The sequence below is a fragment of the Tellurirhabdus bombi genome (assembly GCF_021484805.1).
Classification (GTDB): domain Bacteria; phylum Bacteroidota; class Bacteroidia; order Cytophagales; family Spirosomataceae; genus Tellurirhabdus; species Tellurirhabdus bombi.
In genome coordinates this window covers 229,630-286,188 of record NZ_CP090557.1, presented here as the reverse complement: position 1 = coordinate 286,188, position 56,559 = coordinate 229,630, and the positions used below count along the sequence as shown (strand labels likewise).

At 48.9% G+C, this 56,559-nt stretch carries 54 protein-coding genes (2 of these 54 cut by a window edge); 18 read left to right on the top strand and 36 right to left on the bottom strand.

What is annotated here, in order from left to right:
* A protein-coding gene (locus L0Y31_RS01220) for a M16 family metallopeptidase (protein WP_234735246.1) crosses the window boundary here: on the top strand, positions 1 to 483 show its end. 930 nt of this gene lie to the left of the window's left edge; only the last 483 of its 1,413 coding nucleotides appear in the window; the start codon falls outside the window, past its left edge; the stop codon is at positions 481 to 483.
* A gap of 15 nt (positions 484 to 498) precedes the next feature.
* On the top strand, positions 499 to 2,604 hold the full coding sequence (locus tag L0Y31_RS01215) for an insulinase family protein (protein WP_234735245.1): 2,106 nt from the start codon (positions 499 to 501) through the stop codon (positions 2,602 to 2,604).
* A gap of 496 nt (positions 2,605 to 3,100) precedes the next feature.
* Here L0Y31_RS01215 and L0Y31_RS01210 read toward each other — a convergent pair whose 3' ends face one another.
* Positions 3,101 to 5,173, bottom strand: a complete 2,073-nt coding sequence (locus L0Y31_RS01210; protein ID WP_234735244.1) for a tetratricopeptide repeat-containing sensor histidine kinase — start codon at positions 5,171 to 5,173, stop codon at positions 3,101 to 3,103.
* A gap of 441 nt (positions 5,174 to 5,614) precedes the next feature.
* On the opposite strand from L0Y31_RS01210, the gene L0Y31_RS01205 reads away from it, so the two are divergent.
* Positions 5,615 to 7,300, top strand: coding sequence for a tetratricopeptide repeat-containing sensor histidine kinase (locus tag L0Y31_RS01205; protein WP_234735243.1), 1,686 nt, complete (start codon positions 5,615 to 5,617; stop codon positions 7,298 to 7,300).
* 78 nt (positions 7,301 to 7,378) lie between these two features.
* Here the strand turns inward: L0Y31_RS01205 and L0Y31_RS01200 are convergent, their stop codons facing one another.
* The 3 genes from L0Y31_RS01200 to L0Y31_RS01190 all read right to left on the bottom strand — a co-directional run bounded on the left by L0Y31_RS01200 (position 7,379) and on the right by L0Y31_RS01190 (position 9,810).
* The gene (locus tag L0Y31_RS01200; RefSeq protein WP_234735242.1) at positions 7,379 to 7,921 is read right to left on the bottom strand and encodes a DUF4833 domain-containing protein; all 543 of its coding nucleotides are present in this window, start codon (positions 7,919 to 7,921) and stop codon (positions 7,379 to 7,381) included.
* Between the two features lie 108 nt (positions 7,922 to 8,029).
* Positions 8,030 to 9,019: an NAD-dependent epimerase/dehydratase family protein gene (locus L0Y31_RS01195; protein ID WP_234735241.1), complete on the bottom strand. Its 990-nt coding sequence runs from the start codon at positions 9,017 to 9,019 to the stop codon at positions 8,030 to 8,032.
* Positions 9,016 to 9,810: an SDR family NAD(P)-dependent oxidoreductase gene (locus tag L0Y31_RS01190; RefSeq protein WP_234735240.1), complete on the bottom strand. Its 795-nt coding sequence runs from the start codon at positions 9,808 to 9,810 to the stop codon at positions 9,016 to 9,018. Before L0Y31_RS01190 ends, L0Y31_RS01195 begins: the two co-directional genes overlap by 4 nt.
* A gap of 173 nt (positions 9,811 to 9,983) precedes the next feature.
* On the opposite strand from L0Y31_RS01190, the gene L0Y31_RS01185 reads away from it, so the two are divergent.
* The gene (locus L0Y31_RS01185; RefSeq protein WP_234735239.1) at positions 9,984 to 10,490 is read left to right on the top strand and encodes a dihydrofolate reductase; all 507 of its coding nucleotides are present in this window, start codon (positions 9,984 to 9,986) and stop codon (positions 10,488 to 10,490) included.
* A gap of 17 nt (positions 10,491 to 10,507) precedes the next feature.
* Here L0Y31_RS01185 and L0Y31_RS01180 read toward each other — a convergent pair whose 3' ends face one another.
* The 7 genes from L0Y31_RS01180 to L0Y31_RS01150 form a co-directional block, all read right to left on the bottom strand.
* Positions 10,508 to 12,589, bottom strand: coding sequence for a BatA domain-containing protein (locus tag L0Y31_RS01180; RefSeq protein ID WP_234735238.1), 2,082 nt, complete (start codon positions 12,587 to 12,589; stop codon positions 10,508 to 10,510).
* A 71-nt stretch (positions 12,590 to 12,660) separates the two neighbouring features.
* On the bottom strand, positions 12,661 to 14,298 hold the full coding sequence (locus L0Y31_RS01175) for an FAD-dependent oxidoreductase (RefSeq protein WP_234735237.1): 1,638 nt from the start codon (positions 14,296 to 14,298) through the stop codon (positions 12,661 to 12,663).
* 6 nt (positions 14,299 to 14,304) lie between these two features.
* Positions 14,305 to 15,852 (bottom strand): polyamine aminopropyltransferase, encoded by a 1,548-nt coding sequence (locus L0Y31_RS01170; protein WP_234735236.1) that lies wholly within the window; start codon positions 15,850 to 15,852, stop codon positions 14,305 to 14,307.
* Positions 15,845 to 16,060: a DUF350 domain-containing protein gene (locus L0Y31_RS01165; protein ID WP_234735235.1), complete on the bottom strand. Its 216-nt coding sequence runs from the start codon at positions 16,058 to 16,060 to the stop codon at positions 15,845 to 15,847. The genes L0Y31_RS01170 and L0Y31_RS01165 overlap by 8 nt, the downstream gene beginning before the upstream one ends.
* Before the next feature lie 11 nt (positions 16,061 to 16,071).
* Entirely contained in the window at positions 16,072 to 16,275 is a 204-nt protein-coding gene (locus L0Y31_RS01160) for a hypothetical protein (protein ID WP_234735234.1), read from the bottom strand.
* Positions 16,276 to 16,301: 26 nt separating this feature from the next.
* Positions 16,302 to 17,591, bottom strand: coding sequence for a DUF4178 domain-containing protein (locus L0Y31_RS01155; RefSeq protein WP_234735233.1), 1,290 nt, complete (start codon positions 17,589 to 17,591; stop codon positions 16,302 to 16,304).
* A gap of 3 nt (positions 17,592 to 17,594) precedes the next feature.
* Positions 17,595 to 17,948, bottom strand: a complete 354-nt coding sequence (locus L0Y31_RS01150; RefSeq protein ID WP_234735232.1) for an S-adenosylmethionine decarboxylase family protein — start codon at positions 17,946 to 17,948, stop codon at positions 17,595 to 17,597.
* A gap of 346 nt (positions 17,949 to 18,294) precedes the next feature.
* Here L0Y31_RS01150 and L0Y31_RS01145 point away from each other — a divergent pair, with 346 nt between their 5' ends.
* Both L0Y31_RS01145 and L0Y31_RS01140 read left to right on the top strand, forming a co-directional pair.
* Positions 18,295 to 19,431, top strand: a complete 1,137-nt coding sequence (locus tag L0Y31_RS01145; protein ID WP_234735231.1) for a serine hydrolase domain-containing protein — start codon at positions 18,295 to 18,297, stop codon at positions 19,429 to 19,431.
* A gap of 41 nt (positions 19,432 to 19,472) precedes the next feature.
* Positions 19,473 to 20,402: an alpha/beta hydrolase gene (locus tag L0Y31_RS01140; RefSeq protein ID WP_234735230.1), complete on the top strand. Its 930-nt coding sequence runs from the start codon at positions 19,473 to 19,475 to the stop codon at positions 20,400 to 20,402.
* Positions 20,403 to 20,452: 50 nt separating this feature from the next.
* Here L0Y31_RS01140 and L0Y31_RS01135 read toward each other — a convergent pair whose 3' ends face one another.
* Both L0Y31_RS01135 and nuoL read right to left on the bottom strand, forming a co-directional pair.
* Positions 20,453 to 22,126, bottom strand: coding sequence for a complex I subunit 4 family protein (locus tag L0Y31_RS01135; RefSeq protein ID WP_234735229.1), 1,674 nt, complete (start codon positions 22,124 to 22,126; stop codon positions 20,453 to 20,455).
* Positions 22,127 to 22,184: 58 nt separating this feature from the next.
* The gene (gene nuoL, locus L0Y31_RS01130; protein ID WP_234735228.1) at positions 22,185 to 24,200 is read right to left on the bottom strand and encodes an NADH-quinone oxidoreductase subunit L; all 2,016 of its coding nucleotides are present in this window, start codon (positions 24,198 to 24,200) and stop codon (positions 22,185 to 22,187) included.
* 162 nt (positions 24,201 to 24,362) lie between these two features.
* Between nuoL and L0Y31_RS01125 the strand changes: the two genes are divergently transcribed.
* On the top strand, positions 24,363 to 25,706 hold the full coding sequence (locus L0Y31_RS01125) for a hypothetical protein (RefSeq protein WP_234735227.1): 1,344 nt from the start codon (positions 24,363 to 24,365) through the stop codon (positions 25,704 to 25,706).
* 24 nt (positions 25,707 to 25,730) lie between these two features.
* Here the strand turns inward: L0Y31_RS01125 and L0Y31_RS01120 are convergent, their stop codons facing one another.
* From L0Y31_RS01120 to L0Y31_RS01100, 5 genes are all read right to left on the bottom strand, one after another.
* A complete protein-coding gene (locus L0Y31_RS01120; RefSeq protein ID WP_234735226.1) occupies positions 25,731 to 26,360 on the bottom strand; it encodes a 2OG-Fe(II) oxygenase in 630 nt (209 codons plus the stop codon).
* The gene (nuoK, locus tag L0Y31_RS01115; RefSeq protein ID WP_234735225.1) at positions 26,360 to 26,671 is read right to left on the bottom strand and encodes an NADH-quinone oxidoreductase subunit NuoK; all 312 of its coding nucleotides are present in this window, start codon (positions 26,669 to 26,671) and stop codon (positions 26,360 to 26,362) included. Before nuoK ends, L0Y31_RS01120 begins: the two co-directional genes overlap by 1 nt.
* A complete protein-coding gene (locus L0Y31_RS01110) occupies positions 26,658 to 27,200 on the bottom strand; it encodes an NADH-quinone oxidoreductase subunit J family protein (protein WP_234735224.1) in 543 nt (180 codons plus the stop codon). The genes nuoK and L0Y31_RS01110 overlap by 14 nt, the downstream gene beginning before the upstream one ends.
* Positions 27,201 to 27,220: 20 nt before the next feature.
* A complete protein-coding gene (locus tag L0Y31_RS01105; RefSeq protein WP_234735223.1) occupies positions 27,221 to 28,708 on the bottom strand; it encodes a 4Fe-4S dicluster domain-containing protein in 1,488 nt (495 codons plus the stop codon).
* Between the two features lie 124 nt (positions 28,709 to 28,832).
* The gene (locus L0Y31_RS01100) at positions 28,833 to 31,244 is read right to left on the bottom strand and encodes an alpha-ketoacid dehydrogenase subunit alpha/beta (RefSeq protein ID WP_234735222.1); all 2,412 of its coding nucleotides are present in this window, start codon (positions 31,242 to 31,244) and stop codon (positions 28,833 to 28,835) included.
* A gap of 243 nt (positions 31,245 to 31,487) precedes the next feature.
* Here L0Y31_RS01100 and L0Y31_RS01095 point away from each other — a divergent pair, with 243 nt between their 5' ends.
* Positions 31,488 to 31,931: a DUF1573 domain-containing protein gene (locus L0Y31_RS01095; RefSeq protein ID WP_234735221.1), complete on the top strand. Its 444-nt coding sequence runs from the start codon at positions 31,488 to 31,490 to the stop codon at positions 31,929 to 31,931.
* Between the two features lie 84 nt (positions 31,932 to 32,015).
* On the opposite strand, the gene L0Y31_RS01090 is transcribed toward L0Y31_RS01095, so the two are convergent.
* From L0Y31_RS01090 to L0Y31_RS01075, 4 genes are read right to left on the bottom strand one after another with little or no spacing between them, the layout of a single operon-like run.
* Entirely contained in the window at positions 32,016 to 32,363 is a 348-nt protein-coding gene (locus tag L0Y31_RS01090) for a hypothetical protein (protein ID WP_234735220.1), read from the bottom strand.
* 54 nt (positions 32,364 to 32,417) lie between these two features.
* Positions 32,418 to 32,753 carry a hypothetical protein gene (locus L0Y31_RS01085; RefSeq protein WP_234735219.1) on the bottom strand — a complete coding sequence of 112 codons (336 nt, stop codon included), beginning with the start codon at positions 32,751 to 32,753 and terminating at the stop codon, positions 32,418 to 32,420.
* 12 nt (positions 32,754 to 32,765) lie between these two features.
* On the bottom strand, positions 32,766 to 33,104 hold the full coding sequence (locus L0Y31_RS01080; RefSeq protein ID WP_234735218.1) for a hypothetical protein: 339 nt from the start codon (positions 33,102 to 33,104) through the stop codon (positions 32,766 to 32,768).
* Positions 33,105 to 33,132: 28 nt separating this feature from the next.
* Positions 33,133 to 33,717, bottom strand: a complete 585-nt coding sequence (locus L0Y31_RS01075) for a hypothetical protein (protein ID WP_234735217.1) — start codon at positions 33,715 to 33,717, stop codon at positions 33,133 to 33,135.
* Between the two features lie 305 nt (positions 33,718 to 34,022).
* On the opposite strand from L0Y31_RS01075, the gene arfB reads away from it, so the two are divergent.
* Positions 34,023 to 34,424, top strand: a complete 402-nt coding sequence (gene arfB / locus L0Y31_RS01070) for an alternative ribosome rescue aminoacyl-tRNA hydrolase ArfB (protein ID WP_234735216.1) — start codon at positions 34,023 to 34,025, stop codon at positions 34,422 to 34,424.
* A gap of 9 nt (positions 34,425 to 34,433) precedes the next feature.
* Here arfB and L0Y31_RS01065 read toward each other — a convergent pair whose 3' ends face one another.
* The 9 genes from L0Y31_RS01065 to L0Y31_RS01025 form a co-directional block, all read right to left on the bottom strand.
* A complete protein-coding gene (locus L0Y31_RS01065; protein WP_310587125.1) occupies positions 34,434 to 35,513 on the bottom strand; it encodes a DUF3500 domain-containing protein in 1,080 nt (359 codons plus the stop codon).
* A gap of 87 nt (positions 35,514 to 35,600) precedes the next feature.
* Positions 35,601 to 36,614, bottom strand: a complete 1,014-nt coding sequence (locus L0Y31_RS01060) for a T9SS type A sorting domain-containing protein (RefSeq protein WP_234735215.1) — start codon at positions 36,612 to 36,614, stop codon at positions 35,601 to 35,603.
* A 175-nt stretch (positions 36,615 to 36,789) separates the two neighbouring features.
* A complete protein-coding gene (locus L0Y31_RS01055) occupies positions 36,790 to 37,482 on the bottom strand; it encodes a 3-keto-disaccharide hydrolase (protein WP_234735214.1) in 693 nt (230 codons plus the stop codon).
* Between the two features lie 15 nt (positions 37,483 to 37,497).
* Positions 37,498 to 38,943 carry a Gfo/Idh/MocA family protein gene (locus L0Y31_RS01050; protein WP_234735213.1) on the bottom strand — a complete coding sequence of 482 codons (1,446 nt, stop codon included), beginning with the start codon at positions 38,941 to 38,943 and terminating at the stop codon, positions 37,498 to 37,500.
* Between the two features lie 201 nt (positions 38,944 to 39,144).
* Complete coding sequence (locus tag L0Y31_RS01045; protein ID WP_234735212.1) at positions 39,145 to 39,522, bottom strand: hypothetical protein; 378 nt, start codon at positions 39,520 to 39,522, stop codon at positions 39,145 to 39,147.
* A gap of 12 nt (positions 39,523 to 39,534) precedes the next feature.
* On the bottom strand, positions 39,535 to 40,023 hold the full coding sequence (locus tag L0Y31_RS01040) for a hypothetical protein (protein ID WP_234737219.1): 489 nt from the start codon (positions 40,021 to 40,023) through the stop codon (positions 39,535 to 39,537).
* A 95-nt stretch (positions 40,024 to 40,118) separates the two neighbouring features.
* A complete protein-coding gene (locus L0Y31_RS01035; RefSeq protein WP_234735211.1) occupies positions 40,119 to 40,688 on the bottom strand; it encodes a hypothetical protein in 570 nt (189 codons plus the stop codon).
* Between the two features lie 117 nt (positions 40,689 to 40,805).
* On the bottom strand, positions 40,806 to 41,360 hold the full coding sequence (locus L0Y31_RS01030) for an RNA 2'-phosphotransferase (RefSeq protein ID WP_234735210.1): 555 nt from the start codon (positions 41,358 to 41,360) through the stop codon (positions 40,806 to 40,808).
* Complete coding sequence (locus L0Y31_RS01025; protein WP_234735209.1) at positions 41,350 to 42,579, bottom strand: MFS transporter; 1,230 nt, start codon at positions 42,577 to 42,579, stop codon at positions 41,350 to 41,352. The genes L0Y31_RS01030 and L0Y31_RS01025 overlap by 11 nt, the downstream gene beginning before the upstream one ends.
* Before the next feature lie 106 nt (positions 42,580 to 42,685).
* Between L0Y31_RS01025 and L0Y31_RS01020 the strand changes: the two genes are divergently transcribed.
* Complete coding sequence (locus L0Y31_RS01020) at positions 42,686 to 43,450, top strand: DoxX family membrane protein (RefSeq protein WP_234735208.1); 765 nt, start codon at positions 42,686 to 42,688, stop codon at positions 43,448 to 43,450.
* A 45-nt stretch (positions 43,451 to 43,495) separates the two neighbouring features.
* On the opposite strand, the gene L0Y31_RS01015 is transcribed toward L0Y31_RS01020, so the two are convergent.
* The 4 genes from L0Y31_RS01015 to L0Y31_RS01000 all read right to left on the bottom strand — a co-directional run bounded on the left by L0Y31_RS01015 (position 43,496) and on the right by L0Y31_RS01000 (position 46,259).
* Positions 43,496 to 44,380 carry a ChaN family lipoprotein gene (locus L0Y31_RS01015; protein WP_234735207.1) on the bottom strand — a complete coding sequence of 295 codons (885 nt, stop codon included), beginning with the start codon at positions 44,378 to 44,380 and terminating at the stop codon, positions 43,496 to 43,498.
* A 122-nt stretch (positions 44,381 to 44,502) separates the two neighbouring features.
* A complete protein-coding gene (locus L0Y31_RS01010; RefSeq protein ID WP_234735206.1) occupies positions 44,503 to 45,270 on the bottom strand; it encodes a 3-keto-disaccharide hydrolase in 768 nt (255 codons plus the stop codon).
* A gap of 145 nt (positions 45,271 to 45,415) precedes the next feature.
* On the bottom strand, positions 45,416 to 45,592 hold the full coding sequence (locus tag L0Y31_RS01005; protein ID WP_234735205.1) for a hypothetical protein: 177 nt from the start codon (positions 45,590 to 45,592) through the stop codon (positions 45,416 to 45,418).
* Positions 45,593 to 45,752: 160 nt separating this feature from the next.
* The gene (locus L0Y31_RS01000; protein WP_234735204.1) at positions 45,753 to 46,259 is read right to left on the bottom strand and encodes a DUF2911 domain-containing protein; all 507 of its coding nucleotides are present in this window, start codon (positions 46,257 to 46,259) and stop codon (positions 45,753 to 45,755) included.
* Positions 46,260 to 46,402: 143 nt separating this feature from the next.
* On the opposite strand from L0Y31_RS01000, the gene L0Y31_RS00995 reads away from it, so the two are divergent.
* From L0Y31_RS00995 to L0Y31_RS00980, 4 genes are all read left to right on the top strand, one after another.
* Positions 46,403 to 47,404, top strand: a complete 1,002-nt coding sequence (locus L0Y31_RS00995; RefSeq protein ID WP_234735203.1) for a YheT family hydrolase — start codon at positions 46,403 to 46,405, stop codon at positions 47,402 to 47,404.
* 16 nt (positions 47,405 to 47,420) lie between these two features.
* On the top strand, positions 47,421 to 49,325 hold the full coding sequence (serA, locus tag L0Y31_RS00990; protein ID WP_234735202.1) for a phosphoglycerate dehydrogenase: 1,905 nt from the start codon (positions 47,421 to 47,423) through the stop codon (positions 49,323 to 49,325).
* Between the two features lie 107 nt (positions 49,326 to 49,432).
* Entirely contained in the window at positions 49,433 to 50,512 is a 1,080-nt protein-coding gene (locus tag L0Y31_RS00985; protein WP_234735201.1) for an aminotransferase class V-fold PLP-dependent enzyme, read from the top strand.
* A 139-nt stretch (positions 50,513 to 50,651) separates the two neighbouring features.
* Positions 50,652 to 51,428 carry a porin family protein gene (locus tag L0Y31_RS00980; RefSeq protein ID WP_234735200.1) on the top strand — a complete coding sequence of 259 codons (777 nt, stop codon included), beginning with the start codon at positions 50,652 to 50,654 and terminating at the stop codon, positions 51,426 to 51,428.
* 53 nt (positions 51,429 to 51,481) lie between these two features.
* Here L0Y31_RS00980 and L0Y31_RS00975 read toward each other — a convergent pair whose 3' ends face one another.
* Positions 51,482 to 53,518, bottom strand: coding sequence for a M13 family metallopeptidase (locus tag L0Y31_RS00975; protein ID WP_234735199.1), 2,037 nt, complete (start codon positions 53,516 to 53,518; stop codon positions 51,482 to 51,484).
* A 268-nt stretch (positions 53,519 to 53,786) separates the two neighbouring features.
* Between L0Y31_RS00975 and L0Y31_RS00970 the strand changes: the two genes are divergently transcribed.
* From L0Y31_RS00970 to L0Y31_RS00955, 4 genes are all read left to right on the top strand, one after another.
* Entirely contained in the window at positions 53,787 to 54,236 is a 450-nt protein-coding gene (locus L0Y31_RS00970; RefSeq protein ID WP_234735198.1) for a response regulator, read from the top strand.
* Positions 54,199 to 55,683, top strand: coding sequence for a hybrid sensor histidine kinase/response regulator (locus L0Y31_RS00965; protein WP_234735197.1), 1,485 nt, complete (start codon positions 54,199 to 54,201; stop codon positions 55,681 to 55,683). The genes L0Y31_RS00970 and L0Y31_RS00965 overlap by 38 nt, the downstream gene beginning before the upstream one ends.
* 307 nt (positions 55,684 to 55,990) lie before the next feature.
* On the top strand, positions 55,991 to 56,179 hold the full coding sequence (locus tag L0Y31_RS00960; RefSeq protein ID WP_234735196.1) for a DUF2188 domain-containing protein: 189 nt from the start codon (positions 55,991 to 55,993) through the stop codon (positions 56,177 to 56,179).
* Between the two features lie 33 nt (positions 56,180 to 56,212).
* On the top strand, positions 56,213 to 56,559 hold the 5' portion of the coding sequence (locus L0Y31_RS00955) for a four-helix bundle copper-binding protein (protein WP_234735195.1). Its footprint extends 58 nt past the window's final position; only the first 347 of its 405 coding nucleotides appear in the window; the start codon lies at positions 56,213 to 56,215; the stop codon falls past the right edge of the window.

Sequence of the window (56,559 nt, the reverse complement as noted above, 5' to 3'; positions counted from 1 at the left end):
CAAACCCTGCTGGCCGAAGGGCAAAGCTCTCGTTTCTATAAGGAAATTGTGGATAAGCAGCAAAAAGCGCTGCAAACGGGCGTATTCCCATTGGCTTTGGAAGATTCCGGCTTGTTCATCAGCCTTGGTATTGCTAGCATGGGCACGAAAGCCGAAGACCTGGAGTCCGCCATGGACAAAGAGGTGGAGCGCGTCAAGAAAGAGCTTGTCACGGATCAGGAATTTCAGAAGGTAAAAAACCAAATTGAAAATAACTTCATCAACCAGAACTCGCGCGTAGCCGGAATTGCGGAGAGTCTGGCAAACTATAAAATGTATTACGGCGATGCCAATCTGATCAATACGGAACTGGAGCGGTATAACAAAGTAACCAAAGAAGACCTTCGTCGCGTAGCCAACAAATACCTGACGAAAGAAAACCGGGTTACGTTATACTACCTGCCCAAAACCATGGAACCGAAAAAAGAAGACAAAGGCGAGTAACCGAGTTCGTATTTTATGAAACTGATTGCAATGAAACCAAACTATATATTGGCGGTGGGCTTGGCCGCTCTGGGACTTTCCGTTCAGGCACAAACGCTGGATCGTTCTAAATTACCCGCCGAGGCGCCCGCCCCCATCGTTAAAGTAGGAACGCCCGAAACATTCACGCTGCCAAACGGCCTGAAAGTGTTTGTGGTTCAAAATAACAAATTGCCACGGGTAGCCATTAACCTGCTGCTGGATTATGAGCCGATTCTCGAAGGAGAAAAAGCAGGCTACGTGTCCATTGCCGGTGATCTGATGCGCACGGCAACAAAAACTCGTACCAAAGACCAGCTTGACGATGAAATCGATTTTCTGGGCGCTACGTTGACAACATCGCCAACCGGAATTTATGCAGCATCGCTCAAAAAGCACCTGCCTAAGCTTATGGAGCTGATGTCGGATGTGTTGCTGAATCCGAACTTTACCCAGGCGGAATTAGACAAGCTGAAAAAGCAGAACAAGTCGGCCCTGGCTTCGTCAAAAGACGATCCCAACGCGATTGCCAGCCGGGTAGGGGCGCAGCTCGCTTACGGGAAAAACCACCCGTATGGTGAACTGGAAACGGAAGAAACCATCGACCGAATTACGCTCGAAGACTGCCGGAAGTTCTACCAGACGTACTACCGACCGAATGTTGGTTATTTAGCCGTTGTGGGTGACATTACGCCTACCGAGGCGCGGACAATGGTTGAAAAATACTTCGCAAAGTGGCAGCGCGGCGATGTGCCCAAGCCAACTTATGAGTTGCCAAAAGCACCCGAAAAAACCAGAGTGGTGATTGTCGATAAGCCAAGTGCCGTGCAGTCGGTCATTCACATTCAGCATCCGGTTCAACTGAAACCCTATACCACCGAATCGATTCAGGCGAGTTTGATGAATGATATTCTGGGCGGTGGGGAAGCGCGCTTATTTAATAACCTGCGTGAAAAACACGGATACACCTACGGAGCCTATTCGTCACTGTCGAGTGACCGGTTGGTGGGGCGTTTCCGGGCTACGGCGAGCGTTCGCAACGCGGTTACCGATAGTTCCGTGGCGGAATTCATGAACGAATTGAAAGCGATTCGCTCAACGAAACCATCGTCGGAAGAGCTGGCCCGGACGAAAAGCGCCTTTGCCGGCAACTTTATTTTTTCGCTGGAAAATCCGCAGACCATTGCCAATTTCGCCATCAACACGGCTCGCTACAACCTGCCTGCTGATTTCTTTGCCACATATTTACAAAAGATTGATGCGGTAACGGATGCAGATGTGGAAACCGTGGCCAATAGTATGGTGAAGCCTGAGAACGTATACATTCTGGCCGTTGGCAAAGCGTCGGATATTGCCGAGAAGCTGAAAAAATACGGTGACATACAGTACTATAACATCAGCGGCAATCGGGTAGAAGCGCCAGCCGCATTATCAACCGCAAAAGCCGCCGCTCCGGCTGGCGTGACTGCTGCGCAGGTAATTGATAAATACATCCAAGCCATCGGTGGAAAAGAGGCTTTGGCTAAAATTAGCGATCTGTCAATCAGCATGACTACGGAAGTGCAGGGCCGAACCATGAACATGGTTCAGAAAGCAAAAGCACCCAACAAATCGTCCATGTCGGCCACGGTAATGGGTATGGAAATGATGAAAATGGTGAGCGATGGCCAGAAAGCGTCCAGAACGATGCGCGGACAAACGCAGGTTCTGGAAGGCAAAGAAGCCCAGCAATTGCTACTGACCAACGGCTTGTTTCCTGAGTTGCGTTTTGCCGAAAATGGCGTGAAAAGCACGTTGGCCGGTACGGAAAAAGTAGATGGTAAAGATGCCTACAAAATCACCAACACATCGGCAGACGGTGCTGTTTCCTGGTCGGATTTTTACGACGCAACAACGGGTCTGAAAGTACAGTCCGTCGTGAGCCAGAACGGACCGCAAGGCCCAGTGGAACAGGTGGTTGGTATTGGCGACTACAAAGAAGTGAACGGTGTAAAAATCCCGCATACGCTGAAGCAGAGCTTTGGACCCATGCAACTGTCTCTTATAGTCGATAAAGTTGACGTGAACAAAGGTTTAAAAGACAGCGACTTTAAAGTTAACTAATCACTAAACAAGGATAAAAAAGGCGGCTCCAGAGCCGCCTTTTTTGTTAAGCCTCACCAACCGAATAAAGGTTTTTCGGCAGGCCTGGCACAAATAGGCGCGATTCGGGACAAAAAACAACAAACTTTTGGTAACGTTGGAACGATGAACGCGCTCTAACGAATGAAGCCGACCACAATAAGGGCATTTTGACTGGGGAGTTACGAATTTAGATTGCTTCTCGAGAAAACGCCCCCCGATCGATGCGCCGAGGGGCTTTGTCTTAGAATCTTGAACCTAAAAAGTCTGATTGTGAGTCAACAGAGAGATAGCCGAGTAATTGAGCTGCCAGTTCGAAGCAGCTACTGATAGCCCAATGACAAAGGCTGAACGAACAAGTGAATTAAAGTCTTTTCGTGAAAAGATTCTTAGAAATGTATGTGAATACCGGCTCTCCGGTGGTAGGAAGTCGCTTTTTGTAGGTCAATAACTTAAAAATCCCCGTATGTAATAGCGATCAGGCACTTTGTTGGAACGTGGATGGGATGTACAAACGGAATAGGGTTCCATCTTGCTTGATGAGTTCAAAATGAGCATCCAACTGTTCGCTCAAAGAGCTGATGAGCCGTTTGCCAAAGGAGGAACGCTGGCCTTTTTTCTGCCAGTCGGTTAGGGTGACGCCTGGCCCGTTGTCCTGAACTTCAAAAATAAAACCATTCTGGTTGCGCAGGCTGAGGCGTAAGTAAGGCCGTCGGTCACTGCTATAAGCGTATTTTAAAGCGTTGGTAATGAGTTCGTTCGCAATCAAACCTAGTGGCATGGCAATGTCTACGTCAATATCCTGCGAATCAACCTCAATGGATAAGTCAAAATCGTTTGTCGGGTACCCGTAAGCCTTCATCAGGCTATTAGCCAGATCAGACAGATAATCTTTAATATTTACTTTTTGCAAGCGATCCGTTTGGTAGAGCCGCTGGTGAATCAACGACATCGCTTCGACGCGCTGCTGACCGGCCCGCACGGCCTGAAGGGCTTTCTCGTCTTCTAGCCGATTGGATTGCAGCTTGAGCAAGCTCGAAATAATGGCTAGGTTGTTCTTAACCCGGTGATGTAACTCTTTCATCATCAGCGCCAGTTGTTCAGATTGCTGGCTTAGCTGGCGACTTGTACTCGTAATCAGTGCATTCTGGGCAGCAAGGCGGTGATTTGCCCGTCGAATAAACCGATACTGAAAAATCAGGACGCTCAGAAGAAGAGCCAGGAGCAATAATCCACCCGCCATGTACTGAATCTGACGAATGCGTAACTGGTTCTGTTGTCCTAGCTCCGAAATCTGGCGCACCCGTTTTTGCGTTTCGTATTTGGTCTGCAATTCTGCCAGCGCCTTGGTTTTTTCAACGTCGGCCCGGGCGCTGATTTGGGTAGTTCTCTCTTTTTCTTCCGCCTGAATAAAGGCAATTTCGCGGGCTTTTCTCGTCTCGAGACGAACAATCTCACGGGTTTTGGCTACCTCCATAGCCGCCGCAATCTTTGCCAATTCATTGGCTTTTTGAACCTCATAACGACCTTCCAACTGCGCAATAGCCTGTGTTTTTTCGAGCGTCATTAGCGAATCTTCAAGCTGTTTCTGCCGTACCAGATACTGATAGGCTTTATCATACTGACCCACACTGGCGTAAGTTCGGGCCAAAGTTCTGTAAACAGAGCAGGTGAGGGGAGCGTCTTTGCTGGCTTCTACCAGCGTGCGCGCCTTTTCGCCATACTGCAAGGCCAGCTCAGGCTGCTTCAGCTGACTATAGGAAGTAGTTAGGTTTCGGTAATTGTGGACGATGCTGGTTGTTCGCTGGAATTTAAGATTAAGGGCCAGCGCTTTGTTGAGGTAAGCAATCGCTTGTTCATATTGGCCCTGCTGGTTCAGATTTTTGCCCAAATTGTTGTAAATAACCGTGTATTCTTCTGGGCGTGCCTTTATCTTGTCATTGATGGCCAGCGCTTTAAGGAAGCATTCTTTGCCTCGTGCAAATTCATTTAAATCTTCGTAAATAATGCCCAAATTGATGTAGTTACCGACCAGTTGCTGGGGAATATTGTAGGCTTCATTAATGGCAATGGCTTGGCGGACGTACACGATTCCTTGTTCCAATTGCGCACGAACGCGCTGATTCTCGCCCATTGATTTGTAAAGCAGGGCCAGATTACTGTAAACTTTCGCGACCGAAGCGGGGCGTTTGCTTTTGGTGAAATACATCAAAGCAGATTGGTAATGCATGACTGCTTCGTCAAAAAGCCCCTGGCTTCGGCGTATGGAGCCACTGAGCGTGTTATAATCGCCTAAACCTACCAGATCATTACCTTTTCGGTAATAACGACGACTGGATTCCAGGTAAAAACGGGCAGAGTCAAGCTGGCTCAGTTTGTAAAACGCATTGGCAATGTCGTAATAGGTGTCTCCCCGAACCGTGTCAGGCATGTTCTGCCTCAAGCTCGTTTTTAAACTGTCAATCAGCCGATGCTGGGCTAGCGTTGGAAAGCACAAAGTCAATAAAATGGCTACTAGACAAACGCTTAGCTTTTGTTGAACTGTTATCATAGAGGAGGGAAAACGCGCTATAAAGTAACCAAATAAGGATAAGAATTAATAAAAACAAAACACTTGGTAACCTATACAGATCGTAGAAAAAGTATAGTGCTCTAACAGGGTTAGTCGGCCAGCTACAGGCACTGTAAAATGTAAATACACAGTAACAGGATATAGCTGATTGAGTGGATTTGGTGGGCTTATAGTAAGACAATTACGGGAATAGTAGTTGCTTAATGGTCAAGGCAATATAAGAAAATAAACTTGTGTATGACCAAATAATCCTGTAGTTTGATGGGCTTAATTGCCTGGTTATACTATTTTAAGTATATGAACGTGCGTTTCGAATACCTTTTTTTGCTGGTCGGAAGCCTTTGTTTATGGTCTGAAAAAGCAATCAGCCAAGCAAACTGGTTACCTGATTCTTTAAGAGCTGCGCCGGATTCTGTCAAGATGTGGACACTCCGGGAAATTGGGGATTCACTGGTGGAAAAAGGCCAGTTTACGGGCGCAAAAGAGGCTTATTCACAGGCGTTGTCCATGGCACAGGCAAAAGAAAGTCAGTTTGATATTGGCGTAGGCTACCGGTCAATGGGCTACTGGTTTCGGTCGGCAGGCGAATACGCACAGGCTATTTCGTGGTACCAGAAATCCCTGGCTACTTTCCAGAAAATTGACAATCAAAAGCAATACATCAGAACGTTGGCTTTGATCAGCGCCTGTTATGACCGCCTGAACAACGATAAACTAACACGTTACTACCTGGAGAAAGGGCTGGCCCTTGCGCAGAAATTAGGCGACAAGCAGTCATTGGCGGAGTTGTATGATAGTCTGGCTAACTTGGAAAGCCACCGTAAAGACTACCGGAAAGCTTTGGATTACAACCAGAAAGCGTCTGAAGCGTTCAAGGAAGGGGGAGATTGGCAATCCTATTACGGGGTGTTGTACAACGCCGCTATGATGCGTAAAAACATGGGTCAGTATGCCCGCTCGGAACAATTGTTCAAGCAGGTTCTGGCGTATACCAACCAGAATAATGATACCTATCTGGAGGGCTTTGTGAACATGAGCCTGCCTTACGCGCTGATTCCATTGAACAAACTGGATGAGGCCGAAGCATCTTGTAAGCAGGCCTTGGCCTGGGCGGAGCAAAATGGCCCGGAAAAACACGCCATGCTGGAAGAGATTAACGGGCACTTAAGCCAAATTTGGGAAAAGCGGGGCGACTTTCAAAAGGCTTTGTTTTTCTACAGACGTCAGGTAGCGAGCCATGATAGTACATTCAATACTGCTAAAAACCAGCAGCTTGCCGAAGTAGAAACGCGCTACCAAACCCGCGAAAAAGAAGAAAGTATCAAACAACTAGCCGCCGAAAATACGTCCAAAACTCACCAGATATGGGCCGGTGTAGGCGGGCTGGTTTTAATGACGCTTTTGCTGGCTGTGCTCGGAGGGCTTTACGTGAATGTTCGGAAAAGCCGCCAGAAAATCAAGCAGCAATCTGACCAGATGGGGTTGATGATGAAGGAATTACATCACCGGGTTAAGAACAACCTAGCCATTGTATCGAGCCTGCTTAAGCTGCAATCAAACCGTATCGACGATGAGAAAGCCCTTCAGGCCATGCGGGTTGGGCAGCAACGGGTCGAAGCGATGGCGCTGATTCACCAACGCCTCTACCAGACCGACCAGGTAACTACCGTTAACATGCGGGAATATTTGACGGATTTACTCCAAAGCCTAATGAATGCCTACGGTTATCGGGCCGATGAGTTTGATCTTGAATTAAAAGTTGAGCACTATCAGCTCGATGTAGACGTAGCGATGCCCATTGGATTGATCGTAAATGAGTTAGCTACAAATGCGTTCAAGTATGCCTACGGGGAGGGACAGCGGCCACTGCTGCGAATCGTTTTAGTAAATAGGCGCGGCGAAAAACCGGGCATTACGTTGGAGGTGCAGGATAACGGGCCCGGCATCGACATGAGCGACTGGCAGCGCCACGGAGAGCGGTCGTCCTTTGGCAAACGCCTGATTGCTTCGCTGAGTGAGCAGTTGGAAGGCCAGTTTAAGCTATACAAAGAAAATGGCACGCTCTTCCAATTGTACATTCCTGAGGTTCGTCTGCACAGCGCCTAGCTGCATGGCTAAGGCTATTCCCAACGTGTACCATCGCCTGGGCTGCCGGAAATAGCCTTAGCCATCTAACTTTCTACATTACAGAATAATGCGTTCGTAAACGCTTTGGCCATGCTCAGGGTCAACACCAAACATTTCGATGTATTGAACTCGGGGAATAAAACCGGACTGGGGAGCAAGCTGAACAAATATTTTTTGTAAACAGGCGTTGCGGCCATTGATGGTAGCCAGAGCCACCGGCTTTCCCTGCTGCGATACAATCTTGATCGAACGTTTGCGGAAGGCATTCAGGCAGATATCAAAATCGTTGGCCTGATTGGAGGTCTGGCTGTGTTTATAACCGTAGGCCATCCGCCATTGCATGGACGAGAGATCTTCGCGCTGTCCTTTTTCGGCGTACCGAATCCAGTAAACCTGTACCGGTTTAGTAGGGTCCAGCTTTTTGTTAGACAGCATATTAGCATCATAAATGACCGTGTTGGCGTCATTGCTTCGCTGGATATAAAATAAGCGGTTCGACGAAGCGGGTGGGGTAGGGAATGATTTTGCCCGGGCTTGTGCTGTTGATTGGTTATGCAATAAGAACCCAATTAAAAACGAAAGAAAGACGAGCGTTTTCATTGTTCATGTATCTGTTGTGTGATTTGAAATTAATAGACCTGCAACGCGTATTCAATCAGATAAAGACTAAATTGACGATAATCCTTACTGAACTGGACGAAATCAAAACTAAATGGGCTTAGTCGCACTAAACCAGTCGATTGCATCCTCAATGGCTTGCCTGACCGGAGACATGGGCATGGCCAGTTCGTTTCTGGCTTTTGCTCCGGAATAATAATTATCCTGCGTCATTAAAACGGCGTTGATGGAATTAAGCCGTAAGGGGCGACGAAGCACTCGTTCTCCAACGCTCCCCAAGTTTCCCACCGACCGAAGCACGCTCGCCGGAACGGGAAACAGTCTTTTTTTTCTACCGGACAATTCGGCTACCAGCGAAAAGAAACGATCATACGAAATATTCTCGTTTGCCAGTAAATAGCTGTTTCCGGTTTTACCCTGGCGAAGGGCGTTAACGGTTGCCCGGGCCGCATCCCGAACATCAATGAAACTTTTACCACCCGAGCCGGGATAAAAGACGTGCTTGCTCCGAAGCACATGCTGAATTATGGCGCCCGAACTCGGTTTTAAATCATACGGACCAAGCATAAAAGCCGGATTGACAATAACTGCGTTAAGTCCCGCATTCACCGCCTTCAAAACCAGTTGTTGCGCCTGGTATTTACTGGCGATATAGCCCGAATCCATCAGGTGAAAAGCGAAAGGGCTTTCCTCCGTAGCGGGCACTGCCAGACTGCCGGGCCGGAAAACGGCTGCCGTGCTCACATACACAAACCGCTCAATGCCCATCGCCTCCGCCGCTGCTAGCATAATTTCGGTACTGAGAATATTGGCTTCGTAGTAAGACGCCAAATCCGAAGGCGAAGGATCCGTTCGGGCGGCGGCATGAATCAGGGCCTGGCACCCGCGCAGGCTTTTCTGAACATCCGAAGCCGCGGCAATATTTCCTTTTACCCATTCAATTTCGCCAAACCACGGCAGGTTCGTATAGGCTTGCGGCAAGGAGCGATACAAGGCTTTTACCGCATACCCCTGTCGAAGCAATTCCCGGGCAATGTGCAGCCCAAGCAGTCCCGTGGCGCCTGTTAATAAGACTTTCATAAGGATAGAGCAACTTCCCGACGAATCATAAAAAGCATCAGCGGCTCACGAATTGACCAGGGAATCCAGCGGGTTGCCCAATAAGCGACTTTGTTGGCCCAACCCGGAATGATAACCCGTTTGCCCCGTGCAACCTGCTGCAAAGCAATCTGCGCGATAGTCTCCGTTGGGACGGTGCTGATCTGGCCGAGCCAACCGTGCTTGCGCAGCCGATCCAGGTTTTCGGTTGAGGTCGGCATGGGGCCAGGATGCAAAACACTTACCTGAACACCCCGATGGCTTAACTCAGCGCGTAGCCCCAGCGAAAAAGAATAAATAAACGCCTTGGAGGCCGGATAGACCGTTTTGTAGGGAAGCGGTGAAAAAGCAGCCATACTGGAGACGTTTAAAACATACGATTGCTGATTCTTCACCAAAAAAGGCAGCAGGAGCCGGGTGAGTAAAGCTGTGCCAATGACGTTCAACTGGATAATGCGCTCAAGCTGTTCCGTTTCTGCCTGCTCAAAAGGTTTTGAACCGCCAATGCCTGCGTTGTTGATCAGGTAATAAATAGTCAAGTTCTGGTTGCTTACCCACTCTACCAATGCCTCAATATTGGGCCGGAAGCGCAGATCGGTTTCGTACGAAAAAACCGATACATTGTAAACAAGCTTAATGTGTCGGGTCAATTCATCCAAACCTTCGTTGGGGAGCGCAACCAGAATCAGGTTTTCTCCTTGCCGGGCCAGTTCCAGAGCCATCGCCTTACCGAGGCCGGCACTGGCGCCGGTAATAAGAACGTACTTTTTCATGATTAAATAAGTATTGTTGTTTGCTGTTAGCTGACCCTATGACCGTTCGGATGCGGTTTACCCCTACGCAAAAAAATAATTACTTGAGTAAACGGCTATCTTTGCGGTTTTATATAGCAGATACGCGTGGAAGAGAACGCGCGTTGCAGTTCTAATTTTTAACCGATTGTAGAATGACTCTCTCGTTGATTGCTGCCGTTGCGGATAACGGCGTTATTGGTAAGGATAATGATCTGGTCTGGAAACTACCGGACGACTTTAAGTTCTTCAAACAAACCACCTCCGGGCATCCGATTCTGATGGGGCGGAAGACCTTCGAAGCGCTGGGGAAGCCGCTGCCTAACCGGACCAATATTGTGATTACCCGTAATACAGGTTTTCAAGCAGCAGGGTGCATCGTTGTCGATTCGCTGGAAAAAGCCGTAGAAGAAGGCCAAAAAACGGGCGCAGAAGAGATTTTCGTCATCGGAGGCGCTGAAATATACCGCCAGGCCTTGCCCATTGCCGACCTGCTTTATCTGACGGATGTAAAAGGAACCTTTGAGGGCGATACTTATTTCCCGGAGTACGACGCGATCCGAAGCGAAACCTCAGTCTGGAAAGAGCGCAGCCGAGTACCCCACACTGCCGACGAGCGCCATGCGGTTGCTTTTGACTTTGTAATTTGGGAAAGAAAGTAGGCTTCTTTCCCAAACTTTTAGCCTTTCATAAAGCGTATTACGGCGATTTCGGCCAGGAAGAAACCGAGTGCGGCGATGATAAAATATTTCCAGAGGTTGGTTCCCAGGTTTTGCGCGCGGAGTTCATCCACAAAACCGCCATCGTGAATGCTGTCAAAAACCTGAACGTTGGGTTGGCCCGCGAAGGCTTTGCGTAGTTCGGCAGGCGTATAAAACTCCATTGCCGACTCCCGATTCCCGTGGTTGAAAGCCAGTAATCGCTCAGTTTTGCCATTCAACTGAAGTTCGTAATACCCCGCCTCCATTTCCTGACCGGCACTGAGCTGGTTACTTTTTGGCAACTCAAACAAAAGCTGGTTACCATTGAGACGCTGAATGGGAATAATTTCCATTTTGTCCCTTTTTAGCTTATAAACGGCGTTCGGGCTGGCGTCTGTAACAGTTACTTCCAGCGCATTGTCGTCAAACGAATAGGCCGTTCGCTGGGCTTGTACACTTAGCGCCGCAATTTTGTACATAATCGGCACAAAGAGGGCGTGTTGAGGTACGGTCCCAAACTCGGGCTGCAAGGGTGTCCCAAACACATACACGTACCCCTGACGGCTTGCGGACCCGCCCAGCCGTGATTGCGTCAGGAGCGGAGTGCCATTCCGCAAGGTTAACAGGCGTTCACCAACCGCACGCCATTGCCAGACGGGGACGGCATCAGGTAGATTTAGCAAACTTTGCTGCTGCGTTTGCTCAAAAATATCCCGGAAAAACGGATTCTGATTGTTAGGGGCAGCCATGGGTTGCGCGGGAGGTAGGCTATTGGCCTGCACCTGTAAACCGCCAACGCCTAACGTAGTCAGAAATGACGACCAGGCAGCCGCATCGGGATTGGCCGACGGGAAAATGGCCAGGCTACCGCCCTGACGAACGAATCGTTCCAGTTCCGACCGTAACGCGCCGCTCAGCTGGGGCAAACCTTCCAGCACAACTAAATCAGCATTCTTGAATTGCCCGACGTCTACATTTTGCGCGTTGAAGCTCTGCCGAACAAATAAGCTGTCATTTCCGTAAACATTCTCAATGTAATTGGATGGGCTTTTTTGTTCGTATAAATGCAGAACCCGAATAGCCGGGGAAGCTTGCAAGACAAAATAAAATTCGTTGTCAAACGTGATCGGGTAGTCTTCAAAGGCAATGCGACCGCGCCGGAAACCTTTCTCCGTAACGTTAAAATTCATTGTTGCCGTAGCACTCCCTTTTGCAGGAATGGAAACCGAAGCGGTAGAAATCTGGGCCTGATCGACAAACAAACGAATCGGCAGCTTCTGAACGGACTCTTCGCCACTGTTGCGCACCCGAACGTTGAGCGTATTATTCTGAAGTTCGCGCACAAAAGGCGTACTGAGCCAGACCGAATCTACGTAAATATTTCGCGTGGGTTTGGCTTCCATCGGTACCATAAAAACCCGCTGGGCGGTATCAATTTTTAAGCGGCTGAGATCGCCAACGGTGCTTTTCTGAAAATCGGAGAACCAAAATAACTGACTTGTACCGGCTGAATTCCGGGTGGCCATCAGATTGACCTGACGGCGGTAAACATCCGCTAACGAACGGGGCGTATGCGCGAAGCGAACCGTTGTTACCCGGTCGCGAAGAGCCTCGGCGGTACCGACCGTCTGCTCCTGGGCACTGAAATCATTCGTTATCAACTGCAAAGAACTCGCATTCCGAAACAAAGTCAGTAGCTCGTCCAGTTTTCCAATGGCTACGTCCAGGTATCTTTTTTCATCTTCTTCGTTCTGCATGGAGTACGAATTGTCCAGATACAGACTCGTGAAGCCCTGCCGGGACAAGCCTAACGTGCTCTTGCTAGGAATAAAAGGCTGCGCGAACGCCAACACCAGACAGATAATGGCCAAGGCCCGGCAAGCCAGAATCAGCAGGTGCTTTAACCGTCGAAATGATTTCGTTTCGGTCTGTACCGTTTTGAGGAGTGAGACGTTGGTGAAAAAAATCCGGCGGGTCCGGCGAAGATTAAACAGGTGAATAGCTACCGGTACAGAAACCGCCAGTAAACCAAGCAGGAACGAAGGGTATAGGAAACTCATTCAGGTCGGGTCGTCTTTCTTACGTAACGATTGATGTGTGTTAGTTGTATCTAAAAATAAGAAGTTTTGGCTTAGTTCCGCAATATTTCTTCTGCTGCCCGAATTCCCTGGTAAAACGCTTCTTCAAAAATAGAGATGCCACTCAGGTCAGAATGAGCAAAAAAAACTTGATTATCAATGGACTTATTCAGCTGCTGCCGGCCCGGATCGGTAAGGAAACCGGGCGTCGGCGCAATCATGCCGTGCCCCCAAATCCATAGATCAGCCTGTGAAATCAGCGGGGTGACACCAGGATGGGCCATTTCCAATTCAGCCACGATGCGGCTTAACCAATCAGCGTAAGACGTGCGATAGGCGCGCTGGCGGGCCAGATTGGGCGCTTCGTCGGTGAGGGGCTGGTAAAAGGTAATTACTTTCTGACGCTCCTGCGTGAGGTGCTGGTGGTTGGCGGTAATGTAGCCCACGGATGAGCTGCCATACAGCACATTGTCCCAGCAGAGAGGCATGCCTTTTCCCTGCGGCAAACCGTTTACGGTCAGGTTGGCGACCACCCAGGGGGCGTACTGAAAGTTATTGGGTGGGCTATATCCGGCAACATTTTTAAGCAGCTGCCGATTGACAAACTGCGGTGTGGCCAGGATCACTTTTTTAGCCCGAATGCCTAGTGTTTGCTTTTTTTGAGGGTCGTAAAGCGATACCAGTACCGTTGAGGCTTCGGGCTTCACCGCAAAAACCAGCCGGTTGTTCTGGATCGGCGCTCTAGCCTGGCGACGCAGTTGATCGACCAGAAAACCATTGCCTTCCGGCCAGGTCAGCACGGCAGAAGCGTCGGCATTAGCGGCCTGGCCTTTTCGGGCGGCAAAGTAATGGATACCTGCCCAGGCCGACGTTTGCGCTAGATCGGACCCGTAGTCGTCCCGGCAAGCGTAGGACAGATACCAGCGCAGGTAAGACGAGGTAAAGCCGTTCGTACTTAAATAACGATCAAAAGAAAGCTGATCAAGTTGGCGGTAGGTTTCGTCCTGGGAGGATTCCCGCAGCGGAATGGCAAACGCATCTTTGCCGTCTTTGCCCCGCGCTTTTCGATGTGCATTCATCAAGTCGAAAAAGCGGGTAATCTGCTGCCGGTCCTCCTCAGGAACGCCCAACTCAGGCACTAACCCTTCCTGCCAATAGCCATTGATAAAAAGTCGCTCTTCGGGGTCGTGGCAAAGAAAATAGTCGTTGTAAATGGGTAACCCTTGCGTATCAAAACTCGTAATGGCTTTGCATTCGGTCAGAAAATCAATCAGTTCCCGGTTGCGTAGGTCGGGAATTGGCAAATAGTGCGCTCCCCATGGGTAAGCCGATAAGTCATTTTTGCCACTCGCGGAATTGCCTCCCGGCTGGTTGTCCATTTCCAGCAGCAAAACATCTTTGACCCCGTTTCGGTGTAGCCAGCGACGGGCCGACAAACCGGCAATACCACCCCCGATAATCAGAACGTTGGTTTCGTCAATTTGTGTTGGCGGCGGGAGCGTGTCCGGGTTGCGCAGCAGGTGACCAAGGGTATGATTCGCGCCTTTTATTTCTCCTTTGATGTGGGCCAGCGGGGAGTCGGAAGAACAGGAAACTAGCTCAGAAGCGGCCAGCAAAGCGGCTGCACCCAAACCTGCCTGCTGAATAAATTCGCGGCGGGAAAACTTGTCGGTAAATTTGTTAGGATCCATCACGCGTCAATGGCCATAAGGTCCCCAATCATCTTCAAAATAGCGCACCAGAGCCTGATTGTTCAACTTGTTAATGTCAGTAGGCACCTCAGCCATGTCGGGGGGGAAGTCCAGCATTTGCCGGATGGTTTGCGAGTTTATAAACCGGAGATTCGCCGGAAGCGGACCATCACCGCGCCAGTGCCCATTCCGCCCCGCCAGAATGAAGCCCCATTCGCCAAACGAAGGCACGTAAGCATGATATGGCAAGGTATGAAAACCTGTGGCCGCCAGCGTGTGCCGGATGCACCAGAACGACTGCCGCGCAATGTAAGGCGAAGTGGCCTGCACCACAATTCGACCATTTTCGTTCAACAGCTTGTGCAACTCCGTATAAAAAGAGGTACTGTATAATTTGCCAATCGAAAAGTTAGAAGGGTCCGGGAAGTCAATGACGATGCAATCATAACGAGCGGTATCCTGCCGAATGTACGTATAGGCGTCGGTGTTGATAACCTGCACTTTAGGCGACGATAACGAGCGATTATTCAGGTTGGTGAGCAAAGGGTTTTTCCGAAAAAGATCGGTCATGCCGGGATCAAGATCGACAAGCTTGATGCTTTTGATCTGGGGGTATTTCAGAATTTCGCGAACGGCCAGCCCATCGCCACCACCCAGAACGAGCACGCGCCGGGCGTGCGGAAGCGCCTGCATGGCCGGGTGTACCAGCGCTTCGTGATACCGATATTCGTCCGCCGAACTAAACTGAAGGTTGCCATTCAGAAAAAGCCGCAATTCCCGGCTGTTACGCGTGAGTACAATGCGTTGGTAGGACGTGCTTTTGCTGTAAATAACCTGATCCTGAAACGCCAGACTTTCCGTGAAGTTCATCAGGCGGTCGGCGTAAAGAAATCCGGCGAACAAAACCGCCAGCGAAACACCAATGATGGTCAAAAATGATTTACGAAAAGGCCGCGTTTCGGGAAAGGGGAAAAGAAGGAACGCCGCCACCCCAATGTTCAGCATACCAAAAAACAGCGACGTCCGAACCAGACCCAAATAAGGAACCAATACCAGCGGGAAGATCAGCGAAGCCAGCAAAGCGCCAATGTAATCGAACGTGAAAACGCGGGAAACCAGCTCTTTAAACGACAACTGATTTTCCAAAATCCGCATTAGCAACGGAATTTCTAGCCCCACCAAAATACCGGTCAGCGATACTAACGTGTAGAGAATCAGCCGAAACGAAGCGACGTATTCAAACAAAACAAAGAGAAGCGGCGCACTGAGTCCCCCGACAAGTCCCACCAAAATCTCGATGCGGACGAACCAGCGCAGCAAATTGCCGTCGAGGTATTTGGACAGCCAGGAGCCAATCCCCATCGAAAAGAGATAAACGCCGATGATGGTGGAAAACTGCGTAATGGAGTCGCCGAGCAGGTACGAAGCCAGCGTGCCAGCAATGAGTTCATAAATCAGGCCGCAGGTGGCAATCACAAAAACCGACAGCAGCAATAGCAGTTGACGACTGCTTGCTTTGTGTCTCTCGGTCCTGCGCAAATCCTGACTAACCATGAATGGCCGAACTTATGATGATTGCCAACGAGAGCATGAAAGCTCCGGCCAGAATAGCCAACGCAATGTTCTGTTTTTCAACGATCTCCTTCCATAAATTTTCGGGCGCTATTTTCTCAATAACCACAAAACTCGTGACTAGAACGACAACTCCCACCAGCGAGTAAATCAGCGAAGGGACAATGTATTGAAGCGAGGCGTAATCCATGATGCTAGGTATTATTTATGGTGAAAACCGGATGAACGATAACCCGAACGGCGGTAGCTGCTGTGGCCACCCTGGCCATACCCATTAATGTTTTCTCTACTTTCTTTGTCATCGCCCAGCAGCCGTGTGCCCGTCAGAGTTGCCCAGACAAAAACGCCGGAAAGAACCAGCAGGAAAGCAACGTAATATTTGATTTTAGCCAGGTCAGTAAGCATTCTAGAGGCCAATTTACGGTTTAGAATTAACTATTCGGTCCGAAATTACTATTCTGCCAGCGTTGGTAATTCTTATACTGGCTCCGCCAAAGTTGGTAAAGCGGATAAATAAGAATCGCAATCGCAAAAAGAACCAGATTCGAGGTCAGCGTGGTGTTTTCGGTAACAATAACCCGTATATGAACGGGCGTCGGCTTGTCCGTAGATGGGTATAAATTCAGGTGATAGCGTCCGCTCGGAATTCGGGACAAAAGGGCTACATCCTTGGTATTTCCTTCCGACCAGGACTCGCCGCTCTCGTAACCGCGGTAGTACTCCATGACTTTCGTTAATTCGTAGGTCTTGCCCGTTTTTTCGTTAATGAGGCTAATGGGAAGTTCCAGCCATTGGTTGTTGAGCGTCGCCGAGAACTGAAGCTTAAGCGCCGCGGGCCCGTCTACGTCAAACGGCGGAGAAACCAAGGCCGAACGAAGCGTGGAACTGGGCTGCGTTTTTTCCACCCGACTGGTAAAGCGGGCATCCAGGCATTTTCTGGCCGGCTTAACAAGAAAGCCCAGCGATTGAACCGCAACCATGAGAATGGCAACGGCAATAGTGACATTCCGAAGCGGTTTCCAGATTTCGTCAAAACCCGTGGGTTCAATGGCACCCACACCCACCGGCGTCGGCAACGCGTGATCCAACCCGAAAGCGGTGCTTATTTCCTGGGGTGTTTTGTATTCGGCTCGGTACCAGTTGGTTTCTGTGTTCCCTATTTCCTGAACGAGCATGCGGGGCGGTGCAATGTATTCGGAAACATGCAGGGCATCATCCTCCAGAATATTCCAGTCAAATTCGCCAACGGCGTAGACCGTTTTGGGCTGATACTGATGGTATAACGTATACGACTGGTCGTTGTCTATGGCTTTGTTATTCGCAGTTGAAAAGCGCTTTTCAGCGGGCTGAATCACCATCCAATGACCGTTATACTCAGATAATTGCCAGTAACCAGATCCCTCAACCAGCAGCATGTATTCGCTCCATTCGGCTGGGTCGGCCTGTTCAGCGCGCCGCATATAGCCCACCACCCGGACGGCTTTCCCGTGCACAATACCGGGCGTCCCGATTGGAATGAGCGGGGGCGTGTTCGTGGGTTCAAATTGCCGCAGTATTACGGGTGGACCCTCGTATTCATACTCGAAAAAAGCGTGACAAACGGGGCAACCGTAAAAAGAACTACCCTGAACGTCATAATAAGAAATCGACGTATGGCAACTGGGGCACTCTAATTGCTCCGGTGCGGGCGCATTAAGAAAAGGCTGAGCGATTTCCGCCATCGGTTAGCGAGATATCTGAGCACGATTTTTCACCTTGGCGTCAAAGTACTGAATGGTTTCCTGAAAGACCGCTTGCGCCCGTTCGGTGTTGTCCCGCAGGAAGTTAGATAAAAATACGTCGAAGGTAGCCAGGTCATTTTCGGGCCACGTATGAATGGAAATATGCGATTCCGATAACGCAATAACGGCCGTAAAGCCACCATTGGGAAATTCATGGTACACTTCGCCGACCTTTTCCAGGTTTAATGCATCGATAAGCTGGTTAAAATGGGCGCGGCAGGCATTAACATCGGTTAGTTTAGCCGAAGAGGCTGTAAAGGACGCCAGAATGTGAGAGCCGGGTTTATACGTGTTCATGGATAGAAGCGGAATAGGAGTTTAGTCAAAGCTACCAAAAGCGGTTCATAAATCAAGAAAAAGTGGAACGCCAGTTAATTGACCTGTTTAAACGGTGAGAAATAAGGATTAATCTCGTCGGGACAATTGGCTAACTTTTTGGGAAATGATTTTTCGTGAATAATAGTGATCTGGTAAAAACCTGTATTTTTGCTTCCGACGTGACTGTTAGAGGGAGTCAGGAAAGTAGTCGTTATTTGCGAATTCAATGAGATTTTCGGGATTTTGGGCAGGTGTTGTTGCCGCATTTATAGCTTGGGGATGTCAGTCCGGTACAGATAAAAAGTTAGATCGTTCGGCAAATGCAATGCACAATTGCGCTGAAGGTCAGAAGCTAAGTCCGGCAGAAGAACAGAAGCTCAGGCAGGAAATCAAAGCCGAAGAGAAGATTGCCAAAATTGAACGCATCATCCAGGGCAAAGTCCGGGCGGGCTTCAACGGGAACGTATTAATTGCCCAGAAAGGAATCGTGCTTTACCAGAATACATTTGGTCTGGCCCATTTTGAGCGCTCCGAGCGGGATTCACTCAACATGGATTCCAAGTTTCAATTGGCTTCTTTATCCAAGACCTTCACGGCTGTGGCTACCCTAAAGTTGGTGGAGGCGGGTAAAATCAAGCTAACGGATTCGGTACAGCGTTTCATTCCTGATTTTCCTTACCACGGCATTGCTATCAGTGATCTGTTGTCGCACCGGAGCGGGCTGCCCAACTATGCCTACGCCTTCGATGACAGCATGAAGCACAATTTCTACAACCGCGAAAAGCCGTATCCCAATAACGATACAATTCTGCGGTGGCTGGCCGCTCTGAATCCGCCGCGCTACAACCGCCCTGGCCGGAGTTTCAGCTACAGCAATACAAACTACATGGTTCTGGCGTCCATCATTGAAAAAGCCAGCGGCAAAACTTACGAGCAATTTGTTCGGAAAACGATTTTCGAGCCGTTGGGCATGCGCCATACGTTTGTAGCAACTACCCAAAGTGATTCGATCAATATTTTCCGCACGGCGGGTTATCAGCGCGGTCGGCGTGTTCCCAAAGATTATTACGACAACGTGGTCGGCGACAAAGGCATCTATTCGACGGTGGGCGATCTTTTCCGCTGGTACCGGGCTTTGAATGGCGACTGCCTGCTGCGGAAAACGTTGCTGTCCGAAGCCTTTCTGCCGCGCAGTTTCGAGCGCAAAGGAACCCGTAACTACGGATATGGTTTCCGCATGCACGTTGACAACGAAAACAAGCCCGAATACATTTACCATACGGGCTGGTGGAAAGGCTATAATTCCATTTTCTGGTTTAGTCCAAAAGACGATTTTGTGGTTATTTTACTAGGTAATCGTCTGAATGCAACCATCTTCCAGATTAAGGAGTTGCTTGAAGTGCTGCACGATGGCCAATCGACGCAGGGAACGGAAGTTGAAAATGGGGAAGTAGACGTGTAAGTTTACGGGCTTTTATAATTGCAGAAAACCCCAGCCCTTGTATGCATCTGATTACTTATTGTTCCTTACTCTCAGCAACACTTCTGCTGAATACATTCACGATGGCGCAAAAACCGGAATCCGTTGACCTTTGGCCCGCTGGTAAAGTGCCCCATTCCGTGGCGAACGACGCTGTTCAGGAAAAAGGCGAGACGGGTGCCGATGGTATTTTGCGCATTAGCCAGGTAAAAGTGCCAACCCTGATGGCCTTTCTGCCAGCCAAAGAAAAGGCAACGGGTGCCAGCGTTATGATTTGTCCGGGTGGCGGCTATTCGATTTTAGCCTATGGGCACGAAGGCGAAGAAGTAGCGCGCTGGTTAAATGGGTTGGGCGTGGCGGCTTTTGTCTTGAAATACCGCCTTCCCGACGACCGTATCCAAACAAACAAAGAGCAGGTTCCCCTGGCCGACGCCATGCAGGGCATGAAGGTGATTCGGCAAAATGCAGCAAAATGGGGCGTTGATCCGAACAAAATAGGCATTATGGGCTTTTCGGCGGGTGGACACCTGGCGTCGACGCTTTCCACACACTACCACCGGGGCGAAGGAGCAAGCGAGGAGGCCAAACCTAATTTCGCTATTTTGCTGTATCCGGTTATTACATTCGGTACTAAAGCGCACTCTGGCTCCCGCGAAAAACTGGTTGGTAAAAATGCCTCTCAGGAACAGATTGATTATTACTCCAATGAGCTACAGGTTAGTGATAAAACGCCGCCTACTTTTCTGGTTCATTCAGAAGATGACAAAGGAGTTCCGGTGGAGAATAGTGTGAATTATTACCTGGCCTTGAAAAACGCGAATGTTCCCGCAGAAATGCACCTCTACCCCAAAGGGGGCCACGGTTATGCGCTCCGCACGAAAGGCAAAGGATCAGTAGAAACCTGGCCCGAAGCTTGCAAAGCCTGGCTTCAGTCAATGGGTTACGTCAAATAAAAGAATTCAAGAGCCGGGACTCGCTTAGTCTCGGCTTTTTGATGAAGAGCTTAGTCAACCATAAATCGTTGCAACCAATCAGCAACGGTGGCATTTGTCAAGTTGAAGAGTAAGTTGGGGAACAGACCCAGCCCGAGCGCCAGAGCCGCCAGGGGCACCAGCATAAGCCGCTCGCGGGTCGTAATATCGGTGAGCAGTCCCATCACTTCAGGCTTAGCCCAAAGTTGCCCGAAAAACATCCGCTGCAAAGTCCAGAGGAAATAAGCCGCCGCCAGAATGATGCCCAGCGTAGCTACCGCCGTCATCCAGCCGGGTAGCCAGAGCGACTGGAAACTGCCCATCAAAGTAAATAATTCACCAACAAAACCCGAAAAGCCGGGAAGGCCCAGCGAAGCAAAAAAGGCAATCGCGGTCAGGGCCGTATACTGGGGCATGACGCTCGCCAAACCTCGGTAATGATCAATGCGGCGGTCGTGCGTGCGGTCGTAGAGAACGCCCGTCAAGAGGAATAACATAGCCGACAGTACACCGTGGCTCACCATCTGGTAAATGGCTCCGTTAATGCCTTCGGGAGTCAGAGACGCTACGCCCAATAGCACAAAACCCATGTGTGAAACGGACGAATAAGCGATCATTTTCTTAAGGTCAGTCTGCGCGAGCGCGTTGAAGCCACCGTAAACAATCGACAAAACACCCAGCCCAGCCATCCAGAGCGCATAGTGCGAGGCGCCATCGGGGAAAATACTCCAGCCGATTCGCAGAAATCCGTAACCACCGATTTTAAGCAGAATACCCGCCAGCACAACCGAGACGGGCGTTGGTGCTTCTACGTGGGCATCGGGCAGCCAGGTATGGAAGGGAACAACCGGAAGCTTGATGGCAAAACCAAGAAACAGACACAGGAAAGCCAGCATTCTGGAAGGAATACCCCCAACGAGAACCTCGCCGTAAATACTCAGGAAAGAATTAGGCAAGTAATTTAACCCATCGGCCATGTAACGCAAGTCGAAGGTATGCACAAGCCTACGCGGGTCGATCTGGTTATTGACTAGCCAGGATTGGATTTGCTGAATGATTTCGGGGCTAATTTCGGAACGCTCATTGATCAAGCCTAAGTTCAAAGCAGTCTCGACCGGATCAATAACCGACAGATAAAGACCAATCATAACCAGGAGGATAAAGACCGATCCCGCCAGTGTATACAGAAAAAACTTGATCGAAGCATACTCCCGGCGCGGCCCACCCCACAAGCCAATGAGAAAATACATCGGCAGCAGCATGAACTCAAAAAATAGAAAGAAAAGGAATAGGTCTAGTCCCACAAAACAGCCGACGATGGCGCCCGTAAGCAGCAGGTAAAGCGAATGGTAGGCTTTTTCGCGTTGGTTGATCGTCCAGGAAGAAAGAGCGCCAATCAGCATCACCACGCCCGTTAGCAAAACAAGCGGCAGACTCAAGCCATCAACGCCAACCAGATAATCAATGGAAACAATACCCAAACTACCGAGTGGCAACGTAATCCAATCGTAGCGCTCGACCAGCTGATAGCCCGCTTGGGCAGCGTCAAAGTGGGCATAGGCGGCACCGCAAAGCAACAGCTCACCCAGGCAAAATAATAGCGTAATCCAACGGTAATGATCTTTCTGGGTTTCGGGCAATACTGCCACCAGAAGCGAACCGGCCAGCGGCCAGAAAATCAGTAAGGAAAGTAAATGCTCTGTCATGATCCTCGTACATGGCAACGTCGAAGCGGCAAACTGCCTGACTCGCCACCAAGTACGTTTATAGTAACAACCAAACAATCAACAATAAACCAATTACTGCCGACACGATATAGGACTGAATACGGCCACCCTGAACGGAACGCGTGAGCTGTCCCATACGCCCGGCCAGCCAGGCACCACCATTAACCAGGCCGTCAACAAGGCTTCGGTCGGCCCAGCTAAGCATGTGCGCCAGAACGACATTTCCGGTAGCCACCAAATGAACAGCCCCATCAATTACCCGCTGATCAAGGCGGTAAAGACCTTTCGACAAAAGCAGTGCCGGCTGAATAATGGCGCGTTGGTAAAAGGCGTCCAGATTCCATTCCCGCTGCCGCAGTCGCTGGATATTTCGGTGGTCAAATCCGTGCAGTCCACGGGCAAATGCATGAAAAGGACGGAATAGCCAGCGATCAAGTAAGGTTTCGCCACCTGTAATCGGATCAGTAGGGGGGAGAAAGTAACCGGTCAATAAACCAACTACAGCTACCATAACCGAGAGCAGGCCAATCAGAATAGGTTCGTAAGCTGAGCCCAGCGCTTCGTTTCCAACCGAAAAATCCATTGTTGGAAATAGTTGATAAAACCAACTGTGATGGGCAGAAAAAGGATTCCAGGAAAAAGTCAGGCCAAGAGAAAGCGCAGCCAGCAGAATAATTGGGCCGGTCATGCGCCAGTCGGATTCATGAACGGCTGCCGCATTGGCACCTCGGTATTTACCCAAAAAGACCAAATGAGTTTGCCGGGCCATGTAGGTTGCCGTTAAACCCGATGATAAAAGGGCCAAAATGGGAACCAGCATGGCTACGCCACCTTGTTCCTGCGCCCAGTCAACGGCACCGGTCAGGATGGCTTCTTTGGAAAGGAAGCCCGAAAACAACGGAAGTCCCGCCAGCGCCGCCGCACAAATCAGATATCCGATAAACGTCAAAGGCATCAAACGACGTAGCCCACCCATGCGTCTCATGTCCTGCGTACCCGCACCGTGAATCACGGAGCCCGCCGCCAGAAAAAGACCCGCTTTGAAAAAGGCGTGCGTTGTCAGGTGAAAAAGAGCGCCCGTGACATTCCCCGTTCCCATGCCAATGACCAGCAGACCAAGCTGCGAGACCGTCGAATAAGCCAGGACTTTTTTGATGTCATTTTGAAAAAGAGCGTTATAGGCAGCCAGAATCATGGTGATCGTGCCAATAATGACGATTACCGTTAGAGCATCTGGCGTTAGCATGAAATGGATGCGGGCCAGCAGAAAAATCCCGGCGGCCACCATCGTTGCGGCGTGAATAAGGGCTGATACGGGCGTTGGCCCCTCCATGGCGTCGGGTAGCCAGGTTGATAGCGGAAACTGGGCTGATTTTCCCACACAACCGCAGAACAGGCACAAGCCGGTCAGGGTAGCCAGCGGATTCGTGTGGTCGAAAGAGCGTGTTATATCCGTAAAGTCGGTCGTCCCAGTTTGGAAGTAAACCAGAAAAATGCCCAGCAGAAAACCAGCATCACCCACCCGATTCATCAGAAATGCCTTTTTAGCGGCGGTGGCGGCTTCGGGTTTGCGGAACCAGAAGCCGATTAATAGATAAGATGACAAACCAACCAGTTCCCAGAAGGCGTACATCATAATCAGGTTTCCCGCCAGCACAATACCGATCATGGATCCAATAAATAAGCCTAAGAAGCCAAAATATCGGTAGCGATCCGGTTCGTCGTGAAGATAGGAGGTGGAATAAAGCTGAACCAGTAGCGCAATGAAATGGACAATAATCAGCATCAAAAACGTGAGCGAGTCCAGCCGAAAGGCCATTGGTAGGGAGAAATCAACCAGCGTGATCCACTCGGTTCGAAGGGTTTGCGTTGTCTGGCCGACAGACGTAGCCACCCACACTGCAAGGCTCAAGCCTACCAGGGTAAGCACAACCGAAATTGGTCCAGCTAACGTATTTGCCCGACGCCCTGCTAATAACCAGACCGTGCCCGACAACAGGGGCAGCAGTAGAATAAACCAGAGGAACAGGCGAATAGAGTCGGACTCAGGCATGAAAAAGCATTACGTGATTTAGCGGGGCAAATATCTTCAATAATCAGTCTAAATCAAACGATATAGGGTACAGCTGAACCGTTTGCTCAAAAGTACGGCCTAATGGGTGATACACCTATTACCTTGTACAACAAATAATAACTTTTCTCCTAAAACGCTCCTATGACAAAAAAATTTACCAGTATAAATTTTCATCCGTTCTTTCCCTGGCTAGTCATTTCTCTACTGATAGTTGCCTTTTACTACTTGTTAATTACTTATAGCCAGAATATTCCGGCGGCTGATGACTTTCACGCAACCTTGCAGTTTCTGCTTGATTATGAGTATAGAAGCGCTTATCCCTACGCAAAAATTGACTTGCTGCTGGCCCAGCATAATGAACACCGTATCGCCATCAGTCGCTTACTTGCTTTGTTTTTATTCAAGCTAACTGGGCACATCGACCTACCCATTATGCTTTACATTCAGCAATTTTTTCTACTTGGCCTGGCGGTTCTGCTGCTGCTTATTTTTCAGAAAAAGCTGTTTGGTTTATCTGCCTGGATTTACGTTCTGCCCGTGGTTTTACTCTTCAACCCAGCCTCTTACGACTCGTATTTAATGATTGCTGGTGGTTCGCAGTCCTACCCGGCCCTTTTCTTTATGGTTCTGGCGCTATTCCTTTTGGACAAAGCGAGCGAAACACTGGTGCCCTGGCCGTGGCTCGGCCTGGCGGTGCTGGCTGCTAGTTTGGCAACATATTCGTTCGGATGTGGCCTAACCGTATGGATTGGCGGCGGCTTCCTGCTATTTTATCAGCGTTGCTGGAAATCCCTGGCCGTTTGGAGTGCGGCGGCGGTGCTGTTCATTGGCCTGTATTTCTTCAATTATAGTCGGCCAATCACCAGTGAGAGTCCTTTGTTACTGCTGGTCGAGCATCCGTTTATGCTGATAAAATGCTTGCTGGTTTATCCAGGCACTCCCTTTTTAGTATCATTGTCTGCCCCTTGGATGACGAAACTGCTGGTCTGTGTGTGTTTTGGGATTGGTGTAGTAAGCTGGATTTACGTTGCTTACCTGTTTTTTACCGGTTGTGGCCGCCGTAGCCCCCTGTTGTTCTCGCTGCTAGTAACCAGTTTATGCGTTGGTGCTATGCTGGCGCTTTCGCGAAGTAATCACGGCCTCAGCGGCATGTTTACCTCCCGGTATCGAATTATCTCCAGCCTGACACCCATATGTATGTTTGCCATTCTGGTTGAGCAGCAAATTATCTGGAGGCGCCAACAAATACGTTGGTTTAATGCAGCATTGCTTGTGCTGTTTGCCGGTGCAATCTGGATATACAGACCCTATTTGGAGACTCAGTTTCTGGGCCGTAATCAAGGGTTCATTGCCTGGAAGAAGCACGGTAGCCCTACTTTGCAGATTCAACCTGAACTACAGCAAAACGTTTCCGCAACGCTTTCGCAATGTATTCGACTTGGAATTTACCAACCACCTGTTTTAGATAGCCTGGCTACCAGATAGTAAGCAAAAACGGAGCGTGCTGATTTACCGAGTTCCCCCTGTCCTTAACCAACCCGTTAAACTAAGGCGCTCCCGGGTAGCGGGCAAAACTTCATGCTCCAGCTTATCGCTTTCGAAGCAAACCAGGCGGCCACCAGCGGGTAGGATAGAGATCGCTTCTTCACCTCCGTCGGGTTGCGGCAGGTAAACAACGAGTTGCCCGCCATCGCTTTCCTGCCAGTCCTGATTCAGGTAACAGATTACAGAAAGTTTGCGCTGGGGGCCACCCAATGACGAATTGGCACGAAACCGATCCAGGTGACGTTTGTAGAATGTGCCTGCCGGGTAAAGGGCATAGTGAATTTCGCTGTCGAGCAGACCCAGGTAACAGGTCCGATTCAGGTACTCAATCAGGTATTGAACCCGGTCGAGGTAAAGGGTTTCTTCCGGCAACGCATCTGCGCGGTCGAGCCAGCGAATCTGGTCGCCCCGGATGCTCGTCTGCACCGTTACCTGCTGATTTCCTATGGCAGCTGTTTTGAATTCGCCCTGCTGATTTCGGGCATAAAGCGTTTGGCGCAAGATTTCCACTTCGTCAGGCGACAAAAAATCATCGACGATGCCGTATCCTTTTTCCAGAATGCCATCAATAAGTAATTCAAAACGCTCTTCCATTATTTCTTCAAGTCATTAATTTCGTCCAATTGCACCGTATTGAAATGCCGGTGAAGCTGCAAAATAATCGCCAGAGCAATGGCCGTCTCGGCAGCCGCAACAATCATAACAAACAAAGCCAGCATCTGCCCTTGCAGGCGATCGGGGTCGTATTGGCTGAAAGCAATCAGGTTAAGATTGACGGCGTTAAGCATGAGCTCAATGCCCATCAATACCATGATCGCATGGCGTTTGATAACAACAATTGCCAAACCAATACTGAACAGAGCGGCGGCAATTAAGAGATAATAGCCTGGATTAACGGTTTCCATGGTTGGTTGGTGTCGGGCGGGAAGCGGCGGCTATGGTGGCAGCACCAATAAGGGCAACAAGCAATAAAACGCCTGCAATTTCAAACGGTACACTAAATTCGGTCATCAACTGCTTACCAATAATGGCTGGTGTCGGTTGCCAAACTGCTTCGCGACTGAACATGACAAAATTAGCCCGGATCAAGACGCTGTACAACGCCGCAAACAACCCGACGGCAACCAGCAAAGGCCAGAACCAGCCCCGGTGGCGGGTCAGGATATAATTTGGTTTTGTCGAAGCCGTTTGTTCGGGTTGTTGTTTATGGGTGAGCATGACCCCGAAAATAATTAGAACGAGTACACCGCCGACATAGATCATAATTTGCGAAACAGCCAGAAAATCAGCCCCGGCCAGAACAAACAAACCAGCTACGCCCAGCAAAGTAATCAGCAGAAAAAAAGCAGCGTACAACACATTTCGCGTTAGCAAAACAGCCAGCGCTGAGCCAAGAGTAAGTAATGCAAATAGAATAAAAATGAGTTGAACCACTGCTAGGGAAATTTAAGAGTCTAAGCGGATTCGCTGGGCGGATCGTTTGGTTTTGCTTTGGGCTTCATGCTTGGCCGGAACGCGGGCTTAGCAGCCGGCTTTGGCTCCTCCGTCTCACCGGGTTGCGGCTCGATGGAGGGCGAGCTGGCTTGTGGTTGTTCGGGATTCGTTTCGGCAGGGGGCGTGCCCTTTGGCTTCATGCTTGGCCGGAACGCGGGTTTGGGCGTTACTGGTTTCGCCACCTCCTCGACCGCTGGTTTTGATTCCTCAACGGGTGCGGGACTTGGTTCAATGCTTTTCGACTCCACCGGTTGCGCTTCGCCGGCTGGTGCCGACTTTGGCTTCATGCTTGGCCGAAAGGTAGGCTTAGCCAGTGGTTTCGCAGCCTCCGTTGATTCCGGCGCTGATGCTTCGGTTTTCGTCTCAACGGGTGCAACAGGCGTTACGTCACTCTCAGGTGCTGTTTTCGGTTTTAATGTTGGCCGGAAAACAGGTTTGGCCGTTGGTTTTGGTAGTTCTTGCTCAGGTATTGCATTGCCTGGAGCCAGTAACTCTTCCTGAGCAGGTTGAACGGCTTTGGATTTTAGCGTTGGTCGGAAGGCGGGTTTTGGTGCCGCTGGTTTTGGCTCCTCTGTCAACGATTCGGATTCTTCAACGGCCTTGCTTGGCGGTTCAATGGGCTTACTATCAGCCGAAGTGTCTGGAGTAGGCTGAGGCGTTTTTGGCTTTACGGATGGCCGGAAGGCGGGTTTGGGCACCGCTGGTTTGACTGCTTCTACTTCAGGAACTGCTGGTTCCGATTCATCCGTCTTTGGTGTTTCGCTGGGAGCCGGAGCAGCACCAGGCTTCATACCGGGTCGGAAGACAGGGCGTTTAGGAGCCGTAGCAGGCTCAGCGGTCTGGACGGGCTTTGCTGCTTCGGCTGCTTTTAGGGCAGCCTGTTGAACTTTGATTTCTTCTTTTTCGCGCACAAACTGGTCATACAAACGCCGTTTTTCCTCAGCCTCCGTGGGCGTCAGATTAGCAAAGTGGTAGTTCATGTGACCAATATCGAACTCGCTGTAGTCGAACGTCTTGGTCATGGTCAGGCATTCGGTGGGGCATACCGTCGTACAAAGACCACAGTAACAACACTTGGCCATGTCTATATCGAAAGTGCCCGCATACAGCCGGATAGGCGAACCATCCGACGCTTTCCCAACTTCTTCCGTCGCTTTGATGGTATCAATGGTGATGCAATCAACCGGACAGACTTTAGCGCATTTGTCACAAACAATGCAGTCGTCGATTTCATTATGCAGCCGATACCGCCCGTTGTCGGGAATAGGAATCGTTTGAAACGGGTATTGCAAGGTAACAATGCCCGAAGTCTGCTTGAAGTACGCATCATCCTGCACATTGATCGGATCACGACTGTGCCTAGCCTGCCAAATATGCTTTAGCGTCAGTTTCAGGCCTGTAATTGTCGTGCTGATGCCTTCCTGAATATCTTTGAAATACTGATTCATTCTTAAAAAACAAAAACCGCAAAGAGAATCGCCAGTCAGTGCGGGCGCAAATTACCCACCAATGCGGGAAATCTGTGCTGTCGCTACGAAAACTTTGCGCTCTTTACGGTTAAAAACGATTCAGTTACGAATATAATTCCGGGAAACGTGCCGGATCGCATTCCTGCATTAAGCTATAGACTAAATCAAAAACGTCTTCGGTGCTTGGTTTTGAAAAATAGTCACCATCCGATCCGTAGGCTGGGCGGTGGGCCTGCGCCGATAATGTTCGGGGAGGCGAATCCAGCCAGCGATAGGCATTCTGCTCTTCGACAACTTTCTGCATCATGTACGCTGAAGCACCGCCGGGAAAATCTTCATCTGCGAAAATAACCCGGTTTGTTTTCTGGATGGATTCAACAATGGAATGATGTACATCAAAAGGCAATAAGCTCTGAACGTCAATTACTTCAATATTGATACCCATTGCCTCAAGCTGTTCGGCGGCTTCCAGTACGATGCGGCACATGGAGCCATAGGTAACAACCGTCACATCCGAACCTTCACGAATTATTTCGGGTACGCCCAGGGGTACGCAAAATTCATCCAGGTTTTCGGGGAGCCGTTCCTTGAGGCGGTACCCATTCAGGCATTCAATTAAGAGACCGGGGTCATCGCCTTTGAGCAACGTATTGTAGAAGCCCGCCGCCTGGGTCATGTTACGTGGAACAAGGACATGCACACCCCGTAAACTATTCAGAACCGCGCCCATGGGAGAGCCTGAGTGCCAGATTCCTTCCAGTCGGTGCCCGCGCGTCCGGACAATAAGTGGAGCCATCTGGCCGCTCTTGGTGCGGTAACGCAACGTAGCCAGATCGTCCGTGAGGGTAGCCAGCGCATAAAAAATATAATCAAAATACTGGATTTCCACGATGGGGCGCAGCCCGCGCATGGCCATACCGATACCTTGCCCAATAATCGTGGTTTCCCGAATGCCTGTATCCGTAATTCGTAGGTCGCCGTATTTTTCCTGAAGGCCGGCAAACCCCTGATTAACATCCCCAATCTTACCTACATCCTCCCCTAAAGCAACCACCCGGGGATCACGCGCAAAGAGCGTGTCGAAATACCGCTGCATTAATAAATACCCATCAAGCATCTGACTGGTTTCCTCGTAACGTGCCGGAACAGCTGCTACGTTCATGGGTGATGAGGCAAATGGGCTGTATAAATGCGAATTAAAGCGGTCTTCGTTTTCGAGCTTAGCCCGTTCCAGCCAGGCAAGCAAGCCTTGGCGGGCTGGATTGTTTTCCCGGTTTAAGTACCGCAAAGCGCGACGGGCTGCTGCAACAGCATCACGGCGCAAGGGCGAATAGGTATGTTGAAGCTGATTGCGTATTTGAGCAATTGATTGACCATTGGACGACGTATCAATGGCTGCCTGAAGCAAGCCCATTACCTCGTCATAATCACCTTTCATGGAGGAAATGTAATTCGCCCAGGCCGTTTGTCGCGCCTGCTTGATGGTTTGAGCAGCAGCACGTTCGATCTGCGTTAGCTCATCGTCACTGGCAAAACCATTTTCCAGAATCCACTGCCGAAACTGCTGGTTACAGTCGAGTTCATGCTCCCACTTAAGGCGATCTTTCGATTTATAACGTTCGTGAGAGCCCGAAGTAGAATGCCCTTGAGGCTGGGTAACTTCCTGAACATGAACCAATACTGGTACGTGTTCTTCCCGGCATAGCTGGGCTGCTTTCTGGTACGTTTCAATAAGAGCTACATAATCCCAGGCTTTAACCGTAAAAATCTCAATTCCCTTGTCGTTTTCGTCGCGTTGCAGTCCTGCCAGAGCTTTTGAAATACTTCCTTTCGTGGTCTGGTATTCGATGGGCACGGAGATGCCATAGCCATCATCCCAGACAGACATGAGTAGCGGAACTTGCAGAACACCAGCCGCATTCATGGCTTCCCAGAACATGCCCTGTGATGTGGATGCATCACCAATGGTGCCGAATGTGATTTCGTTACCTTGGTGCGAAAACATCGTCATAGAATGTAACTCAGGGTTCTGGCGATAGAGCTTGGAGGCATAGGCCAGACCTAAGGCGCGGGGAATTTGCCCGGCAGTAGGCGCAATGTCGCCAACGGAGTTAGGAACATCGGTTTGGGAACGCCACTGGCCCGTTTCATCAATCCAGCGATTGGCGTAATGGGCATTCATCTGGCGACCGGCCGAATGGGGTTCGGCTTTTACGTCGGTATGGGCATAAAGCTGGGCGAAAAATTCGACCCAGTTTAACGCATCGAGCGCAACCATAAATGTTTGGTCGCGGTAGTAACCTGATCGGAAGTCGCCGGCAGCAAAGGCAGTTGCCGCCGCGAGTTGCGGAAGTTCTTTGCCATCGCCGAAGATTCCAAATTTAGCTCGACCGCCCATGACTTCGCGACGACCTATCAGGCTTGCCTGACGGCTTTCTGAGGCGAGCCGATAGTCTCGCAGGACTTTGTCCCGCGTTAAGAGATCGGTTTCGCTAACTGATTCGTTTACAATCACAGAACCTAAAATTTAAAGGTTGCCGAATTCGTTTGCTGATGAAATAAGACTACTGAATAACTGGTCTTACTAAGAATTAGACGACTTAAAATAATATAAAGTTCAGCAGCTTTCAAAGAAACGAAATTTTGGTTTTCTTTGTTAAGAGTTCATTTACCAATGTTTCTTTGGTATATGCTGGTGAGCGAGATGCGATTAGTAAGCTTAACGACTAAATTTTTATAACTAAATTTTCCAGAACCAATGAAAAAAGTTTTTTCACTTATCGTAGTTATTTTTGCAATTACGACAGGCGCGTTTGCCCAAAAAGGTGTTCTCAAATTCGAGAAAGAAACTCACAATTTTGGTAAAGTGGACCAAGGCAAGCCTGCTACTTATACCTTCGAATTTACAAATACGGGTACTGACCCGGTCGTTATTTCTAATGCACAAGCATCTTGCGGTTGTACAACACCTGATTGGACAAAGAGTGCGGTATTGCCAGGCCAGAAAGGAATCGTGAAAGCTACGTACAATGCTGCCGCGATGGGCAACTTCAGCAAAACAGTAACCGTGACCAGCAACGCTGAGCGCTCAACGGTTGTGCTGAACCTGACAGGTGAAGTCGTAGCGGCAAAAGAAGCTGCTTCAGCGGCTGCTCCGGCTCCGGCAGAGAAGAAAAAAGGTGCGAAAACAACCTCCCGCTAATACGCTGAAGGGTTAATTGAAAAGTAGTACCCCAAAGGCATCTGGCATTTACCGGATGCCTTTTTTGTGTTAACAGGGGTTTCTTTACGGGTTGTTTGGATTTCCAATATTACGCAGAGCTGCCGCCAGACTTTGAAGCTGAGAGGGCATTTCTCCTTCAGAGCCGGTTTCTGCACTGAACTCGGTTAGCTGGTCGGCAATGTCGTTGAGCAGCGCCTGAACGCCTTCTGACTGGGGCGAAGGTTGGCTAACGGCCTGCTTGAGCTCCTGTAATTTCCCGGCTAGTTCATGCGTGTTTTCGCTTTCCTGCAAAACGGTTATCCACTGGTCGAGTAGGGGAGTGCCATTATTTGCTAACTCAGAAGGGTCATCGCTGCTAAGGGCGTCAATGGTCGTGTCCAGTAAGTCGCTTGTATCTGAAAGGGTTGCCATAATGGAATGAATTTAGGGTAGCTAGAAATAAGCAGATGCACTCAAGAACAAGGCTTAAAGTGCATTGCCAAATTGCTGGATCGCATCAACCAGCGGACGCAACTGATCACGAACTTCCGGATCGGCGTTGTTGGTAACAACGTCGGTCTGTTCCGCTAAATCCAGCAAAATAGCCCGGACGGTAGTAGGATCCGGATAGCCGCTTTCCAGCTGGCTTTTCAGTTCTTCCAGCGAAATTTTTATCTGCTGCGTTTGCGGCGAATCGCCAAGCACTCGTAGCCAATTACTAATCAATGATTGCCCGTCTGTTGGAACAAGGCTTGTTACTCCACCGTCGTTCAAAGACGAAACGGTTGCGTCGATGAGTTCATTTGTTGGTTGGTTTTCCATAAGGCTTACCCTTTATAGTTGGTTGCTAAATTGCCGTAAGACAATTACAATTTCTTCCAGTTGGTTGGTCCACGTGCTTTCAATCCCCTGCGATAACAAGGCTGTCTGGTCTGCCAGATTATTAAGCAGGTATTTTAGCTCATCGGAAGAGGGGTTCTCAGTTTGGAGCAAGCCCTGCAAACTTTCCAGATTATGCCTAACGGACTCCGTCTGGGGAAAGTCTTTTAGAACCTTTAGCCAGTCTTCAACCAGAATTGCTCCATCGCGGGACGATACTTCCGAAGCGTTTTTGCCTTGCAGGGTATGCCGAGTTTCATTAAGAGCGCTTTGCGTCAATGCATTAGATGCCATAATGAGATATAATTAATGAACAATACTATTAACTTTCACTACCGCCTTCCCGCGTTGAGTTACCGGGAACACGCATGTCAGTACCGGGGTTTGGTGTGCCGGTTTGGGAGTTATTATCGGTTGTTCCAGAACCGGGTGCTGCCTCATTCGTATCACCAGGACTGCCATCTTTACGGCCCATCTCCGGAGCACCTGCGTTGCCTGTAGCACTGCCAGTATGCGTTCCAGTAAAGATTTGCCCTTTGCTGCCTTCAAAATCGGGTTTGCTGCGGCCTGCAATAAGGTCGCTAAAACCACGCAGTGACTGAGCCAGTTCTCGCAGGTGGGGTGTTACACTTTCGTCGGCTGAAGGCGCAATCTGTTCGGTCTGGTCAGCCAGCTCTTGCAACAGCACATCGATTTGTTCGCTGTTTGGATTGCCCGCCTGTAGTTGCATTTTAAGCTCACTTAGTGTGTTGGCAATCGGATTGGTAGACTCATCACCGCTGTGTAAGGCTGCCACCCAGTTATCAATCAGTGAAATACCGTCCTGGGCTGAAACAGAGGTGACATTACCATTAAAGGTCTCTACAGTTGAATTAATTAGGCTTATTTGCGTTTGTGTACTTGCCATAAGGTTGTTTATCTAGCAGATCATTACTCAGAAATAGATGACTTATTTGTCCTTACTCGGCTGAAATCGTTCAGAGAAGTCGCCCAATCGTTGAGGCACTTTGTATCTATTTTCTGTTGATGACCATGATGGTTTAGTTGAATAGCAGGATGTTTAGTCCTGAGTTTGTAGCTTTGTATTGTATGTTTCAGAACAGGCCTGACGAAGGTTTGTTTATGGATTGGTGGAAAAAACTATTGAAAGTTTGGGCCGGGTCATCTGGTTTGAAGCCACCCACACAGCATTGACCGAGTTATTGCAACACAATGGATCCAACTAAATTATATTCTGAGCTTCAGTTTCAATTTGCCCGTAGCGGGGGCAAGGGTGGGCAAAATGTTAATAAGGTGGCAACCAAAGCGGAGTTGTATTTCGATGTGCTCAATTCTGCTTTGCTGACAGAAGAAGAAAAAGCAATTCTCCTCGAAAAGCTAGCCCATAAGCTCACCACAGAAGGCGTGTTAGTGCTCTATCACCAGACAGAGCGCACCCAACTGGCTAACCGCGACAAAGTCACACGGAAATTTTACGATCTGATTCGGAAAGCCTTTGAGAAACCTAAGCCCCGCAAGGCTACAAAACCGACTAAAGCGTCGCAGGTAGAGCGAAAGGCCGAAAAAAAACGCCGGGGCGATGTGAAGGAAGCACGGAGAAAAGTGGATTTCTAGCCGAACAGGCTATTTTTTGCCCGCGTGCTGCGAACGGTAATGCTCCATGAGCAAATCTTCCCCAAAATCATTCGTTAAATCACGCACGACCGTATGAATGTGGTTGGCGTTATTTTGCGAATTATCGTATTCAATCAGAATGGTTGGGCCGTGGATGCGGTAATACTGTCCTTTGCCAGGACCTGGCTGGGCGATCCCGTACTCGGGGTCGCGGTCCCCTGCCCAGGCAAAGGCAATTTTGGATAACCCTGCCTTTTTTAGTTTATCTAGTTGCTGATTTTTCAGGGTAACGTGGTAATTGTTGAGATACGTATTCAGCAAATCCATGAACAGTTTTTGCTGGGCGCTGGTCATTTCTGCCAGGGGCAATCCTTCTATTTTTGCCAGTGAAGCTTTGCGGCTATTGCCCGTAAAAATGTCGTTAGGACAATTCTCCGAGATAACGGCCTTCGTCAATTGTTCTTTCGATAACGCCTTGATGAGCGCATAAGCCAGCTCCGTTTCGGATTTTAAAATATACTTGCCTTTCTGCGGAACATCAGCCCGCACCACGCCCGGATTACTGCCCATAAAAGTCGGCGTCATGCCAAGCACCTGGTTGGTGATGGATGAGAATTGAAACGACAGATGATGTCCTTCCATGCGCCATCCCCAGGGTTTGCTCTGGTCGGATTCTTTTTCCAGCGGCTCCCCAAAAACGCTGAAATAATAATTAGTTGGATCGCGGTAGTTATCATCTGGACCCCGTTTTTCGATGACACGTAGCACATTTTCCAGATCTATAATGGCCGTTGCTTTCGCGTAACCCTGATCGCTGAGGGCTGTTTTGAGAATGGCCATGGCCGCCTGTTGTTGCGACTCCGTCATTTTTTTGAGGGTAAGTCCTTTGCGCTGCCGAGGCACAAAAAACCAGTTAAAGCGTTCTTCATCCTCAAAATTAAAACTTACCTGTTGCCGCTGCTCAGGGGTGAGGGTTTGTAAAAATGCCCGCACTGTTCGGCTCATCGCCTGATTAACGGGTTCCGGCTTCGTTTGCGAAAACCCCAGAAAAGGGAAGGATACAAAGAGAAAAAGAAGAAAAGCTTTCATGGCTGGATTTGGGAATGCGTCAGCCTAAAAAGCAAAAACCCCCGCACATATACCGATGTGCGGGGCTGGAAACCGATTGTGAGTATTTTACTTCTGAATCATCAACTTAGTGGCTTTCTGTAGGTTTTCGCCTTTAAGTATCAGCATGTGCATGCCCGCGGAATGATTCGGAGTAAGGGTTGTCTTTACTTTGTAAAGCCCAATTTCGTGGTGTTTTTCCGGAACAATTTCCTGTATTTGTTTACCCTGCAAATCAACTAGCGTAACATTGGTTTGACCCGGAATTAAAATGCGGTATTTCACCTCAATCTCACTGGTTGCCGGATTGGGGGTTACTGAAAGGATTTCCTGGTCGGTGGTGCCTTCTGCCAGACCTACTGTCTGGGTAACTTTACCCCCAGATAATTTACCCGCCAGCGAAAGATTATCAACTGCCTTGGGTTTGACGAAACTGATCAGGTTTTGCTCGTGATTACGGCAATAACGTTCGGCTGCTTTTGAATTGGCTGAAACAGGCGACTGGATAGAAATTGAATTGCCGATATTGCTTCCGTAAAACTGCCGAATTTCTTTTTGGACTGGCTCGTTAGCCTTCACAATCCGAAGCTCGCCCGCCTGATCCCCTGCCGGGAAGGAGAAAAGCGGCACGGGCTGCCCAGCCGTTACCTGGCCTACATCAACAGCCTGAGGCGCCATACCAAATTGGTGCACGACCAGGTTGTCCAGCGAAGCAAGAGAATTTTTACCTCGGTTACTAAACATCTCATTATCAAATACAAAATCGCTCCAGCTACCGTTAATGTTCGTAATCTGGAAACCGGAATCACGGCTGGAGCCGCTCTGGGGCGGGGTATAGCCATTTGGCGCAACAATGCTAAATTGAGCCGTAACAAGTCGGTGCGTTGACGAAACGGAAGGTATGTACCAGGCCGTGACGCGATTAGTAGCTTTGTCGAACGTGATTTGAAATTCAACAGGCTGGTCGGCGGTGCTCGGGTTGAGGCATTGGGCCGAAGCGGTAGTTGTGGCAAATAATCCCAAACCCAGTACAGCTAAACGGCGCCAGCGCGTCCTTTTTGATGATGTAAACAGATTTTTCATGGTGTATTGGCTTAAATTTATAGCTAATAATGCTTGTATAAGCAAATATATATCCTTTATGTAAGACGCCAAAAAAAAGGTTTAGTAACAGCTATTTAGCTAAAATAGATCATAAAAAAAGCCTCCTTCGCATGAAGGAGGCTGCTTATATAGAGTATTGGCTAAACAAATGATCTTACAATTCTCGTATACGAAGATTCCGGTACCACACTTTTTCTTTTGGATTATGACTTTGTAAAGCAATTTTCCCTTTAGCGTGAGGCGTAGCGTAAGCCATCTGGGTAAACTTACTTTTAGCTAGTTGTGCCTTCCAGGCTTCTCCTCCGTAATGGTATTCAACTACTTTTTTGCCATTAACGTAATGCTCAACGTGGTCGTTGTTGACAACAATCCGTCCTTTGTTCCATTCACCGGCGGGTTTAACAGCTGTTGGGTCGGAAGGCGGTTGCATATCATAATTTGAACCCGTTAACTGGCTGTCTTTTAGTTGAATAACTTTTTCGCCAGTACCGTATCCTTTGTCGTCAATAATCTGATATTCAGGACCAGACATGTGAGTGGACTTATTGTCCGGTGATTCAATCACCTTATAAACCACGCCACTGTTACTTCCTTTTGGAACCTTGAATTCAAAGTCAAACTCAAAGTTTTCGAATTCACGATCGGTCACCAAATCGCCACCTGTGCCATCGGGCGTCAGAGTACCATCTTCGATGTTCCAGCCAACCGCTTCGTTTTTCAGGTAACTATGCCAGCCTTTAGTCGTTTTGCCGTCAAAAAGGGAAATCCATTTGCCGGGTTTCATATTGAAAGCGCACAGGGTAATTGCGCCAGCAAAAAGCAAGGAAAATAAGGGTGCTTTCTTCATGATTTTCAGAACCGTCTAGGTGACATTTATAATTTTCATGTTAACTGGATCCCAATTAACAACCTGTTTTTTGAAGAGGCTAATATTTCCACACTGCGTTGGGCCACAGGCACGTAAGCCGAAAGTAGCATCTTCTACACTTGGTTTATTTTCGCGAATCGACGTGAAGAAATTCCGGAAGTGTTCGTATCGGTCGCCTTTGTAATCTTTTGGCATTTTAAATACGTATTCCCGGGGCGCTTCCATTTCGGGTAGATTGGGGTATTTTTTATTGTATTCCGTCAAATACGCTTCTTTCTGATCTTTGGGGAAATTGTCAATCGACAGACCCGGCGCTTTCGGGAATTTGTTTTTGTGCATCACCAGGGAGTCCATGCCCAGCGATAAGTCACCTTCAGTTCCTACCAGGCGCACGAGGTAGCCACCGCCGCCGCCGTCTACGAAGTTGGAGCGCGTAGTGAGGTTAAATTCCGGATGTTCCGCCGTTTTGGGATAATCGTAAATCGCCAGGTGAATATCAGGTACGTCGCGTCCGTCTTTCCAATAACGCAGGCCACCGCTCGATATGATGCGGTTTGGGCCTTTGGAACCCGTAATTGTATGCAGGGATGTTAGCAGGTGGACGTATAAATCGCCAGCTACCCCCGTGCCGTAATCCTGGTAGTTCCGCCAGCGGAAGAAACGCAGCGGGTCCCACGAACGTTTCGGAGCACTGCCTAGGTAAGTATCCCAGTCAACCGTTTGTGGCGAAGCATCCGGCGGAATGGAATATTGCCAGGCGCCCATCGCACTGTGGCGGTCATACTGCGCTTCAGCAAAAACGAGTTCGCCAATCTCACCGGCTTTGAGCAGTTCACGGGCTTTGGCAACAATAATGGAACTGGCAAACTGGCTACCAACCTGAAAAATTTTGCCTGTTTCTTTGGCAACTTTAATCAGGGTGTGGCCATCTTCAAACTTCTGAACCATCGGCTTTTCGCAGTAAACGTGCTTGCCTTTCCGCATGGCATCCGTTGAGATTTTTTCGTGCCAGTGGTCGGTCGTACCGTTGATGATGGCGTCAACGTCAGAGCGTTCGATGACCTGCCGGTAGTCTCGGGTTGTCATCAACTGATCGCCCCAGAGCTCTTTGGCGCGGCGCAGGCGGCCATCGTATAAGTCACAGGCAGCTACCAGCTCAACGTTCTCAAACATGAGTGCCGTTTGGGCATCGCCGATTCCCATTCCACCCGTTCCGATTAGGGCCAGGCGAATGCGTTCATTGGCTGCCGTGCTGTTGTGGCTCCGAATTAGGTTGAGATATACCGGCGCTTCGTGGCTTCCCGCCAGGACCGACGGTACCGTGGCGGACGCTGCTGCCGTAAGACCCAGTGTCTTTAAAAAGTTACGTCGGGCAACTGATTGGGAGGTCGTTGGACGCGGAGTTGATGGTTCGTCAGAAAGAGATTTTGAAGAAGGCATTGGCTTGTCGCACATAGGAATTAGGTAAGGATTTCTAAGCGAAAGATAGGCTTTTTAAAAATTTTATAAAATATATAGTGTCCTTTAATCCATAAAAAAAACCGGACTGTGAATCCGGTTTTTGAAGAATGATAAATTATTGATAGTGTAAACAGGTTCGCTGTTTACACCTATTCACAGATAAATCTAAGTTAATTAAACTCAAATAACATCCTGGCGAGCAGCCTCTGGATCGTTGTATTTCAAATCCAGTTGATCCGTCGATTTAGCGTCCGATGGAGAATCGTTCGGCGTGCTTTCCTGCATTGGCTGCTTTTTCACGGAGCTTTCATCCATTGATTCCCGGGGCTGAGAAGCCATTTCCTGGGCTTCCTCCGGGCGTTCCGTGGCTTGGTATGAATCATCGTCGTTTTCACTGACATCGTAAGGGCGGGCTGAGGGACCCGTTGCTGGGCCATCAACCATTCCTTCGTCAGCGTTGCCAGAATCCGTTTTAGGGCCTGCCTGCATCTGAGCGTGATTAGACGTTTGCGACGAAGTTTCCTCCGGCTGAGCCTTGTCTTTAGGATTTTCTTCCATGTCGCTTATAGCTTAAGAGTTATTTACTTCGTGTGACCGTCCCGGCTGGGTTGGATCCGTAATTTCGGGATTTGCCGGCTGGGGTGTCGATGGTAATTCAGGGATTTCAGGGCTTACTGGACCTGGTGTAGGAGGCGTTGGAGTCTCCGGTGCAGCCGGTACAGGATTGTTTGGATCTGGAATTGATGGCGGAATCATCTCGCTAGTTGGGTCCTGATTTTCCGGTACGTCAGCTTGCGAGGCCAGATTAAATTCACTTTTTGCATCCATGCGGTCGTGAGCCATTCTTTCTGGCGTATTCAAGCCTTGTTCTTCGTCATTGGTATAATGATCCTGCAAAGAATCAGGAGCAATGCTTTCTGTGTTGGCTGTTGAAACCAGCTTACCGTCTACCAGTTTAACCATATTGGTTTCAGCCTGGTCCATACCAAATTTATCATCAGCGTGGGAAGGATCCATCAGACCCGCTTCCCGACTATCGTGAAATACGTTCGAATTCATAAGGGTTGTTCAATTACGTTGTACTATTAATAACCGACGCTGGTAGAAAAGGTTTTGGCTTGCTTGCTTCGAATCGGGCGTCTTGGGCAGGATTTTTACCCTAAACGCCTTACAATTAAACTATTAACCAGATCGAACAGAGGCAGCGGTTTCATAGTACGCCAGCTATCAATTTCGTCCAGCGTCCCGCCAAAGTTCATGTAGTAATCCAGGCGGTAACGTTTCCATTCGCGTTCCACAAAATCCCGGAAGTTGACCGCGGCAATCCAGCCATCTTCTACATCCTCAAACCATTCTTCGTAATAGCTGTCGTCGGAGCCGTGGAAGTTCAGGATGTTTTCGCCGATGATAATGAATTTATTGATGGACTTGTCCACGAGGGGATCAATAACCTGCCGCTTCAGATACATAATGTCGTTGTGGAGCGTATCATTCCACTCACCAAACAGCTCAATAATTACAAACTGTCGTTCATAATCGGCAAAAAGAATCTTGACGTATAAGGTTTCGGAGCCTATTTCGTCCCAAAGTGGATGAATGTAATAACCATAAATGGTATTGGTATACTGGGTTATATTATACTCCTGGCCGTAGAACGGGGAATTCGGATCATCGGCGGCTACGTAGTATTTTTCCCAGTTGTAAAAAGGTTCTATATCCTGCATGATGCGTGTGCTTCGTCTTATACCAATATAACGACGCAAGATGGGTCGGTGTTGGATGAAAGTTAGGGATAAATTGGGAAGAAACGCCGCCTGTCAGTTGAGGAATTAAGGGCGTGGTTAGAAAGCTAATTTGCGGAGGTATTTGGCCGGAACGCGATCAGTGAGCCATACACCATTAGCTGAAATAAAGAACGGGTAGCCATCCTGGTGCATCCGGCTGGCGGCTACTTCCAGGATAACCGGTACGCCATGGCGGGTGCCCACAGCGCGGGCCGTTTCCACATCCCGGCTAAGATGAACGTGGTGGCGACCCATTTTTTTGAGGCCTTCGTGCTGGATCGTTTTCATGAACCGCGCCGCCGTACCGTGGTAAAGTACGTGGGGAGGTTCGGCGGCCTGTAAGTCCAGATCAATCACAACCGAATGGCCCTGGTTGGCCCGAATGCGGCCTAAATCCTCGGAGAGCGAGAAACGCTGTTTGCTGTTGGTCGCGACGATGTGTTTTAAGATGTCAAAATCAATTCGGTAACCTTTCTCCTGTAGATTACGCAGCAGGAGAGGTACGTCGGCCCAGCCATTGGCATCCAGCGTAATATCGGCAAAGGCCGGTCTGTGCCGCAAAATCAGGCTTAACACTTTGCTCAGGCGTGTGGTCTCTTTTTCAGACAGCATGGGGCTTGCTTTTATTGCCAAAACGGGTCCAGGCCAGCCAGCTAACCATTCCCATACAAACGGCAAACCAATAGAAAGGAAGTCGCAAATCGATTAAGGATAATACGCCGAAAACAACCGTTGTGAAAAAGCTGGCCAAGCCGTTTAAAGCCTGATTAATGCCGAAAATTTCGCCCCGGTCTTCTTCCGAAGTCAGGTGCGCCAGTAAGCCTTCCAGCAAACCCCAGATAAGCGAAATAGTCAGGCAGTCGATTACCGTAACCGAGTAAAGCCAAACCAGTGAAGTGCCGACATTTGCGTAGGCGATGTGAATCAGAACGCCCGTCAGAGCGAACGTAATCGCCCAGCGTCGTTGGTTGATGCGCTGAACAAGGTAAGTATAAAAAATGAAGTTGATGAACAAGCTCAATATCCCGAAAAACATGAAATAATAGGACAGCCCCCGGGCATCCAGCTTCAGGGAACCAAGGCTGGCAAAAGTGACAAAGTAGTTGTAATAGCCCTGGGCCATCATCAGAAAATTCTGCATCACAACCAGAATGAGCAAGCCAGGTTTAGCCCGGTCCTTCTCTTTCAACCGCTTCCAGAGTGTGGTGACATTTAAAGAGCTTATCACTTCCCGGCGTAGCTGTTCTTTATCCAGCACTGCGCGGTTGGTGTGAGTTTCTTTCAGCAAAAAAGTAAGCAGAATATTCAGGCCCGATAGAATTACTGCCATCTGGACGACAAGCGCGGCCTGATCGGCTCCGGTAGCGTCAAAAGTGGTTAGGAGCAGCCCCGATGTCATAGGCCCCAAAACAAAGCCCAGTGACACAATCGTGCCTTCGATGCCCATGTTGCGGAACAGCTGGTCTTTGGGCGAAATATCGGTAATGGCAGAGCGAACAGTCGCGTACATACCATTGGTGATGCCATCACTAACCCGGTTGCCAAAGAAGCCCCATGACCGCACGGGAAGCAATAGCACATTGGCCAGAAAAGTCCCGATCGCCGAGGATCGGAAAATAGGCAAACGACCCAGGCTGTCGGATAATTTCCCGACTAAAGGGGCCGAAAACAACTGCATCCCCAGGAACAGGGCGGTTCCTACCGCCAGCCAGATTTGTGGCTTCTCCAGGCCTTTCACAAAATCGGGTAGAATCGGAGCGATGGCGGAACCGACAATAACGTCAATCAGAACAATCGTATAAATCAACAGAAGGCGGCGGTCGCGAAGCATGGTGCAAACTTTACTAAAGTTTAGAACATTGCCAAAGTTGACCACTCATGGATTTTAAGTAGCGCTTGGTCGATAAAAATGAAAATTTTGTAAAAACTTGTTGGTTATGCCCCGCAAAGACTTTTACGCCCTGCTGACACGCCTGTTTTTAGGCTATATTTTCCTATCCTCTGGTTTGTGTAAACTGACGGGTGGTAAGTTCGGGCAGCTCATCGGCCCGCCCGATCTCATCAATGATCTGGCTCCTTATGGCCTGCGGGACTTTGCCATTTTTATCGCCTTCTCGCAGGTAATGACGGGGGCCTTGATTCTTTCCCAGCGGTATAGCCTGCTCGGTCTGGTCATGCTGATGCCCGTCAATATAAGTATTCTGGCCGTAACCATTTCGCAGCGCTGGCAGGGCACGCCGTATGTCGATGCGGTTTTTGTGCTGTTGAATGTGCTCGTGTTGCTCTACGAGTGGAACACGCTGAAAGTCTTTATTTTGCCCGAAGGCGAGCGGGAAAACCAACCACCTCGTACGAACCAGTTATTTCCTAACCAGTGGCTACCAGTAGCCACCATTGGGTTGGCCTTAATCGCTACGGTTACGGCTCGCTACAACGCACCGCTGACGGTTATTCCGGCAACAATTGGTTTTTTGTTGATTTACGGCAATATCCTTACCAACAGCTTACTGGCAGTATTGGACAAAGCCGTACTGGCCTTGTCCCTGTTGGCCATTCTATTTGTTACCTGGGCGGATAAACTGCTGGCCATTCACTTTAATCCCATGTTTGCCTTTCTGGTGGTCATCTGTCTGATCGGATTACTACTGGTCGTATCGATGGTGCAGAATTGGTGGGGAAGAAAGCGGCTGGCCAACCCGTGATAGTGGCCAAGGTAAGGAGCTTATGCCAACCTCGGCGCTGTTCAATTAATACGTTTTGGTCATATCCGCCGGGATAGACAAGATAAAATCGGCTAGATTTTCATTGGATTTATCGGGTTTAGTAATGTCCACCAATTCAATGGAAGAAAGCGTGACAATCTTCAGAGCCGGATTTTTCTGCTTTAAATACCAGACAATTCCTTCGAAGTTTTTCGAGTGATAATCGCCGTTGAAGTGCAGCAGGGTTTTGCCGGGAGTCCAGGCTTTCAGGATGCGGTCGGCCATGGTCGCATCTTTGATGGCTTGAGCGCGGGCGAAGTTAGCGGCAGTTTCGGAGCTGTTGGTCCCTGTTGGACCCGTGCCGCCGTGGTCTTTCATCATGTCCAGCATGGCTTTGTAACCGGGCAATTCCAAATTAACCGTCAGCGGGAGCGGGGCAATAAACGCTTTATCAGTAGCTGACAACGTATCGAGCGAAGCCAGCCCTTTGCGGGCCACAGCGCTAGCGTATCGGCGCGGGATATTGGTCGCAATGAAAGGAATGCGTTCTCTCTTGGCAAATTCGACAATAGGCTTGTAATCCGTATTGTAGTTATTCCACAAACGGGCGTCTTTCTTAAACTGACCGGCATCGGATTTACCGGATAAATAATCGTCCAAGGCCGCCTGGTTATCAGTTTCGAACATCTCCGCGCCGTAAATCAGGTTCTGTTTTTTGGCGCTGTGCAGGTCTTTCGCCATTTGCAGTTCGAGCCAATGGCAAATGGGATTGTTGTGTAATTCGCCAAAAAAGACAATATCAGCCCCAGAAGCTTCTTTTAGTAATTTCTGGTATGAAGTGGGCTTAAGTTTTTGATTGTAGAGCAGATAGGCGGGTTTGTCCGTCACAAAGGCGCAGCAGCAGCAAACCAGTAGCAAGAGGTATCGCATGGAAAAATTGAGTTTCTGAAATTCTTCGCAAAATGGCAAAGAAACGTTAGAAACTTAATTATTAGTCTAAATAAAAAGCCCCAACGCAGATGCGCCGGGGCCAAGGTAGAGCAAAGGAAATCTTAAATTTCCCGGATCCAGATGTTGCGGTAGCTTGTCGGATTGTTGTGATCCTGCAATTGGATGGGGCCTTTTCCGTGCGGCTGCACCATCGGTAATCCTACGTAAGGAGTCGTTCCCCGAATCGCGGTATGGTTCTGCACAATTACTCCATTGTGAATAACAGTGATGTAAGGGGGGAACAGCATCTGGCCATCTTTGTTAAAGCGCGGCGCCGTGTAGATAACGTCGTAGGTTTGCCACTCACCCGGCTTACGGCTAACATTCACCATGGGCATCGATTGCTTGTAAATCGAACCTGCCTGTCCATTGGAATACGTGCGGTTGTTGTAGCTGTCCAGCACCTGGAGTTCATAGCGGCCCTGCATGAAAATACCGCTGTTTCCGCGTCCCTGACCCGTGCCTTCTACCTGCGCAGGCGTCCGGAATTCGATGTGGAGTTGGTAATCTTCAAACTCCTGCTTGGTACGAACGTCGCCAGCTCCTTTGGCAACGGTCATCGCACCGTCGCCAACCGTCCATTTCGCGGCAGATCCGTCTTTAGCTGAAACCCAGCTATCCAGATTTTTGCCGTCGAACAGGACAATAGCGTCCGACGGAGCAGTCATACCTGAAGCTGTGCTGGGCGAAAGGTTGCCTGGAGTAACCACGCGCGGAACGGGCTCCCAGACTTCTGTAGACTCGGGAGTTTGTTTCGTAGGCTGTGGCTGGGCAAGCGCCAAACCTGCTGAGCAGGCTAGTAAACCGAGGGTAAGGCTTCTCTTTTTCATCAATTATTAAAAAAATTAAAAATATTCATTTTTCTCGGATCAAATATAGGACTATTGCCTGTTTCTTGACCTTTCGGGGTAAAAAATAGTATCTTTCCGGATCAAATTCCAATTAACTGTGAGGTTTAATTTGGACAATGCTTCCTTACTCCGCGTGGTAGCCGGGGTCGGATTCGCAGGCAGTGTTGGTCTGGCTTTTGGCCCGTTTGCAGCCAATCAGGCGGGCGGTTTTCGGCACGCTGCCGGCGGCGGAAAGGTCCGGGTGAATACCAGAATTTGCCTTTGATTTTCGGAGCAGTTCCCAGTCAGGTGTGTTGCGCATGGCGTGGGAAAAGACGGTTCGCTGTTTGTGGGCGAAACCAACCGGGGTGGGGCACAAGTATCAGAAGCCGATGCGCTAAAAATTACCGCCTAGATTAATTCCTTAGTACCGGGTGCAAAAACCGCTACCAAAGAAGCTAAAAATCCTGACGAGCAATAGTTTACCGAATAGGAACAGAAATAGACACTTTGTCCCAGGCAATGGCCAGCACGTTGTTGCCTGGGGTAATGGTCAGTTTTTCAAGAGGAAGCTTGCTAAGGACAACCGGCACTTTCACCTGCGCCACATTTTTATTTTTATAGCGGTCATAATCAAAAGCGCCCCATTGGTCTAGTTTTCCATTTAGAATGACCGTCCATTCTTTCTCCATCGGAATGGTAAATAGTGTGTAGGTGCCTGCTGGCACGGCTTTATCCCCAAAAACCACATCTTTTGTAAAGGTAATTTGGGTAGCATTATTCGCTCCCGTCCGCCATACCTCGCCGTAGGGAACCATAGCACCAAAAATCTGCCGCTTCCGCTTCGACGGCTGGCCATAAATCACTTTGATTACTTTATTCGGGCTTTCGCTGGTTATTTTTGGGCTGAGCGGTGATGTTTTCTGGGCAAAAGCAAATGAACTGGTTAGGAAAATCAGAAAAGCAATCAGGCTTAGGACTTGTTTCATACGAATGGTTGTCGTTTTTCTAATCAAACGTTTGGGCTAAGGAAAAGGGTGTGTGAAACAGCAAGTTTACACTTTTTATTGATAACCAATATTTAACCCTTTACCTTTGCAACGCATCGCCACGACGCGCCGCTCGTTTGCTTATGCCGCTGATTGAACCATCTGATTATCGTCCCCCTGCTTACCTGTGGAATGGCCACCTGCAAACCATCGTGCCCGCGCTGTTTCGCAAAGTAGTGGTAAATTACCAGCGTGAGCGAATTTTAACCCCCGATGACGACTTTCTGGACCTTGATTGGAGTCTGGCCAGCGGACAATCTCCTAATAAAGAAAAGGCTGATAGTAAATTAGTTATCCTCTCGCACGGACTGGAAGGCGATTCAACGCGGCAGTACATTACGGGCATGGTGCGCCACCTGAACAACAACGGATTTGATTGCCTGGCCTGGAATTTTCGCTCGTGCAGCGGCGAGATGAATCGGCAGGTGCGGTTTTATCACAGCGGCGCAACCGATGATCTGGAGCAAGTTGTGACACACGCCGTTGCTAAAGGGTATCAGGACATTTCCCTGCTTGGCTTTAGTCTGGGCGGCAATTTAACCTTGAAATTTCTGGGGGAACAGGGCGCGGCTATTCATCCGGCGGTAAAACGAAGCGTGGTTTTTTCGGTGCCGATGGATCTGGCGGCGAGCACGGCGACTATTTCCCGGGGCTTTTCCCGCGTTTACCTGCAACGGTTCCTGAAGCACCTGCGCCTGAAAGTGGCCGGGAAAGAAAAGTTATTTCCAGAGAAAGTTTCTACAAAAGGCTACCGGCAACTTCGTACCTTTGTGGACTTTGACGACCGGTACACGGCTCCGCTGCACGGCTTCAAAGATGCGCTGGATTATTATACCCGCAATAGTTCGATACACTTCCTCAACACGATTTCTGTACCTACATTGATTATTAATGCCAAAAACGACCCAATGTTGGCTTCTGAATGTTTCCCGGAAAAGCTGGCTCAGCAACTAACCCACGTCTGGATGGAATTTCCGAAGGAAGGGGGGCATTGCGGCTTTGCACCCAATGATTCAAACAGTGACGTCTATTGGTCGGAAGAACGGGCATTACAGTTTTTGACAAAAACGCATAGAACAACTTGATTGAGGAATAATCACGATGCTTACCAAACCACTCGAACAAACCTATTTTGTCATTGATTTCGACAGCACCCTCACGAAAGTAGAGGCCCTGGATGTGCTGTGCGAAATTTCATTAGCTGGCGACCGGGAGAGAGACCGGATTCTGGATCAAATTAAAGCGATCACAGACCGTGGCATGTCGGGCGAAATTTCGCTTACGCAGTCGCTGGAGCAGCGACTCAAATTGCTGAAAGCGCACCGCGATCACCTGCCCGCGCTGGTTGAGACACTAATGACAAAAATTTCGGATTCTTTTCTGCGAAATAGCGAATTTCTAAACGAACAGGCCGACCATATTTTCATTATCTCGAACGGGTTCAAGGAGTTCATCGTTCCGATTGTTACGACATTAGGCATTAAGGCAGAAAACGTTTTTGCCAACACCTTTCTCTTTGATGAGGAAGGAAATATTGTAGGTTTTGATGTGGCCAATCCACTATCGGCCAACGGGGGCAAAGTACAAACCATTCGCAACCTGAACCTAGAAGGCGATGTATATGTGCTGGGCGATGGTTATACCGATTACGAAATCAAGGAATCGGGCTTGGCAAACCGCTTCTACGCATTTACCGAAAACGTCATGCGGCCAAAAGTGATTGAGAAAGCCGACCACATTGCTCCGTCCCTGGATGACTTTTTATACCATAATAAATTGAGCCGCAGTCAATCCTATCCCAAGAGCCGCATTAGAGTGCTGCTGCTGGAAAACGTCCATCCGGTAGCGGTGCATTTGTTTGAAAAAGAAGGCTTTAAAGTCGAAATTCTGAAAGGTGCTCTGGACGAAGACGAGCTGATTGAGAAAATCCGGGATGTGCATATTCTGGGGATTCGCTCTAAAACGCAGGTAACCAGCCGCGTGCTGGAAGCCGCTAATAAGCTCATGTGTGTCGGTGCCTTCTGCATCGGGACCAACCAGATTGATCTGGCGGGTTGTACCGAGCGGGGTATTGCCGTGTTCAACGCGCCTTACAGCAATACGCGCTCAGTGGTTGAACTCGCCATTGGTGAGATCATCATGCTAGTCCGCAACATTGTGCCGAAGAGCAACCAGATGCACGTTGGTCAGTGGGATAAATCAGCAAAAAATAGCTTTGAGGTACGCGGTAAGAAATTAGGTCTGGTGGGCTACGGCAACATCGGAACGCAGCTTTCAGTCGTGGCGGAGGCGCTGGGAATGGAAGTTTATTTCTACGACATCGTGGATAAACTGGCGTTGGGTAATGCCCGCAAATGCAAGACGCTGGATGAACTGCTGTCGATTGCCGATTTCATTAGCATGCACGTAGATGGTCGGCCCGAGAATAAAAACCTGATCAGCCACCGCGAGTTTAGCCTGATGAAAAATGGGGTAATCTTCCTGAATCTGGCGCGGGGCCACGTGGTGGATGTGGAAGCCCTGACCGAAGCCATCACGAGCGGCAAGGTGGTCGGTGCCGGAATCGATGTGTTCCCGTATGAGCCAAAAACTAACAACGAGGAGTTTATCAACACGTTGCGCGGTTTACCCAATGTGATTCTGACGCCTCATATCGGCGGAAGCACGGAGGAAGCGCAGGAAAATATCGGGACTTTTGTGCCGGGGAAACTGCTCGAATACATCAATAATGGCTCAACCTACGGCAGTGTTAACTTCCCGGATTTGCAACTTCCTTTGCTGAAAGATTCGCACCGCCTGCTGCATATTCACAAAAATGTTCCGGGTATTCTGGCAAACATCAACTCGATTTTCGCCAAATATCACATCAATATTAAAGGGCAATACCTGAAAACGACGGAGCAAATCGGATACGTAATTACGGATATATCAAAGAGTTACTCAAACGACGTAATTAAGGAACTGCGCGACATCGATCATACGATTAAGTTTCGGTTGTTATATTAAAAACATCACTTAGTCCCTCTCCAAAACCTGGGGAGGGATTTTAAAATATACCTTGCTCTCTTTTTGCTGGCCACTCAGAAAAGGGAATAAGGAAAGCTACCTGCATCATGAAACAAATTTACTTCACGGCTGGCCCTGCCGAATTGTATCATACTGTTACTCAGCATTTGCAAACCGCAATGAATGAGCAGATTGGATCTATATCGCACCGGAGTCAGAAGTTTCGGGACATTTACCGCTTTACGGTTGAACAACTGCGGGAGTTGATGGCAATTCCCGAAACGCACGGCATTTTCTTTACGGGCTCGGCCTCGGAAATTTGGGAACGCCTGGCGCTGAATTGCGTCGAGCACGAAAGTTTTCATTTGGTCAATGGCTCTTTCTCGAAGAAATGTTACGACTACGCGCTGGCCCTGGGAAAATTTGCGCATAAGCAGGAAAAACCCTTAGGGGAAGGCTTCGACTACAGCGAAGTAGAAGTACCGGAATACGCCGAATTGGTTGCTTTAACGCACAATGAAACCAGTGCCGGGGTACAACTGCGGACGGTCGATATTCACAAACTGAAACGCAGCTATTCCAAGAAGCTGTTTGCGGTGGATATGGTGTCGTCGGCGCCATACCCGGATCTGGATTATTCGTTGATTGATTCCGCTTATTTTTCCGTTCAGAAAGCATTTGGTCTGCCCGCTGGTTTGGGCGTCTGGATCGCAAGCGAAAAGCTGCTGGAAAGAGCCGAACAGCTTAAAAAAGCAGACCAGAATATTGGTGCCCATCACGACTTGCCGACGCTTTGGAAGTTTTACCAGACCTACGAAACCCCCGCTACGCCGAACGTACTCTTTATCTACCTGTTGGGTAAAGTGGCTGAAGACCTGAACCGCATCGGCATTGATAACGTGCGCCGGGATACAGAAGAAAAAGCCAAAATGATCTACAAGTTCATCGAAAGCCACTCCGCCTATGAGCCTTTCGTGAAGGAAGATCGGCACCGGTCGCGGACGGTTGTTGTTGCGAACACCATCCAGTCGTCGGCAAATGTGATTGCCGAGGTGAAAAAAGCGGGGATGGTGATCGGAAGCGGTTACGGCAAGTTCAAGGATTCGCAAATCCGAATTGCCAACTTTCCGGCTACTTCGGCTGAACAGGTGCAGCAGCTGTTAGACGTACTACAAAAAATCGGTTAACGCAAATCTACAGATTATCAGCGAGTCGGCAGGGGCGGCGGGACAGTATTCCGAGTCTCTGCCGACTCGTTTGCTTTTCCAGAAGTCAACATTTTTGGGTTTAATCGGTTCTACCTACAGAATTAAGGACTCAACGTTTATGAACCGATTTGTGCAATTGAACCATACTTTGTTTCTGCTGGCCGCTTTTTCTTCGGCTGTTTACGCGCAGGAAACAACCGAACAGCAAACCCAGATAGCAGGCGATACGACACGCCGTGAGCTTCGTGAAGCGAGTCGGGAAGCCAGTGATGCATCCCGAGAAGTTGAACGGGGCTTTCGGAATACCGACAACGATCGGGATCGGAGACGATCAGACCGCGATTATGACCGGTATCGCGACAATGATCGTGACCGCTATGATAGAGATCGTAGTCGTCGCACGAATACCGACGAAGGCGGGTGGTATGGGCGCGGAGGCTTTTTTGGCGGCCTAAACTTGGGCTTTGGCTTAGCCGACCAACAGGGCGGCTATATAGTATTAAACCCACGTCTTGGTTATTTCATACAAAACGGACTAGCCGTAGGGTTAAAACTAGCGTTTGAAGATCGTTTGTCAACCAGTTATCGGGCTACCCAGGGTGGACCTTTTGTGCGGTATTACCCGTTTCGAACTCGGCTGGCTGTCTTTGGTGAAGGTGGATTAAGCCTTGGCCGCTATCGTAGCAGCGTAGTTGATGCAGATGACCGCCGGGGCTTCAGTAGCATTAATCTGGGTATTGGGGCTGCCTTGCAGGCTACCCGATCGCTCGACTTAGAACTGATGTACGACCACAATTACTACGACAAAACGCCCGAGTTTGCGGGCCGCAACCGGGGGCCGCAAATAAAATTAGGTGTTGTATACCACGTTATGTCGCGGCGCAATAGAAATTAAACAAATGAAGCGAGCCTATCGGGCTCGCTTCAAACTTTTAAAGGGCAGTATACTTACCAAACTCTGGTTTGATCAACTTCGGGTTTATACAGGCGCTGACCCGACTGCACATTAAATGCCCGGTAGAACGGCGCAAAATTAGTCAGAGGACCATTAACGCGGAACTTAGCCGGTGAATGCGGATCCGTTTGAACGCGCACGCGCTGTGCTTCATCCCGAATTTTAGACCGCCAGATTTGCGCATAACCCAGGAAGAACCGTTGATCTGGGGTGAAACCGTCGATTTTTTCGTTGCTCTTGCCTTGCTCTGTTAGCTTAAACGCATCGTAAGAAATGGCCAAACCACCCAAATCAGCCAGGTTTTCGCCTAATGTCAGGCGGCCGTTCAGGTTTAAGTTATTCAGAACCGTGTATTTGTTGTACTGATCAACGACCTGATTGGTCTTGGTTGTAAACTTGTCGGCATCTTCTTTTTTCCACCAGTCGCGCAAGTTACCTTTCGGGTCGTATTGTCGGCCCTGGTCGTCGAACAAGTGGGTCATTTCGTGGCCGATAACCATGCCAATTCCGCCGTAATTAATGGCGTCGTCGGCGTCTTTATCAAAGAAAGGAAACTGCAAAATACCCGCTGGGAAAACGATTTCGTTAAAGGTTGGATTAGCGTAGGCATTAACGGTTGGCGGGGTCATTTGCCATTCTGTCTTATCAACTTCTTTCTCCACTTTGCCTAAACTTTCTTTCCATTCGTGTTTGCGGGCGCGCTGTACGTTACCAAAATAGTCATTGCGGTTGATGTCCACATCCGAATAATCTTTCCACTTATCTGGATAGCCAATTTTCTTGATGATGTCATCCAGCTTCACCAACGCAATTTTCTTGGTTTCTTCCGACATCCAATCCAGCTTTTCAATGCGGGTGCGGTAGGCTTTCTGGAGGTTATTCACCAACGTTAGCATGCGCTCTTTTGCTTCCGGCGTAAAATATTCTTTTACCCACGACTGGCCTAGAAGTTCGCCTAAATAAGTATCCGTATTGTCGGCAACGCGTTTCCAGCGCTCGCTCAATTGTTGTTGTCCGCTCAGGATTTTCCCTTTGAACTCAAAACGCGCCTGAACAAAAGGTGCGCTCAGTAGCGAAGCGTTGTCGTCGATGAAGTTAAAGGCCAGTTTGTCTTTGATCACCTCGATGGGTGTTGTCGCCAATAAGCTGCTCAGCGCCTGATAGTACTCGGGTTGCCCAACCAGCACGGTGTCCGTTTTTGCGGTCATGGTGGCCAGGAAGGGCTTCCAGTCGATGTTGGGAGTAAGTTTTGTTAACTCGGCAACCGAATATTTATGGTAATTTTTGATGGGATCGCGCAGGTCCGCCGGGGCCTTGTGTGATTTGGCGATGGCCGTTTCAAAAGCCAGAATAGCATCTGCTTTTTTCTGGGAAGCTACCGAATCTAAGCCTGTTAACGTAAATAGTTTTGTGATGTAACGCACAAAAGCCGTGCGTACTTTTTTAGTTTCCTCGTCTGTTTTGAAGTAGTATTCCCGCTCGGGTAAGCTCAGTCCCGCCTGCGAAAAATTCATTCGGTTCAGGTTGCTTCGGCGATCATCCGGACCAATATACATTCCAAACAAAGCCCCGCCCCGGTTGGTCTCATCGGCGGCCAGGTAATTGAGCACTTGTTTGTAATCCTTGAGGGCGGCTATTTTGGCCAGTTCTGGTTTCAGTGGTTCATAAGCCAGCTTTTCAATGGTAACGGTATCCATGCCGCTGGCGTAAAAATCACCCACTTTTTGTTCAATGCTTCCCTTGTCGGCCTTGGCTGCTGCGGCTCTTTCCAGCAGGGTTCTGGTTTTCTTCTGATTCTCCTGATACAGCGTATAAAAAGAGCCCCAACCGGTTTGATCGCCGGGAATAGGCGTGTTTTTAACCCAGCCTCCGTTGGCATAGGAAAAGAAATCGTTACCAGGAACAACAGTGGTGTCCATGCCTGCTTTGTCGAAGAAAACAGTTCGGCTTGCTTCTTCCTTCTTGTCCTTGCAGGCTCCGAGCAGGCACAAACCTATTCCTGCCAGAAGGGTGGTTTTGTGAAGATTCATAATAAACAAATGAAATTGTGATTAGCTGGGATAAATTTACTGATTCGGTGAAATTAAATAGTATTTAATCAATTAATGCTGCTTAGAAAGCCAGATGAACAGCAGGGCTTTGGATTCTTTTTAAATGACAATATCTTTAAACCAATATCTGTTGAGAGAATAATATTTTCAAACAGTTTGTGCCGCTCACGAGTATATTTATTGTTTGTTTTGCAGATAATAAAGCCTTTTATTTAGGGCGGTTTTATCCTTATCTTCTAAAAAAAGAATGGCTCTCAAGCAACATAGAACAAGTATACTGATTGCCGACGACGACGCTGATGATCGATTATTGCTAGAGAAGGCATTTCAGAAAGCTCAGCTTGAATCGAAGCTTTATTTTGTGGAGGACGGGGAGGAACTCCTAGAATATTTATACCAGAAGCCCCCGTTTGAAGACGCCCCCCGGCCAAGTTTAATTATCCTGGATTTGAATATGCCCCGGAAAAATGGGGTGCAGGCACTGCGGGAAATAAAAGAGAACGAACAATTACGGCAAATTCCGATCGTTGTATTGACAACTTCTACGGCCGAGGAAGATATTCTCCGCACTTATGACCTGGGCGTGAGTTCATACATCTCCAAGCCGTTTGATTTCAGCACCTTACTTGAAATTACAAAAACTATCAAAAAGTACTGGATTGACACCGTTTCCTTACCTGACGACTCAAGCCGATAAATCGACCGAAAAGCCCATCCGGGTTTTGCTTGTAGAAGATGATGAAGACGACTATGTGTTAACCAAAACACTCGTTTCATCGCGTGATAATGCCAACATACAGCTTGATTGGGTTACGGAATTTAACGAAGCGCTCAAATGCGCCTGTAGTAAAGACTACGACGTTTTTCTGATTGATTACCGATTGGGCGAACGAACTGGTATCGAACTGATCCAGGAGGCTTTCAAAGCAGGTTGCCAGGCGCCGATGATTTTGCTAACCGGGCAAGATGATGTAGAAATTGATTATTCGGCCCTTAAACTGGGGGCCGCCGATTACCTCGTTAAAGGCCGGATTGACGCCCAACTGCTGGGGCGAAGCATTCGCTACGCCGTTCGGCAGGCCGAAACGATGGGTGAAGTAGCCGACAAGGAAAGTAAATACCGTTCGCTCTTTGAGCGGTCGATTGATGCTATTTTCGTGACGGATCTACAGATGATTATTCAGGAAGCGAATCCGGCTCTAGAACGTTTAACGGGCTATTCACAGCAGGAACTTTGTGGCCAGGTGCCGCGCCTGTTGTTCGAAAAGCCAGAGCTTTACGAGATAAGCCAGAAAAATCTGGAAGAAACTGGACAGCTAAAAGACGTAGAGGTGACGTTGCTGAGTCGCGATGGTCATAAGATTGACTGCCTTTTATCGGCGGTGGCTGTAACGGACAAATCGGGCGAGGTAAGTCTGTATCAGGGAATTTTTCGGGATATAACGCAGCAAAAAAAGGCCCAGCGCGATTTGTTGGTTGCCGAAAAACTGTCCATGACCGGAAGCATTGCCCGGAGTATTGCACACGAAGTGCGGAATCCGCTGACAAACGTGAACATGGCATTGGAGCAGCTCAAAGATGATTTGCCACCGGATGATCCCGTTTTGACCCTTTATACTGATATTATCCGGCGAAATGCCGAGCGGATCGGGCAGCTGATTACCGAGATGCTTAATTCGTCGAAACCACGTGATCTGGTTCTTCAGCCTGATGATCTGAACGAAGCCGTGCAGGAAACCCTGCATCTGGTCAATGACCGATTGAAGCTGAAGGGCATGCAGTTAATCACGGACTACACGACCGAGCCAACCATTATTCCGCTGGATAAAGAACCATTCAAGACCGCGCTGGTCAATATCCTGATCAACGCTGTGGAGGCCATGGAAGAAGGGAAAGGCATCCTGAAAATCAAGACGACGGTTCTCAACGAAAACGCGGTTATGGTATCGGTAGAAGACAACGGGGCTGGTATTTCGGAGGAGAACCGGAAGCGCCTGTTCGATCCGTTCTTTACGGGCAAACAAGGTGGTATGGGGCTAGGCTTAACCGCAACCCAGAATATCGTTAATAGTCACCGCGGGTCAATCGAAGTGGAAAGCACCATGGGTGTTGGAACTACCTTTCGGCTTATTCTTCCCTGTTAAATAAAAGAGATAGTAGCTTTAAAAATAATCATGTAACCCCGGCAAAACCGGGGTTATTTTTTTGCCACAGTGTGTAGAAAATTACACACTGTGACGGCCGATTCTACAGTAGTATTACTAATAATTCCTAAATTAATATCATATGAAATAAATAATAAAAGTAGTAAGTATCTGTATAACAGGATATAAGCGATTTTAGGACTGGAGACGAAGTAAGATGAAAAAAATGGCATAATTATCTCAATAGAAAAGTAAAATCAAACCATTCGGGACGATGATGTGGAGCAATTTACATTTTCCGGCAGCCATGAAATCTCTGACACCTAGTGTTCGGGATAAGGCCATCGAGATTGCAAATTCGCTATTAATGAAAGGCGATCTGGATAAGCAAGAGGTTATTGCAACCAGCATACAGGAGGCCAGATTGTGGGCTCGTCGTCGCTATAGCGAAGCGGATGGGATTGGTTATGGTCATCAGCCATTTTCACAACGTTAAATAAACCTATTAACTCAAGAACTTCACACTCCCATGATTTGGAAAAAGAATATTTACGATACGCTAGTAACTTGCGCTACTGTTTGTGATGAATATGCAACGGAGTGTTCTCGTCGGAGTGACATGGAAGAAATGTACCGTTGTATCTTTTTAAGCCTGGATTGTGCTGACATCTGTCGCCAAATGGCCATGTTGTACGTTCGGGGTTCAGAAAATACACGTCTGTTGGCAAAAACCTGCATGGAAATTTGCCAGAAAACAGCTGAAGAATGTGAATTAATGGCTAACGAACGGGGCTGTCAGATTGCGGCTATATGTCGCCAATGCATTCGCACTTGCATGAGTATCAGTGAGCTATCTCAGAAGCCAGAACCTGAAAC

Excerpts from the sequence above, each read along its gene's own strand:
- L0Y31_RS01215 (WP_234735245.1), top strand. The coding sequence starts at position 499 with ATGAAACTGATTGCAATGAAACCAAACTATATATTGGCGGTGGGCTTG.
- L0Y31_RS01210 (WP_234735244.1), bottom strand. The coding sequence starts at position 5,173 with ATGATAACAGTTCAACAAAAGCTAAGCGTTTGTCTAGTAGCCATTTTA.
- L0Y31_RS01205 (WP_234735243.1), top strand. The coding sequence starts at position 5,615 with ATGTGGACACTCCGGGAAATTGGGGATTCACTGGTGGAAAAAGGCCAG.
- L0Y31_RS01200 (WP_234735242.1), bottom strand. The coding sequence starts at position 7,921 with ATGAAAACGCTCGTCTTTCTTTCGTTTTTAATTGGGTTCTTATTGCAT.
- L0Y31_RS01195 (WP_234735241.1), bottom strand. The coding sequence starts at position 9,019 with ATGAAAGTCTTATTAACAGGCGCCACGGGACTGCTTGGGCTGCACATT.
- L0Y31_RS01190 (WP_234735240.1), bottom strand. The coding sequence starts at position 9,810 with ATGAAAAAGTACGTTCTTATTACCGGCGCCAGTGCCGGCCTCGGTAAG.
- L0Y31_RS01185 (WP_234735239.1), top strand. The coding sequence starts at position 9,984 with ATGACTCTCTCGTTGATTGCTGCCGTTGCGGATAACGGCGTTATTGGT.
- L0Y31_RS01180 (WP_234735238.1), bottom strand. The coding sequence starts at position 12,589 with ATGAGTTTCCTATACCCTTCGTTCCTGCTTGGTTTACTGGCGGTTTCT.
- L0Y31_RS01175 (WP_234735237.1), bottom strand. The coding sequence starts at position 14,298 with ATGGATCCTAACAAATTTACCGACAAGTTTTCCCGCCGCGAATTTATT.
- L0Y31_RS01170 (WP_234735236.1), bottom strand. The coding sequence starts at position 15,852 with ATGGTTAGTCAGGATTTGCGCAGGACCGAGAGACACAAAGCAAGCAGT.
- L0Y31_RS01165 (WP_234735235.1), bottom strand. The coding sequence starts at position 16,060 with ATGGATTACGCCTCGCTTCAATACATTGTCCCTTCGCTGATTTACTCG.
- L0Y31_RS01160 (WP_234735234.1), bottom strand. The coding sequence starts at position 16,275 with ATGCTTACTGACCTGGCTAAAATCAAATATTACGTTGCTTTCCTGCTG.
- L0Y31_RS01155 (WP_234735233.1), bottom strand. The coding sequence starts at position 17,591 with ATGGCGGAAATCGCTCAGCCTTTTCTTAATGCGCCCGCACCGGAGCAA.
- L0Y31_RS01150 (WP_234735232.1), bottom strand. The coding sequence starts at position 17,948 with ATGAACACGTATAAACCCGGCTCTCACATTCTGGCGTCCTTTACAGCC.
- L0Y31_RS01145 (WP_234735231.1), top strand. The coding sequence starts at position 18,295 with ATGCACAATTGCGCTGAAGGTCAGAAGCTAAGTCCGGCAGAAGAACAG.
- L0Y31_RS01140 (WP_234735230.1), top strand. The coding sequence starts at position 19,473 with ATGCATCTGATTACTTATTGTTCCTTACTCTCAGCAACACTTCTGCTG.
- L0Y31_RS01135 (WP_234735229.1), bottom strand. The coding sequence starts at position 22,126 with ATGACAGAGCATTTACTTTCCTTACTGATTTTCTGGCCGCTGGCCGGT.
- nuoL (WP_234735228.1), bottom strand. The coding sequence starts at position 24,200 with ATGCCTGAGTCCGACTCTATTCGCCTGTTCCTCTGGTTTATTCTACTG.
- L0Y31_RS01125 (WP_234735227.1), top strand. The coding sequence starts at position 24,363 with ATGACAAAAAAATTTACCAGTATAAATTTTCATCCGTTCTTTCCCTGG.
- L0Y31_RS01120 (WP_234735226.1), bottom strand. The coding sequence starts at position 26,360 with ATGGAAGAGCGTTTTGAATTACTTATTGATGGCATTCTGGAAAAAGGA.
- nuoK (WP_234735225.1), bottom strand. The coding sequence starts at position 26,671 with ATGGAAACCGTTAATCCAGGCTATTATCTCTTAATTGCCGCCGCTCTG.
- L0Y31_RS01105 (WP_234735223.1), bottom strand. The coding sequence starts at position 28,708 with ATGAATCAGTATTTCAAAGATATTCAGGAAGGCATCAGCACGACAATT.
- L0Y31_RS01095 (WP_234735221.1), top strand. The coding sequence starts at position 31,488 with ATGAAAAAAGTTTTTTCACTTATCGTAGTTATTTTTGCAATTACGACA.
- L0Y31_RS01090 (WP_234735220.1), bottom strand. The coding sequence starts at position 32,363 with ATGGCAACCCTTTCAGATACAAGCGACTTACTGGACACGACCATTGAC.
- L0Y31_RS01085 (WP_234735219.1), bottom strand. The coding sequence starts at position 32,753 with ATGGAAAACCAACCAACAAATGAACTCATCGACGCAACCGTTTCGTCT.
- L0Y31_RS01080 (WP_234735218.1), bottom strand. The coding sequence starts at position 33,104 with ATGGCATCTAATGCATTGACGCAAAGCGCTCTTAATGAAACTCGGCAT.
- L0Y31_RS01075 (WP_234735217.1), bottom strand. The coding sequence starts at position 33,717 with ATGGCAAGTACACAAACGCAAATAAGCCTAATTAATTCAACTGTAGAG.
- arfB (WP_234735216.1), top strand. The coding sequence starts at position 34,023 with ATGGATCCAACTAAATTATATTCTGAGCTTCAGTTTCAATTTGCCCGT.
- L0Y31_RS01065 (WP_310587125.1), bottom strand. The coding sequence starts at position 35,513 with ATGAAAGCTTTTCTTCTTTTTCTCTTTGTATCCTTCCCTTTTCTGGGG.
- L0Y31_RS01060 (WP_234735215.1), bottom strand. The coding sequence starts at position 36,614 with ATGAAAAATCTGTTTACATCATCAAAAAGGACGCGCTGGCGCCGTTTA.
- L0Y31_RS01055 (WP_234735214.1), bottom strand. The coding sequence starts at position 37,482 with ATGAAGAAAGCACCCTTATTTTCCTTGCTTTTTGCTGGCGCAATTACC.
- L0Y31_RS01050 (WP_234735213.1), bottom strand. The coding sequence starts at position 38,943 with ATGCCTTCTTCAAAATCTCTTTCTGACGAACCATCAACTCCGCGTCCA.
- L0Y31_RS01045 (WP_234735212.1), bottom strand. The coding sequence starts at position 39,522 with ATGGAAGAAAATCCTAAAGACAAGGCTCAGCCGGAGGAAACTTCGTCG.
- L0Y31_RS01040 (WP_234737219.1), bottom strand. The coding sequence starts at position 40,023 with ATGAATTCGAACGTATTTCACGATAGTCGGGAAGCGGGTCTGATGGAT.
- L0Y31_RS01035 (WP_234735211.1), bottom strand. The coding sequence starts at position 40,688 with ATGCAGGATATAGAACCTTTTTACAACTGGGAAAAATACTACGTAGCC.
- L0Y31_RS01030 (WP_234735210.1), bottom strand. The coding sequence starts at position 41,360 with ATGCTGTCTGAAAAAGAGACCACACGCCTGAGCAAAGTGTTAAGCCTG.
- L0Y31_RS01025 (WP_234735209.1), bottom strand. The coding sequence starts at position 42,579 with ATGCTTCGCGACCGCCGCCTTCTGTTGATTTATACGATTGTTCTGATT.
- L0Y31_RS01020 (WP_234735208.1), top strand. The coding sequence starts at position 42,686 with ATGCCCCGCAAAGACTTTTACGCCCTGCTGACACGCCTGTTTTTAGGC.
- L0Y31_RS01015 (WP_234735207.1), bottom strand. The coding sequence starts at position 44,380 with ATGCGATACCTCTTGCTACTGGTTTGCTGCTGCTGCGCCTTTGTGACG.
- L0Y31_RS01010 (WP_234735206.1), bottom strand. The coding sequence starts at position 45,270 with ATGAAAAAGAGAAGCCTTACCCTCGGTTTACTAGCCTGCTCAGCAGGT.
- L0Y31_RS01005 (WP_234735205.1), bottom strand. The coding sequence starts at position 45,592 with ATGCGCAACACACCTGACTGGGAACTGCTCCGAAAATCAAAGGCAAAT.
- L0Y31_RS01000 (WP_234735204.1), bottom strand. The coding sequence starts at position 46,259 with ATGAAACAAGTCCTAAGCCTGATTGCTTTTCTGATTTTCCTAACCAGT.
- L0Y31_RS00995 (WP_234735203.1), top strand. The coding sequence starts at position 46,403 with ATGCCGCTGATTGAACCATCTGATTATCGTCCCCCTGCTTACCTGTGG.
- serA (WP_234735202.1), top strand. The coding sequence starts at position 47,421 with ATGCTTACCAAACCACTCGAACAAACCTATTTTGTCATTGATTTCGAC.
- L0Y31_RS00985 (WP_234735201.1), top strand. The coding sequence starts at position 49,433 with ATGAAACAAATTTACTTCACGGCTGGCCCTGCCGAATTGTATCATACT.
- L0Y31_RS00980 (WP_234735200.1), top strand. The coding sequence starts at position 50,652 with ATGAACCGATTTGTGCAATTGAACCATACTTTGTTTCTGCTGGCCGCT.
- L0Y31_RS00975 (WP_234735199.1), bottom strand. The coding sequence starts at position 53,518 with ATGAATCTTCACAAAACCACCCTTCTGGCAGGAATAGGTTTGTGCCTG.
- L0Y31_RS00970 (WP_234735198.1), top strand. The coding sequence starts at position 53,787 with ATGGCTCTCAAGCAACATAGAACAAGTATACTGATTGCCGACGACGAC.
- L0Y31_RS00960 (WP_234735196.1), top strand. The coding sequence starts at position 55,991 with ATGAAATCTCTGACACCTAGTGTTCGGGATAAGGCCATCGAGATTGCA.